Origin of the sequence: Rhizobium ruizarguesonis (assembly GCF_012349115.1) — a bacterium.
In the GTDB taxonomy this organism is placed as follows: domain Bacteria; phylum Pseudomonadota; class Alphaproteobacteria; order Rhizobiales; family Rhizobiaceae; genus Rhizobium; species Rhizobium ruizarguesonis.
Window position 1 is genome coordinate 1 of record NZ_PQIG01000103.1, and the last position, 48,729, is coordinate 48,729.

General features: G+C 58.9%; 57 protein-coding genes and 8 pseudogenes. 33 read left to right on the forward strand and 32 right to left on the reverse strand.

Annotated elements, in window-relative coordinates:
• Positions 1 to 226 precede the first annotated feature (226 nt).
• The 10 genes from C3Y91_RS27835 to C3Y91_RS27880 all read right to left on the reverse strand — a co-directional run bounded on the left by C3Y91_RS27835 (position 227) and on the right by C3Y91_RS27880 (position 4,365).
• Positions 227 to 583: a hypothetical protein gene (locus C3Y91_RS27835; RefSeq protein WP_168576058.1), complete on the reverse strand. Its 357-nt coding sequence runs from the start codon at positions 581 to 583 to the stop codon at positions 227 to 229.
• A 148-nt stretch (positions 584 to 731) separates the two neighbouring features.
• The gene (locus C3Y91_RS27840; RefSeq protein ID WP_246780230.1) at positions 732 to 1,568 is read right to left on the reverse strand and encodes a hypothetical protein; all 837 of its coding nucleotides are present in this window, start codon (positions 1,566 to 1,568) and stop codon (positions 732 to 734) included.
• 35 nt (positions 1,569 to 1,603) lie between these two features.
• Positions 1,604 to 2,197: a hypothetical protein gene (locus C3Y91_RS27845; protein ID WP_130664203.1), complete on the reverse strand. Its 594-nt coding sequence runs from the start codon at positions 2,195 to 2,197 to the stop codon at positions 1,604 to 1,606.
• Between the two features lie 13 nt (positions 2,198 to 2,210).
• Positions 2,211 to 2,408, reverse strand: coding sequence for a response regulator transcription factor (locus C3Y91_RS27850; RefSeq protein WP_024323230.1), 198 nt, complete (start codon positions 2,406 to 2,408; stop codon positions 2,211 to 2,213).
• The gene (locus C3Y91_RS27855) at positions 2,405 to 2,704 is read right to left on the reverse strand and encodes a GcrA family cell cycle regulator (protein WP_168576059.1); all 300 of its coding nucleotides are present in this window, start codon (positions 2,702 to 2,704) and stop codon (positions 2,405 to 2,407) included. The genes C3Y91_RS27850 and C3Y91_RS27855 overlap by 4 nt, the downstream gene beginning before the upstream one ends.
• Positions 2,701 to 3,096, reverse strand: a complete 396-nt coding sequence (locus C3Y91_RS27860; protein ID WP_018069191.1) for a hypothetical protein — start codon at positions 3,094 to 3,096, stop codon at positions 2,701 to 2,703. The genes C3Y91_RS27855 and C3Y91_RS27860 overlap by 4 nt, the downstream gene beginning before the upstream one ends.
• Entirely contained in the window at positions 3,062 to 3,427 is a 366-nt protein-coding gene (locus C3Y91_RS27865) for a hypothetical protein (protein ID WP_130687718.1), read from the reverse strand. Before C3Y91_RS27865 ends, C3Y91_RS27860 begins: the two co-directional genes overlap by 35 nt.
• A 32-nt stretch (positions 3,428 to 3,459) precedes the next feature.
• Entirely contained in the window at positions 3,460 to 3,738 is a 279-nt protein-coding gene (locus tag C3Y91_RS27870; protein WP_130687716.1) for a sigma factor-like helix-turn-helix DNA-binding protein, read from the reverse strand.
• 220 nt (positions 3,739 to 3,958) lie between these two features.
• On the reverse strand, positions 3,959 to 4,177 hold the full coding sequence (locus tag C3Y91_RS27875) for a hypothetical protein (protein ID WP_064248055.1): 219 nt from the start codon (positions 4,175 to 4,177) through the stop codon (positions 3,959 to 3,961).
• Positions 4,174 to 4,365 (reverse strand): hypothetical protein, encoded by a 192-nt coding sequence (locus tag C3Y91_RS27880; protein ID WP_018485107.1) that lies wholly within the window; start codon positions 4,363 to 4,365, stop codon positions 4,174 to 4,176. The genes C3Y91_RS27875 and C3Y91_RS27880 overlap by 4 nt, the downstream gene beginning before the upstream one ends.
• Positions 4,366 to 4,507: 142 nt before the next feature.
• Between C3Y91_RS27880 and C3Y91_RS27885 the strand changes: the two genes are divergently transcribed.
• Entirely contained in the window at positions 4,508 to 5,155 is a 648-nt protein-coding gene (locus C3Y91_RS27885) for a S24 family peptidase (RefSeq protein ID WP_018485106.1), read from the forward strand.
• A 102-nt stretch (positions 5,156 to 5,257) separates the two neighbouring features.
• On the opposite strand, the gene C3Y91_RS38165 is transcribed toward C3Y91_RS27885, so the two are convergent.
• Positions 5,258 to 5,611: a hypothetical protein gene (locus C3Y91_RS38165; RefSeq protein WP_246780236.1), complete on the reverse strand. Its 354-nt coding sequence runs from the start codon at positions 5,609 to 5,611 to the stop codon at positions 5,258 to 5,260.
• Positions 5,612 to 6,027: 416 nt separating this feature from the next.
• Between C3Y91_RS38165 and C3Y91_RS27895 the strand changes: the two genes are divergently transcribed.
• Genes C3Y91_RS27895 through C3Y91_RS27905 form a run of 3 tightly spaced genes read left to right on the forward strand, consistent with a single transcriptional unit; the run spans position 6,028 to position 6,763 of the window.
• The gene (locus tag C3Y91_RS27895; protein WP_018069185.1) at positions 6,028 to 6,291 is read left to right on the forward strand and encodes a hypothetical protein; all 264 of its coding nucleotides are present in this window, start codon (positions 6,028 to 6,030) and stop codon (positions 6,289 to 6,291) included.
• Positions 6,292 to 6,302: 11 nt separating this feature from the next.
• Positions 6,303 to 6,542 (forward strand): hypothetical protein, encoded by a 240-nt coding sequence (locus C3Y91_RS27900; protein ID WP_018069184.1) that lies wholly within the window; start codon positions 6,303 to 6,305, stop codon positions 6,540 to 6,542.
• A complete protein-coding gene (locus C3Y91_RS27905) occupies positions 6,539 to 6,763 on the forward strand; it encodes a hypothetical protein (protein WP_018069183.1) in 225 nt (74 codons plus the stop codon). Before C3Y91_RS27900 ends, C3Y91_RS27905 begins: the two co-directional genes overlap by 4 nt.
• A gap of 26 nt (positions 6,764 to 6,789) precedes the next feature.
• Here the strand turns inward: C3Y91_RS27905 and C3Y91_RS27910 are convergent, their stop codons facing one another.
• On the reverse strand, positions 6,790 to 7,029 hold the full coding sequence (locus tag C3Y91_RS27910; RefSeq protein ID WP_063476526.1) for a DUF982 domain-containing protein: 240 nt from the start codon (positions 7,027 to 7,029) through the stop codon (positions 6,790 to 6,792).
• A gap of 183 nt (positions 7,030 to 7,212) precedes the next feature.
• Between C3Y91_RS27910 and C3Y91_RS27915 the strand changes: the two genes are divergently transcribed.
• From C3Y91_RS27915 to C3Y91_RS27940, 6 genes are all read left to right on the forward strand, one after another.
• On the forward strand, positions 7,213 to 7,401 hold the full coding sequence (locus tag C3Y91_RS27915; RefSeq protein WP_168576060.1) for a hypothetical protein: 189 nt from the start codon (positions 7,213 to 7,215) through the stop codon (positions 7,399 to 7,401).
• Between the two features lie 9 nt (positions 7,402 to 7,410).
• Entirely contained in the window at positions 7,411 to 8,430 is a 1,020-nt protein-coding gene (locus C3Y91_RS27920; RefSeq protein WP_168576061.1) for a LuxR C-terminal-related transcriptional regulator, read from the forward strand.
• A gap of 130 nt (positions 8,431 to 8,560) precedes the next feature.
• Positions 8,561 to 9,169 (forward strand): hypothetical protein, encoded by a 609-nt coding sequence (locus C3Y91_RS27925; RefSeq protein WP_168576062.1) that lies wholly within the window; start codon positions 8,561 to 8,563, stop codon positions 9,167 to 9,169.
• Positions 9,170 to 9,267: 98 nt separating this feature from the next.
• The gene (locus C3Y91_RS27930; RefSeq protein WP_003546085.1) at positions 9,268 to 9,519 is read left to right on the forward strand and encodes a type II toxin-antitoxin system Phd/YefM family antitoxin; all 252 of its coding nucleotides are present in this window, start codon (positions 9,268 to 9,270) and stop codon (positions 9,517 to 9,519) included.
• Positions 9,516 to 9,965 (forward strand): PIN domain-containing protein, encoded by a 450-nt coding sequence (locus C3Y91_RS27935; RefSeq protein ID WP_168576063.1) that lies wholly within the window; start codon positions 9,516 to 9,518, stop codon positions 9,963 to 9,965. The genes C3Y91_RS27930 and C3Y91_RS27935 overlap by 4 nt, the downstream gene beginning before the upstream one ends.
• Positions 9,966 to 10,182: 217 nt before the next feature.
• Entirely contained in the window at positions 10,183 to 11,769 is a 1,587-nt protein-coding gene (locus C3Y91_RS27940) for a hypothetical protein (RefSeq protein ID WP_168576064.1), read from the forward strand.
• A 147-nt stretch (positions 11,770 to 11,916) separates the two neighbouring features.
• Here the strand turns inward: C3Y91_RS27940 and C3Y91_RS27945 are convergent, their stop codons facing one another.
• Positions 11,917 to 12,381: an MAPEG family protein gene (locus tag C3Y91_RS27945; protein WP_020397368.1), complete on the reverse strand. Its 465-nt coding sequence runs from the start codon at positions 12,379 to 12,381 to the stop codon at positions 11,917 to 11,919.
• Between the two features lie 136 nt (positions 12,382 to 12,517).
• Between C3Y91_RS27945 and C3Y91_RS27950 the strand changes: the two genes are divergently transcribed.
• Positions 12,518 to 13,189, forward strand: coding sequence for a TetR/AcrR family transcriptional regulator (locus tag C3Y91_RS27950; protein WP_244665956.1), 672 nt, complete (start codon positions 12,518 to 12,520; stop codon positions 13,187 to 13,189).
• A 3-nt stretch (positions 13,190 to 13,192) separates the two neighbouring features.
• Here the strand turns inward: C3Y91_RS27950 and C3Y91_RS27955 are convergent.
• Together C3Y91_RS27955 and C3Y91_RS27960 are read right to left on the reverse strand one after the other, a co-directional pair.
• A pseudogene (locus C3Y91_RS27955) lies at positions 13,193 to 13,498 on the reverse strand (DDE-type integrase/transposase/recombinase); the annotation flags it as partial.
• On the reverse strand, positions 13,413 to 13,766 hold the full coding sequence (locus tag C3Y91_RS27960) for a GNAT family N-acetyltransferase (RefSeq protein ID WP_075226015.1): 354 nt from the start codon (positions 13,764 to 13,766) through the stop codon (positions 13,413 to 13,415). The pseudogene C3Y91_RS27955 and the gene C3Y91_RS27960, both read right to left, overlap by 86 nt.
• A 275-nt stretch (positions 13,767 to 14,041) precedes the next feature.
• Here C3Y91_RS27960 and C3Y91_RS27965 point away from each other — a divergent pair, with 275 nt between their 5' ends.
• The 3 genes and pseudogenes from C3Y91_RS27965 to C3Y91_RS27975 form a co-directional block, all read left to right on the forward strand.
• Positions 14,042 to 14,578 (forward strand): SixA phosphatase family protein, encoded by a 537-nt coding sequence (locus tag C3Y91_RS27965; protein WP_075226016.1) that lies wholly within the window; start codon positions 14,042 to 14,044, stop codon positions 14,576 to 14,578.
• Positions 14,579 to 14,757: 179 nt separating this feature from the next.
• Positions 14,758 to 14,895: pseudogene (locus C3Y91_RS27970) on the forward strand (transposase domain-containing protein); the annotation flags it as partial.
• 251 nt (positions 14,896 to 15,146) lie between these two features.
• Positions 15,147 to 15,482 (forward strand): annotated as a pseudogene (locus C3Y91_RS27975) (AI-2E family transporter); the annotation flags it as partial.
• Between the two features lie 140 nt (positions 15,483 to 15,622).
• Here C3Y91_RS27975 and C3Y91_RS27980 read toward each other — a convergent pair.
• A complete protein-coding gene (locus C3Y91_RS27980) occupies positions 15,623 to 15,994 on the reverse strand; it encodes a COG4315 family predicted lipoprotein (RefSeq protein ID WP_130687704.1) in 372 nt (123 codons plus the stop codon).
• A gap of 120 nt (positions 15,995 to 16,114) precedes the next feature.
• Here C3Y91_RS27980 and C3Y91_RS27985 point away from each other — a divergent pair.
• Positions 16,115 to 16,252 (forward strand): annotated as a pseudogene (locus C3Y91_RS27985) (GSU2403 family nucleotidyltransferase fold protein); the annotation flags it as partial.
• 1,020 nt (positions 16,253 to 17,272) lie between these two features.
• Entirely contained in the window at positions 17,273 to 17,617 is a 345-nt protein-coding gene (locus tag C3Y91_RS38170) for a c-type cytochrome (protein WP_245511577.1), read from the forward strand.
• Between the two features lie 441 nt (positions 17,618 to 18,058).
• Here C3Y91_RS38170 and C3Y91_RS27995 read toward each other — a convergent pair whose 3' ends face one another.
• The 7 genes from C3Y91_RS27995 to C3Y91_RS28025 form a co-directional block, all read right to left on the reverse strand.
• Complete coding sequence (locus tag C3Y91_RS27995) at positions 18,059 to 19,636, reverse strand: site-specific integrase (RefSeq protein WP_168576065.1); 1,578 nt, start codon at positions 19,634 to 19,636, stop codon at positions 18,059 to 18,061.
• A gap of 4 nt (positions 19,637 to 19,640) precedes the next feature.
• Positions 19,641 to 20,189 (reverse strand): hypothetical protein, encoded by a 549-nt coding sequence (locus C3Y91_RS28000; protein WP_168576066.1) that lies wholly within the window; start codon positions 20,187 to 20,189, stop codon positions 19,641 to 19,643.
• 219 nt (positions 20,190 to 20,408) lie between these two features.
• Positions 20,409 to 20,894 (reverse strand): hypothetical protein, encoded by a 486-nt coding sequence (locus tag C3Y91_RS28005; RefSeq protein WP_168576067.1) that lies wholly within the window; start codon positions 20,892 to 20,894, stop codon positions 20,409 to 20,411.
• A gap of 1 nt (position 20,895) precedes the next feature.
• A complete protein-coding gene (locus C3Y91_RS28010) occupies positions 20,896 to 21,183 on the reverse strand; it encodes a hypothetical protein (protein WP_168576068.1) in 288 nt (95 codons plus the stop codon).
• On the reverse strand, positions 21,183 to 21,719 hold the full coding sequence (locus C3Y91_RS28015; RefSeq protein ID WP_168576069.1) for a hypothetical protein: 537 nt from the start codon (positions 21,717 to 21,719) through the stop codon (positions 21,183 to 21,185). The genes C3Y91_RS28010 and C3Y91_RS28015 overlap by 1 nt, the downstream gene beginning before the upstream one ends.
• Positions 21,720 to 21,730: 11 nt before the next feature.
• On the reverse strand, positions 21,731 to 23,641 hold the full coding sequence (locus C3Y91_RS28020; protein ID WP_168576070.1) for an AAA family ATPase: 1,911 nt from the start codon (positions 23,639 to 23,641) through the stop codon (positions 21,731 to 21,733).
• A gap of 201 nt (positions 23,642 to 23,842) precedes the next feature.
• Positions 23,843 to 25,273: a hypothetical protein gene (locus C3Y91_RS28025; RefSeq protein WP_168576071.1), complete on the reverse strand. Its 1,431-nt coding sequence runs from the start codon at positions 25,271 to 25,273 to the stop codon at positions 23,843 to 23,845.
• 628 nt (positions 25,274 to 25,901) lie between these two features.
• Between C3Y91_RS28025 and C3Y91_RS28030 the strand changes: the two genes are divergently transcribed.
• From C3Y91_RS28030 to C3Y91_RS28075, 10 genes and pseudogenes are all read left to right on the forward strand, one after another.
• Positions 25,902 to 26,345 (forward strand): hypothetical protein, encoded by a 444-nt coding sequence (locus tag C3Y91_RS28030; RefSeq protein ID WP_168268615.1) that lies wholly within the window; start codon positions 25,902 to 25,904, stop codon positions 26,343 to 26,345.
• A 781-nt stretch (positions 26,346 to 27,126) separates the two neighbouring features.
• Positions 27,127 to 28,137, forward strand: a complete 1,011-nt coding sequence (locus C3Y91_RS28035; RefSeq protein WP_168576072.1) for a hypothetical protein — start codon at positions 27,127 to 27,129, stop codon at positions 28,135 to 28,137.
• 62 nt (positions 28,138 to 28,199) lie between these two features.
• Positions 28,200 to 29,168, forward strand: a complete 969-nt coding sequence (locus C3Y91_RS28040; RefSeq protein WP_168274064.1) for a nucleotidyl transferase AbiEii/AbiGii toxin family protein — start codon at positions 28,200 to 28,202, stop codon at positions 29,166 to 29,168.
• Between the two features lie 161 nt (positions 29,169 to 29,329).
• Positions 29,330 to 29,689 carry a hypothetical protein gene (locus C3Y91_RS28045; protein WP_168576073.1) on the forward strand — a complete coding sequence of 120 codons (360 nt, stop codon included), beginning with the start codon at positions 29,330 to 29,332 and terminating at the stop codon, positions 29,687 to 29,689.
• Positions 29,690 to 29,785: 96 nt separating this feature from the next.
• Positions 29,786 to 30,670: a hypothetical protein gene (locus C3Y91_RS28050; RefSeq protein WP_168576074.1), complete on the forward strand. Its 885-nt coding sequence runs from the start codon at positions 29,786 to 29,788 to the stop codon at positions 30,668 to 30,670.
• A 63-nt stretch (positions 30,671 to 30,733) separates the two neighbouring features.
• The gene (locus tag C3Y91_RS28055) at positions 30,734 to 31,021 is read left to right on the forward strand and encodes a hypothetical protein (protein WP_168274065.1); all 288 of its coding nucleotides are present in this window, start codon (positions 30,734 to 30,736) and stop codon (positions 31,019 to 31,021) included.
• Positions 31,022 to 31,278: 257 nt separating this feature from the next.
• Positions 31,279 to 31,518: pseudogene (locus C3Y91_RS38775) on the forward strand (flagellin N-terminal helical domain-containing protein); the annotation flags it as partial.
• Between the two features lie 320 nt (positions 31,519 to 31,838).
• On the forward strand, positions 31,839 to 32,378 hold the full coding sequence (locus C3Y91_RS38180) for a flagellin (RefSeq protein WP_343227747.1): 540 nt from the start codon (positions 31,839 to 31,841) through the stop codon (positions 32,376 to 32,378).
• Between the two features lie 393 nt (positions 32,379 to 32,771).
• Positions 32,772 to 33,017 carry a CopG family transcriptional regulator gene (locus tag C3Y91_RS28070; protein ID WP_168268647.1) on the forward strand — a complete coding sequence of 82 codons (246 nt, stop codon included), beginning with the start codon at positions 32,772 to 32,774 and terminating at the stop codon, positions 33,015 to 33,017.
• Positions 33,014 to 33,457, forward strand: a pseudogene (locus tag C3Y91_RS28075) (TA system VapC family ribonuclease toxin). The gene C3Y91_RS28070 and the pseudogene C3Y91_RS28075 overlap by 4 nt, the downstream one beginning before the upstream one ends.
• Positions 33,458 to 34,038: 581 nt before the next feature.
• On the opposite strand, the gene C3Y91_RS28080 reads toward C3Y91_RS28075, so the two are convergent.
• Complete coding sequence (locus tag C3Y91_RS28080) at positions 34,039 to 34,611, reverse strand: hypothetical protein (protein ID WP_343227748.1); 573 nt, start codon at positions 34,609 to 34,611, stop codon at positions 34,039 to 34,041.
• A gap of 991 nt (positions 34,612 to 35,602) precedes the next feature.
• Between C3Y91_RS28080 and C3Y91_RS37670 the strand changes: the two genes are divergently transcribed.
• The 5 genes from C3Y91_RS37670 (at position 35,603) to C3Y91_RS28100 (ending at position 39,481) form a co-directional block, all read left to right on the forward strand.
• Positions 35,603 to 35,803 carry a hypothetical protein gene (locus C3Y91_RS37670; RefSeq protein WP_210267751.1) on the forward strand — a complete coding sequence of 67 codons (201 nt, stop codon included), beginning with the start codon at positions 35,603 to 35,605 and terminating at the stop codon, positions 35,801 to 35,803.
• Between the two features lie 104 nt (positions 35,804 to 35,907).
• Positions 35,908 to 36,291 carry a 2OG-Fe(II) oxygenase gene (locus C3Y91_RS38780; protein WP_210267752.1) on the forward strand — a complete coding sequence of 128 codons (384 nt, stop codon included), beginning with the start codon at positions 35,908 to 35,910 and terminating at the stop codon, positions 36,289 to 36,291.
• Positions 36,288 to 36,464: a hypothetical protein gene (locus C3Y91_RS28090; protein WP_168576076.1), complete on the forward strand. Its 177-nt coding sequence runs from the start codon at positions 36,288 to 36,290 to the stop codon at positions 36,462 to 36,464. The genes C3Y91_RS38780 and C3Y91_RS28090 overlap by 4 nt, the downstream gene beginning before the upstream one ends.
• Before the next feature lie 120 nt (positions 36,465 to 36,584).
• Positions 36,585 to 38,078 carry an ArnT family glycosyltransferase gene (locus tag C3Y91_RS28095; protein WP_168576077.1) on the forward strand — a complete coding sequence of 498 codons (1,494 nt, stop codon included), beginning with the start codon at positions 36,585 to 36,587 and terminating at the stop codon, positions 38,076 to 38,078.
• A gap of 509 nt (positions 38,079 to 38,587) precedes the next feature.
• On the forward strand, positions 38,588 to 39,481 hold the full coding sequence (locus C3Y91_RS28100; RefSeq protein WP_343227749.1) for a TniQ family protein: 894 nt from the start codon (positions 38,588 to 38,590) through the stop codon (positions 39,479 to 39,481).
• 45 nt (positions 39,482 to 39,526) lie between these two features.
• On the opposite strand, the pseudogene C3Y91_RS28105 reads toward C3Y91_RS28100, so the two are convergent.
• Both C3Y91_RS28105 and C3Y91_RS38615 read right to left on the reverse strand, forming a co-directional pair.
• Positions 39,527 to 39,895: pseudogene (locus tag C3Y91_RS28105) on the reverse strand (IS30 family transposase); the annotation flags it as partial.
• Positions 39,896 to 40,003: 108 nt separating this feature from the next.
• Positions 40,004 to 40,108: pseudogene (locus C3Y91_RS38615) on the reverse strand (helix-turn-helix domain-containing protein); the annotation flags it as partial.
• A 625-nt stretch (positions 40,109 to 40,733) separates the two neighbouring features.
• Here C3Y91_RS38615 and C3Y91_RS28115 point away from each other — a divergent pair.
• On the forward strand, positions 40,734 to 41,486 hold the full coding sequence (locus C3Y91_RS28115) for a membrane-anchored protein (protein ID WP_168576078.1): 753 nt from the start codon (positions 40,734 to 40,736) through the stop codon (positions 41,484 to 41,486).
• A 123-nt stretch (positions 41,487 to 41,609) separates the two neighbouring features.
• Here the strand turns inward: C3Y91_RS28115 and C3Y91_RS28120 are convergent, their stop codons facing one another.
• From C3Y91_RS28120 to C3Y91_RS28145, 6 genes are all read right to left on the reverse strand, one after another.
• Entirely contained in the window at positions 41,610 to 42,308 is a 699-nt protein-coding gene (locus tag C3Y91_RS28120; protein WP_168576079.1) for a glycosyltransferase, read from the reverse strand.
• 69 nt (positions 42,309 to 42,377) lie between these two features.
• Positions 42,378 to 43,286: a 3-deoxy-manno-octulosonate cytidylyltransferase gene (locus C3Y91_RS28125; RefSeq protein ID WP_168576080.1), complete on the reverse strand. Its 909-nt coding sequence runs from the start codon at positions 43,284 to 43,286 to the stop codon at positions 42,378 to 42,380.
• Positions 43,287 to 43,868: 582 nt separating this feature from the next.
• On the reverse strand, positions 43,869 to 45,155 hold the full coding sequence (locus C3Y91_RS28130; RefSeq protein WP_168576081.1) for a hemolysin family protein: 1,287 nt from the start codon (positions 45,153 to 45,155) through the stop codon (positions 43,869 to 43,871).
• Positions 45,156 to 45,191: 36 nt separating this feature from the next.
• Entirely contained in the window at positions 45,192 to 45,443 is a 252-nt protein-coding gene (locus C3Y91_RS28135; RefSeq protein WP_168576082.1) for a hypothetical protein, read from the reverse strand.
• Positions 45,444 to 45,581: 138 nt separating this feature from the next.
• Positions 45,582 to 46,217, reverse strand: coding sequence for a transmembrane anchor protein (locus tag C3Y91_RS28140; protein ID WP_168576083.1), 636 nt, complete (start codon positions 46,215 to 46,217; stop codon positions 45,582 to 45,584).
• Between the two features lie 20 nt (positions 46,218 to 46,237).
• The gene (locus C3Y91_RS28145; RefSeq protein ID WP_168576084.1) at positions 46,238 to 46,969 is read right to left on the reverse strand and encodes a HupE/UreJ family protein; all 732 of its coding nucleotides are present in this window, start codon (positions 46,967 to 46,969) and stop codon (positions 46,238 to 46,240) included.
• Positions 46,970 to 47,486: 517 nt separating this feature from the next.
• Here C3Y91_RS28145 and C3Y91_RS28150 point away from each other — a divergent pair.
• Positions 47,487 to 48,729 (forward strand): cation diffusion facilitator family transporter (locus C3Y91_RS28150; RefSeq protein WP_168576085.1); only part of this gene is annotated, 1,243 nt, incomplete at its 3' end.

Sequence of the window (48,729 nt, forward strand, 5' to 3'; positions counted from 1 at the left end):
CCGCCCTACGGGCACCTTCTCCCCGCTGGGGAGAAGAGGGAATCGAGATGTCGCAGCATGTCCCTTCGCCCCGCTCCCGCCCGTGTCTCCAGGCCGCTGCTGATGGAGGCCGAGCGTGGATCCTCGGGGCAAGCCCGAGGACGACGGAGGGTGGGGTGAGCTCTGCGGCAAGTACAGCGATGGCGGACGGGATATGGGCGAATTTCGCTTCCGTCGCTGTATCGAGTCATTCGAAGTCGAGGACGCTGCCGTAAGGTTTACCACCGCGCTCCTCGGCAACATACCATTGCAGCCATGCGGGCTCGTCAATCGCGCCGTGTTTTTTCAGGGCTTCAAACAAAATTCCGGCAAGCCGCTCCGGCTTGGGAACCCGGCTTTTATCGATCACGAAACAATCGAGCCTCTTGTGGCGGAAAACGCCTTCCGCAGGAATCCTGGGGTCAGTGATGAAAAAACGTGCGACAAGCGCAGAGAACCGAGCACCGTCTTTGTGCCGTGTGACATGGTAGATGACGCCGGAATCAGAGCCTCCTCCGCGAGAAAATTCGACGTAAAATTCCGGCGACAGGTCGATGTCGTTCATTCGCAAATCCTACAGCAGAAGCGCAGCGCAGGCTGAAGGGTTAGCTCAAAAAGTCCCGGCATTCCATATGTCGGGCTCGGCAAAGCAAAGGCCGCTTGTCTTTGACCCCGAATCCGGATCCAAAGGTATTGCGAACGGTCATGGATGCTCATCCAGCGTAAGCGAAATAAACCTTACCCCGGCCCGGATCAATGATCGTGACACTGCCGCCTTCTCCGTAGGAGTAAAACGATCCACTTGACTGTATCGACTGGTTGGCTTCGTGATCCCGCCCTTGAGCAATTGAGATCGTGAAGCCGTACTTCTCTAGATATTCGAATATTGTCGGAGGGTGGTGCTTAGGGCGCTCAACTGCCATCATATCCGGATCGCGGTCGTAGTGATGCCATTGGCCTATCGCTATTTGGTCGCTACTGTCGTCGACCGGTGTTTCACGCCACGCTCTTTTTGCCCCCTCCAGCATGTCGCCCAGCTGGCTGCCCTGTTTTCGTGCCCAGTTTGCGCTGTCATCGGTCAGCCGATAGACAACGAAACCGGTCTCGTTGTCCCCGGGCATGAAACCGACACCCCAAGATTCTTCCAGACGGTATTCGATCTCCGCCACTTCGAGTGGTTTGGGAACGCGTGCGAGAACGGAGTTTCGTTCACTAATTTTGAGGGCAACGCAGGGCAATGCGATAGCCCCTAGGCCAAAAGCTATAATGAGAGTTCTCAGGACGAGTTGGTTAGGCCGCGTCCGTCGCCACATGCGTCGCAGCCCAATAAAGAGAATTGCGATGGCTGCTATGAACAGCAGGGCGCAGATGGCGAGCACGCCCAATATAACAGCGAAGAAATTCATACGTACTCGTAGGTCGTTGAAGATATGATTGGAATTCTCGACGGGCGTGCGGACATTGAAATTGAGTATGCCTAACAACGTAATGGAAGCAATGTCCGTTTGTGGCTCAGCTTGGAACACCGCCGGACACAGTCGTAGCCGCAAATCCGACGCTCAAGACAGGGGGGTGAACCACCGCATCAACCGCTCCTCACCCCCCGCAACGCCGTCAATCCCCTCCGCAGCCACAACAACTGCTGCGGCGGCATCTGGCGCAAATGTTCGTAGTCCATCACCGTGACGTTATAGACCGTGCTCCTGACCTGCGGTCCATCAGGGCAACGCAGCAGGATGCCCTGCAGCGCCATCATGCGGTTGCTGGCCTTGCGGGCGCGGTCGGCGAAGGTTTCGGTGACCTCGCCTTCATGACCTTTAACTGAGAACAGCGATTGCGCTCTCGGGCTCGGGGCCGGGATGCCTGTGGTCTTGTGGTAGCGGGCGATTGCCTCGGCATAATCGTCGCCGGCCTGGCGCTGCTCGGCGGTGATCAGGCCGTCGAGGAACATGCGGCCGAGGGTGTAGCCGGCAAAGGGGCTCTTGACCGTCTCGTCATCAACTGTCCTGCCGAAGCCGTGGATGCGGCGGCGGGCTGATATCGCCACGCTGATATTCTCCTTCTCGGTTTCGAAGGGCTTGATCTTGCCGCAGGGAAAACGCTCGACATTTTCCTTGCGCGGACGGCCGGCGCCCTTGTTGACCCGTCCCGTCTTCACCTTGGTGGCTTTGCCGCCCATGCTGATCGTCCTTCTATCGAATGATGCCGTTTCTGAGTGCCGCGGCGACCAGCGCCGTATCCTTGAAGACGCCGAGCTTCGCCTTGGCGTTGGCAATGTGCGTATTCACGGTGATGTGGGAGATGCCGAGAATGGTGCCGATCTCGGCGGCCGACTTGCCCGCCGCCATCCAGCGGATAATTTCGGTTTCGCGTGGGGTGACGTTGCTCATGGCTCTGCAGGCCCATCGACGCACGGCACGCGCGGCATCGTCACATGCGCGCCTGACATGGTCACACGCGTGACGCGGTCGGGGTGGCGGACCGGCTGGACGGGCGGGCCCGCCTTCGGCTGCGGATGCCAGGTGTCCTGCCTCGAGGGGAACCTGTCACGGTTGCGGTGCGCCATATTGATGACGGTGTTCTTCTTCGAGCCGAAGAGGTTGGCGATCTCTCTCGCCGACAGCCCTTCCTTCCAGAGCTTTTCCGCCTTGACGATCTTGTCTTCCGTCCAAAAAGTGATGGTCATCTCACTGCCTCCTCGTGTCGTGCGGCCCTGGCAATGATCGGGTTGTCGGGGAACATCTTGGCGAGCTCCCGCTTGGCGCTGCGGCTGCCGTTGGCGGCGTCGCGCAGCAGCTGCATCTTGTAGGCCGGCACCTTCGGCTGCGGCGTCTCGGGCTCTGCCTCCATGCGCGGCCGGCTTTCCGCCTCGATCGCCGCCTGCTGATTGCGGCATTGCTCGGCAAAACTGGCTGAGCTCGGGGCGAAGGCACGGTTATGATCCCTGACCTTTCCGGAGATGAAGAGTTTGGCGGCCTGCCAGACCGCCTCCAGCGGGATGCCTTCGATCGCGACGAGATAGGCGCGGATCTGCATGTCGGGATCAGTGCCTGCGGACGCCGGGAAACCCGAAAGCATCCCAGCTATGATCTTCACCGGAGAGGAAATCTCTTGCGGCATCCACTGTCGTCCTTCTTGTGCTGCTGTTGATCGACCCGGCTTCCCTCGCCTTCTCCTTGAGGTACCAGTCGCATTTGATCGCCTGCCAGCCGCGGAAGATCTGCATCTCGGCGGCGCCGATCGGGTCGCCGGTCAGCAGATATTCCCTCGCCTGCATCCTCGCGGCATAAGCCGTCAGCGGCTTCTTCAGCGTGCGCTTGCGGTGCTCGATGATCGCTGCCGCCAGTTCCTCCCCCAGCACCGGCCTGAGGATCTCCATGATGTCCTGGCTCGTTGTGTCCTTGCCCATGCGATGTCCCTTTCCCGCTTGAGATGGCCTCTTCAAACCCGCAGCCTCCGTCGCCCGCCGGCAAAATTGACGGCGGCACCGGGCCTCGCGGCGCGGCGGGGAAACCGCCGAATCTCCGAGCCGGCATGGTCCTGCTGGGCGGTGTCGCCCTTCTCGGCGCTGCGAAGCCGGTGGATCTCGGTTTCCACAGACGGCACCGACACCCCGAGGATGGCAGCGATTTCGAGGTAGTCCCGGCCGGAGCGGAAGAGCTCGAGCGCGTTCCTATCAGTGCCGTGCTGCGCCGGGGCGGCCTTGAGCGAGATGCTCATCGCTTGATCCTTCTTTCCGATTTCGAACGCGGTCCGCCGTTGCCGCCGAAGCGGGCGCTGCCAACGTCTTTGATTTTTCACGGATGACGACCGGAGCGCCGGCTCTGGGAGCAAAGGCTCCGGTCGTCTGCCAGGCCGCCGCCTGGGTCGAGCACGACATTGTCGCGCCCGGGAGCTGGCGTCGCCGAGGGAGGGCGACGACGCCAGCCACCGATAGCCGTCAGGGAGGGGCTGGGCTATCGGGGTGGGTGATCGGCAGAGCGCCGGGCAAGATCATGGTCTCGCTGATCTCTTCAGGGCGCGTCGGCCGATCGCAATTCTCACAGTGACGCTCGATCACCTCGGCGATCGACAGCGCCTTGCCGCACCTCGAACAGCCGGTGTAGCGGGCGCCGCGGCGCTGGAACTCGCCGGCGGGTGTTGCGGTGGAGATGGTCATATCGATTCCACCTCCCGGTTGGCGTTCAGCACCTGCTGCAGGGCCTTGGCGAGGAAGGGGATATCCTCGTTGCGAACGGGGATCACCGACATGCGCCCTCCCCTTGGCCCTTGCGGCCGGTGAATGACGACGCCGGTCGGCATGACGTCCATGGCGAGCCGCTCTTCCGAGGAAATGGTGAACCTCATGGTGCCGTCTCCTCCAGTCCGAAAGGCTGGCCGTTGTTGATGATGTCGCTGTGTGTCATGGCGAATAGGGTACAATTAATACCCGTAATGTCAAGCACATTAGGGCATGACATGTACCTTAATTTAGGGTATTTTTTATATCATGTTGAAAGATCAGGAACAATTTGAGCGCGAAGAACGCGCAAAGCGCCTCGTCATGGCCCGAAAGAATGCGGGCTTTGCCGGGCCGAAGGCGATCGTCGATCGGTTCGGCTGGAATGCCAATGTCTACAAGGCGCATGAATCCGGCCGCAACGGCTTCGGCATTGCCGATGCGAAGAAGTATGCCCGCGCTTTCAAGGTCAATCTCAACTGGCTGCAGTTCGGCGCCGGCAACGCGCTCGATCCGGATGAGCTGCCCGCCTCCGTTGCCGACGTGCCGAAGATCTCATGGGTCAGCGCCGGCCAGTTGAGCGACCAGGCGCCGATCACCGATTTTTCGGAATTCCCGACGGTCGCCGCCCTCGATCTTCCCGATGGCGAATGGATCGCTCTCGAGGTCGAGGGCAATTCGATGAACAAGATCTCGCCGCCGGGCTCGATCATCTTCGTCAATCTGCGCGACAAGCGCCTGGCGCCGAACGCGCTTTATGTCGTCGCCGACGAAACGGGTGCCGCAACCTACAAGCGCTATCGCCCGAACGACGACCCGCCCTTCCAGCCGGCCTCCTACGAGGACGTGCCGCCACCGGAATTCCAGGGCGCCGTCACCATCGTCGGCCGCGTCCGCCGATCGATCATCGAGATGTAGGGATGAGAGCTCAAGGCTCGGAAACAACGCCGCGAATCAATCAAATTTCAACAGGGAAAACAGGATGATACGCCCTTCCTCACGCGCCGGCCGAATCTGGTTCTATATCGTCACGATCGCGGTGTTGCTCCTGGCGTACAGCGCCGCGCGGGAGATGTACGGCCTGTAGGATTTCGCTCCGACGCTCGCCGATCCCCAGCCGGGATCACGAGGGGTATCGGGACGATGCATCCTCTGAAGCCACAAATTGCGGAAGTTCCGGATGCCGTCGCGCACCACTCTCGACACCGCCACCAGGATGGAACGGATGGCTGCGGGGAACATCTCCTTCGGCAGCTTCTCCTCCCATGGATCGTAGAATTCGGTGATCCCAGGCCCGCCTCGATCACTTCGTCGATGATTTCGATTTCGTTGCGCATGGCCGGCCTCTTTTTTTCTCTTAGCTTCATACTCCAACTTCAGTTCTCACTCCTCTCTCTTCAGCTTAGGAGGAGAAGGTTCCTGAAGGCTGGTGAGGGAGGGTTCCGGCCAAAGCTTCCCCCTACCCCATGAGCAAAGCCCATGAAGCCGGGAGAGCATTGGCCAGGTCCTGAAGGCCGGAGCCGGGATGGGACACGTGCCAGAGGGGCCATTCGCTTCGCCCTCGTCCTGATTTTCTGACAGCGCACTTAAGGACTTTCGCTTCCCGCGCCGCTGGGCTTCGTCAGCTCGGGAGTTGCACCCGGTCGCCCAATCACTTGCCCCAGACATACGCCTACGATTCGTACCTCGTCAATCTCTGGGGTATTTTTTATACCTTTTGCTGTTGACGCAATAGGGTATGATATATACCTTTTTCTCACAAGCCGATCAGAGGCGCGAGAGGACAGGCGATGCAGCACATCCGCAATATCGAGACCGAGGAGAGCAAGCGGGATGCCCGCTGGAATGCGGCGCGCACGATGGGCGACTGCCGCGCCTATATGGCCAACGAAGCCCAGCGCATGGGCGCCCTCGGCTTTGCGTTCCTCAGCCGTCCCGAACATTCGATCCGCGGCCCGTCCTGGCTGCGGGGTGCGAGCGCCTCCGTCGCGGAGCATTACCGCTATGCCCGCGAGATCATGGGCATCACCGATCACGATCAGCTTTACGCTTGAGGGAAACGGAGATGTCTGCCGCCAACCCCGCATCAGAGCCATCGACCGAGAGCCTTTCCCTTCCTGCCCCGCAGGCCGGAGCAGTCGAAAAGACGACCCGCGCCAAGGCCCGCTTCACGGCCGGGGCACCCGATCTCCTGACGGCACTGGTGGAGGCCGAACGCTTTTTCGATGGCAGCGACGATCACGGCTGCCCGCTTCACCGGAAGATCCTCGCCGCCATCGACACGGTGAAAGGCAGCCCATCATGAGCGATTGCCTGATCAAGGTCTTTTCCGGCTGCGCCTGCCCGCCCGGCGAATGCGCTGAAAAGCCCACCACCCCGGCGCCGGTCACCTTCGTCTCATGGCGGACCCAGGCAATCGCCTGCCTCGCCTTCGGCTTCCTCGCGGCCATTGTTACGGCCGCCTGGATGGAGACGCAGTTCAAAACCCGGGATCTGCGAAACCAGGAACAGGTGTCATGGAAGTGAGCCAGGGCTTTTGCCAACACCGCCGCTCAGGAGCTGAACTTGATGTCGCTGGCCTTGGCCGCAGTAATGAATGCCCGCCGCACCTGCTCCGGCCCGGCCGCATCATTGAACACATCAAGCACAAGCCGCTCGGCGGCCTTCGCCGCCGGCGTCTGCTCGGGCCAGTCATTCAGCAAAGTGTTGCCGGCCTGAACGACATTATAGACCGTCCTCACCTTGCCATTGATGGTGATCTTCACCGGCTTGAACCTTCGTCGTTTGCTCATGATGCATCCCCCTCACGCTGGAAATACGCGACTCAACGAATCACCGCGGGACTCGTTCCGGTTGAGATGATTCTTTGTTCGCCAGCTGGGCGCTGAGCCCGATGTCCTCCGCCTGCATGACAGAGCACGGCTCGGATGCGTGCGAGAATGTGGCAGATGAAGCCCGAACCGGGAGGCAACACAATGGACCTTCAGAGTCTCGTCGCCGCGCACATGCCAAACCGCCGTCGCCCCACGCAGATGGGCGCCGCGGCCGAGGACCGATACTACCGAAATCAGATCACCCTGCCGCGCCTGAGGCTTCGGCTCCTCGGGCTGACTGCCGCGACCGCCGGCCTGACGCTGTTTCTGGCCGGCGTCATCCACACATGAGGTGCCGTCATGCTCCGACAGACCGATCATGCTATGCTGCGATCCGTTGTGGGGGACCGCGCGATGGACGACAGCGAGGCTGACCGGGCGGCGATCATGGCGGTGATCCGCGCCGAAACCGAGGCCTGGCTGCAGCGCGACTTCGAGGCGCTGGCAAGCCACTGGGTGCAGTCGCCGCAGACCCGGCGGATGGAATATTTCGCCTCGCTCGGCGTCCGGGTGGACGAAGGCTGGGACCCGATCGCCGCGCGGATCAAGAAGATCGTCGAGCGATTCCCGGAGAAACACGCCTTTTCGGAGCGCGTGCGCTGGGAAAAGGTCAACATCGTCGTCGACGGCAACATGGCCTGGATGACCTTCGATCAGATCGGCAGCGACACCGGCGAGGATCGCAAGCGCCAGCTCCGGATCCTCCACCGGATCGACGGCGCCTGGAAGATCGGCTGCATGGTGATGATGGAGAGCAGCGTCGAGGAGGCGAGCTGCCCGCTGATCGAGGTCGACGCGGATGCAAGGATCCTCTGGACGAACCGGCTGGCGCGGGAGCGGATGCCTGGCCATCCCGGGCTCGTCGCCGCTGCCGGCCGCCTGCGTGCCCGGCAGCGCGAACGCGACCCTGCTCTGCGCGAGGCGGTGCGCCTGGCGTTCCGCGAGCTGCAGAGCCAGAGACCGCTGAACATCGCGCCGAAGCAGGCCTGGGCGGTGGCGCTCGGCGAAGACGCGGCGGGGATTCCGCTCTACTGCTGGGTCCTGCTCGAGGACGGCAAGGCGCTGGTCTCCTTCGACGACGCCGAGACGCTGGTGCGCCGGATCGCAAGTGCGCGGGAGGTTTTCGGCCTCTCGCCGGCGCAGACCCGGCTTGCTCGGCTGATCGTCGATGGCCATGACCTCGCCGCCGCCGCCGATCGGCTCGGGGTCAGTGTCAACACGTTGCGCACCCAGTTGAAGCGGATCTTCGACAAAACCGGCGTCCGCAGCCAGGCTGCATTGGTGCGGGTGCTGTTGAGCGCCGGGGCTCCGAGCCAATAGGTTCGACCGCGACCAATGCTCATGATGCGGCACCTCGCGCGAAACACGGCAGAACTCGCTCCGGTTGAGGCGCCTATCTTGCGTGTTATTGTTGATCAGAGAATCAATGAAATTTGCCGGTGGCTAAAACGTGCCAGAGCCAGAAAAACGTAGCGACAAGTTTACGTGGACATATGCCCTCTGGCTGTTACCATTCCTGGCGCAAGATTGGCTATATTGGCTTCATCCCCAATGGGATTGGTGGACGATCAGCCTTATCATATGGGTACTGACCCTGATCGCCGTCGCAGGCTCCCTCTGCATCAATCTGGCGCAGCGACGCTGGCGGCGTCTCGTCTCTCTCCTCATCGCACCCCTTCTGTTGCTGGTCCTGCTCCGTATCCTCGCTGCTGTCGACATAACGTCCGACAGCATTCGATTTGCGCTGACCAAGCAAACGTATCTGGCAGAGATCGAACGGGCCGATCGTTCGGGCGGAGAGCAACGATTCAAGACATTTGCATGGGACGATACGTTCCTCGAGAAAACCTACTCGACGCTCGTCTACGACGAGAGTGATGAAGTCGCCTTGCCCAGGGGCGAGCAATCCACGGCCTGGCAACAGCGTGTCCAGACATCATGCTCGGAAAAGAAGGAATGCGTGGATCTCGATCCCGGTCCGGACGAGTACGTCAGCGTCAGAAAGATCGGCGAACACTTCTATATTCTGGACAATTATCTGCCGAATGCGTTTCCTTGAGCGAAGGCCGCTGCGCCCTTGGAAAACTCCCCGTCTTGATTCCGTCGGCGTCAATATCTACTTTGACCATATATGGTCATTTAAGACAGGAGGCCGCAATGTCGACGATCAGCGTGGCAGAGGCAAAGGCCGGTTTTGCCGGTCTGGTGGATGAAGCGGCAAACGGGGAATTCGTGACGATCACGCGGCACGGAAAGCCCGCTGCCGTGCTTGTGTCCGTCGAAGCGGCCGAGGCGGCGAAAAGGGCTTTGAAGAAGCCACGGCCGAATTTCGGGGATTTCCTGTTGACCTTCCCCGGCGGGGTCGAGCTGGAGCGGAACCCATCGAAAATGCGCGATATCGATCTGTGACCGCCTATCTTCTCGACACGAACATCATTTCGAAGTTCGCGCCGGGCAAGGTGGCGCCGTCCGATCCGGTGCGGGCATGGTTTCATGAACAGGGCGAAGCCGATAGCCTGTATCTGTCGGCTCTATCGGTCGCGGAGATCGAGAAGGGAATGCGGAACCTTCACCGCCGCGGCGGGATCGAGCGGGCAAAGCGCCTTTCGGCATGGCTGGACTTCATCACCGAGAGTTTCGGGGATCGGATCTTGCCGATGGATACCGTTGTCGCGCGCATCGTCGGCGCTCTGGACGATGAAGCCGAAAGCCACGGCCGTCATCCCGGCCTTGGCGATCTCATCATCGCGGCGACCGCGCGCGCCTACGACCTTACCGTCATTACGGAAAACCTGCGGCATTTCCAGCCGCTTGACGTCGCTGTTGATCTTCCCGCCGCGTTCCGGTCGGAATGATCCGAAGCACCGCCGATCACGAGCCGCCCTTGATGTCGCTCGCCCTGGCTGCCGTTATAAACGCCCGTCGCGCCTGCTCGGAAGCACAAGCCTTGGCAGCTTTGACCGCAGCGCCTGCTCATGGCGCAGCGCCTCACGCACCGATCTGAACCTGATCTAAACCCGACCCTCCAAAAGAGATCGTGATATGGTTGGAGTCCAATTTGGAGGGGGAGCTATGCTGAAAAATCCCATAGTTGGACCGGCGGTTGGCGCGCTTATGGTTTTTGCGACCCACGCAGGTGCGACTGCCGATCCGCTCCCCAAAGGTTTTGAGCGCCACAAGTTCAACGGATCGGTCAGACCGGAGGTCAAGGACGGCGTGACCCGGTTTGAGATATTCGACCGTCAGTGTTCCAATGTCGACTATGGAGATGGACGCGGCGAAAATGATTGTCGCAATGGCAACGTCCGCTCAACGATACGCTATACGCGAGACATGAGGGTTGGCGAAAGCGTCGAATACAAGTTTGATTTCCGGCTCGATCCGACTTTTGCCTACAAGGGCTGGCACAACAACTCCGCAAATGGCTTTTATCCCGATGGCTGGGACAGCCATTTGCGCCTCGCGTCCTGGGAAGGACCGGCAATCCACAATTTCATCTACATGCTGAAAGCCGACACGCGCAACGGCGTGAACTTTCTCGCCCGCCAGTGCCAAAAACCGGAAGATTTCGGCAAATGGGCGAGATTCTCGCTGAAAATCCGATGGGCAAACGATGAGAGCGGATGGGTTACGGCAAGCTGCGACAACAAGGTGATCTACGCCGCCGAAGGCGAAGCAACCAACCAGGCTCCGCATTGCTGGGAATCGAACGAGTGCGAGCCGCAATCAAACCGCGACCCAAAATCATTCAACTTCATTCTTGGCCCGGTGATGATGGGTTGGGGCAATGAATGGAAGAACTATGACCATCATACGTCCCAATTTGACGTGGTGCAGCCGGATGGTATCGGCATCGATGTCCGCAATGTCAGTGTGACCCGCGGTGTCGGCGACTATTCCGCCGAACAGGCAGTTTTGCTCAAGACGTTGCAGCAGCAACTGGCTCATTTGGGCTGCAAGCCGGGGAATGTCGAGGGCAAGCCTGACAAGGCAACACGGCAAGCCGCGCTCTCTTGCCGCAAGTTCGAGAGCGGTTCGCTTCCCGAAGCGCTCAACCTCACGACACTGCAAGCCTTCGCTGACGCCTATGCCAAGCCGGAGACGGCAAGTCTGCCTTCGGGCAACGCCGCGGTTGGTACCGAAGACGTTTCGTCAAAACCGAGGACCTATATCAAGCTGGGCGAAATGCTCGCCCTGACGACAGGCAAAGACACCAAGGTGAATTCCGACTTCTTTGGCAAGATCAAGGGCGCCAAGAAGGGGCAGAACGAGCTGGACTTCATCGTACTGGGTCAGTTCGACTACACCGACAACAGTTTCAGCCAGCTGTCATTTGTTCTGCAAGACAAGCTCTCCAAGACCGAAGTGAATGCGGCGGCCAAGTGCGGCTATGGGACGATCAGATTTCCAGACGGCACAGATCATGTGGAGATCGGCATGCAACGTTCAGGAAACACGTTCTCGTCGCCGCCAAGAACTGACTGCCTGATGCAAGCGCTCGGCAAACGACCGGCATCGCAGGTTCCCTACCTCACCAAGGGGTTTGCCGATCTGGCTAAATCAATGGTTTCCGACGGCGGCTGGAAGAAACTCAGGCATGAAGGTTTGAAGATATTTGTCAAACGTGTTGCGGATGGTGAAATCACAGTCGGCGGCTGAGATCACAGCACAGCGCGGCACGTTCCATCGGCCGCGGCTTCTTCCCCACCGCGTGCCGGTCGGAATGATCGATGCCGAACACTGCCACGCTCCTACCTGACCGCCACTCTCACTGCCATCGTGATCGCCATTGCCGAAAAGACCAGCTTACCAAACGGCGCTCACGAACGTGCTGCCCGCCATGAAGATGATTATGAGTGAGCCGGGTGTCCACAGTGCTGCGCGAATGTCATGAATCTGGGCGGTATAGTAGGCGATGAAGTGCAGCAGGCGCGTCACGACATAGCCATAAAAAAGGAATTGCGCGAGCAGCAGTGAAGGTGCTGTCGTCACGTATAGAAGTCCCGCCACAAGGAAATAGGGTAGGTTTTCGAGATCGTTGAGCTGAATGCGGCGGATACGATCAACGCGCTCGTTGGGAGCCAACTGGCTGTCATGCGGCCGTGGATTGGCCATCGTCTTTTTCATATCCTCGGGATTTCGGAAACCGCCATTTTCAGCGGTCATGCGGATAACAGTCAGCCACGACATCGCGACGCCCTTCAGAACCATCAATGCGGCCGCGATGGCATATGCCGCGAAGACAGGATTGGTCAGGCTCAAATGGTCCATGTGAAAATACCCCATCCCGTTTGGCAAGAAAATTAACTGCGGTACTCTTTTTAGACCAACGGTCTTAAAAGTCAATATATGGACGAATCTATTTGCCGCTGGTATATCTTACAGATCACCTCGATCGGAGTAACTTGTGCCAAGCAGTCAACAGAGCCGTACCGCCGAAGACAAAGCTGCCAGCCGGTTGGCTCGCCAGCAACGCCGCCGTGAGAGATCGCGCGAGGAAATCCTCGATGCAGCACGAAAAGTGCTGCTGAAGAGTGGTGTTGCGGCGATGACGCTTGAAGCCGTCGCCAGCGAGGCGGGCATCTCGAAGACGGGGCTGTACTACTATTTCAGCTCCAAGGACGCTCTTGTCTTTGAACTTGTGTTCAGCACACTCGAAGGCCATGCACAGGCGGTGCAATCCGCGGTCGCGACTGTTGAGACCGGAGGCGAGGCGCTCGGTGCGATCATGCGTGAAACGGTCCATGCCTACGCTCCGAAAATGGACGACTTCCGTCTTGCCTTCATGTTCGGCCAGGTTGCGGGGTCGGCAGGCGTTCAATGGTCGCCCGATCAGTTCGCCCGCATCCGCCCTCTCAACGCGATGATCTTCAGCGGAGCGGCCGCACTGATCGAAAAAAGGCAAACCGGCGGCGGGAACATCGAACCGAGGCTGCTCGCCTTCCTTGCCTATCTCTCTGCGCTTGGTCTGCTCACGATGAAGGGAATGGTCGAAGCGCAGGGTGATCCGTTGATCTACAGTGACGAACGGCTGATCGACGGTTTCACTCAACTATTCGCAGCCGTCGACCGCAGCTGATACATCGACACGGATCGATGCTGGATACCCGACCTGCCGGCATACCCGCTCAAGCGTCTGTACCACGTCTTCGCCTTTATAGCTGAAGCGAGCGTCGACTGCCGGCGAGAAGCGAGAGAAGGTATCGACGACTGTCAAAACCCTGATCTTGCGGCCGGTAGCCAACTGGTCGTGAACGAAATCCATGGCCCAGATATGGTTTGAATGGGTCGGTTCCGTGCGGTCAGCCCGCAGCTTCGCTTTGACCCGTCGCTTGGGAACCTTGTTGCGGAGCTGGAGGTCCATCTCCTTGTAAAGGCGATAGATTCGCACCGAATCGGCGAGCCCGTTCAAGGACGTCCAACGCGATCTTCTTGCCGATGCCCCGACCTTGGTGGCCTGGGGCTACGGCAATCGACCGGAGCAGGATATCGCGGCCCGCCGGTTCAAAACCGCCGGAACCGCAGACCGATCCGTTCTCGGCGGCAATGAAGAATATCCGCCCGACCCCTTGAAGATCGTCGGTGGGCAGGCCTGCGCCATCTAGCAAGGCCTTGAGGGCGGGGTCGGTTCCGCGGACCGGTTCGATCTCGATCATTGGAGCTTCTCCGGATCTCGAGGAGCGCAGCAACCCTCGGCCGTGCCAACGGGAGCGCCTATTTCATGGTGGGCCGCACGGCAGTCCTGCATCAGAAAGATTGACCATCGCAACGCCGAAATCCGCGGAATGTTCAAGTTTCGCAAATGTAGGACGAAACAACTGGACCTGCCAGTGGCACCAGCCTAGTTTGCGAGCTGTATCGGAGGCAGTTCCTGCTCCAGGAGTCAACACGAAACGAAGCTCTAGCCGACGACATTCGGCCTCGCGATAAAATGACGGTGAACCCGATGCTGCCGAAACACCGCCTCATCCTTCTGCGCCACGCCAAATCCGCCTGGCCTGACGGTGTGGCCGACCGTGAACGGCCATTGGCGGATCGCGGGCGCAAGGCAGCACGCGTCATCGGCACCTATATGGTGCGTGAAAAGCTGATCCCCGATCTCGCCCTCGTCTCGCCGGCCCGCCGGGCGAAGGAAACCTGGAAGCTCGTCCGCGGGGCCCTTTCGAAAAAGGTCTCCGAACGCGAGGCGGCGGATATCTATGAGGTGTCGGCCGAGCGCATCCTGGATGTGATCCGGGCCGTCGAACCTGGCATCCGCACGCTGCTCATCGTCGGCCACAATCCCGGCATGGAGAATGCAGCCTCGCTTATCGTGGCGGACGGTGATGCCGATGCCGTGGGACGCATGCAGGAGAAGTTCCCGACGGCGGGACTCGGCGTCATCGACCTCGATCTTGACGGATGGGGCGAGATTGCGGCCGGCACCGGTTATCTCGAACGGTTCGTAACCCCGCGATCCTTGGGATAATAAGGGCACTTTCCAGGTTGAATTTGGTGGACATGGTGCACGGCCCTGATTCTGCCCCACGCCGGTCCGAACCGGCCGTTTACGGCAGAATGGTTCCACAACACCGAATTGGTCGGAGAAGTCGTTCTCGTCAATGAAGCCGAAAATGGCCAACACCCTCTTTTTCAACGACGTTGCCCAAGCTCAACGATGTCGAGCCACTGGCCTATCTCTCAGACGTCATCACCAAGATCGTCAACGGGCATCCAAATAGCCAGATCGACGACCTGCTGCCTTGGGCCTATGCCGCAATGCACGAACTCAAAGCCGTGGCCTGAAAACAGCGCTTACGATACATCGACATATCGGATTGTCCGTTTCTGACGCGAAGTGCGCGTTGCGATTGCTACGCGTTGGCTCAATGATGTCCCGCCCTGCATGATCTTATGACGCAATTTCCGTCAGATTTGATGACAATGTGGCCCCCGGCATCGGCGTCGGTGAGCCGCCCCGGATGTCATCGAAGAGATTCGACCCGGACCCGGAGCCGATATTCATCTAGGGTCAGGACCTATTAATCGGGCATCAACTGTGGGGACCAGTTGCCCTTTGGTTGCTCCTGCAAGGATCAGTAGGATGGGGCATCTTCTTCGCGATCTGGGGCTTGCTTCTCGTCAGCAGCATTGACAATTTCCTTCGACCGTATCTGCTTAACCAAAACAGCAACCTACCTGTGCTGCTCGGCCTGTTTGGGCTTATTGGCGGTGTCTTGGCGTTCGGCCTGATTGGGCCTTTTCTCGGGCCGACCTTGTTGGCGGTTGCCTACAACCTTTTTCTCGAGTGGGCTGCAGCGCAAACTAAAGACCGCATACAATCTGCGGCCCCGATCCCTGCTTCTGACCAGCATTTGGAATCTAGTAGATGATGTCGCAAGGAATGGTGCAGCATTCGGCGGAGGCCGGGTTTGTCGGCGAAAGCCGTAGAGAAGGGATATGTAGCTCCAGAGGTCGGTCTTGCGGTTCAAGGCGATCCGGCGACCGCCCGTTCAAACGGTCGCCGGTTCGGCTATTTGGCCGCGTGCCAAACTCCCCCAACGCCATCGCCGTTGGCTTCACCGGCTTTCTTATCCTCGACATAGGTGTAGAGCGGCTTGCCCTCGTAGGCCCACATCTCTTTGCCATCCGCAGCTTTGACCAGAGTCCATTCGCCTTCTGCCTTGGCCTTGGCTCCGGCGTGGAACGCCGGCCACTTCTTCAGGCAATCCTTGTCGCAGTTGGATTTGCCTTTTGTATCTTTGTCGAAGGTGTAAAGGACCATGCCTTTTTCAGTAGCCAGGACCTTGCCCATTTTCGTGTCCACCATCTTGGCAGGCTCGGCCGCAAAAGCAGACCCGGCTAAAGCAGCTAACGCACCTATCGCGATCAGTATCGTTCTCATGATTTTTCTCCCATTCGGCAGTGCCGGCGGAATGCCAGCAGTATCCGACTAACTGACAAAAACGCCCAACTATGAAAGCAGTTCCGTCCACGGGCGGACGAACACGACAGGCCAGCAATGGTTACGGTCAACGTTCCCGCTCCGGAGCGCTACGCAGTTCACAAGCTGATCGTCGCCTCGCGGCGTGAGAACGACGACAATGGCGTACTCAAGCGCGAAAAGGACGTGCAGCAGGCCTCCCATCTTTTCGAAGCGATGGGCGCGGCCGACAGCGGACTTCAGCCGTGTCTTCGCTCCGGATAATTTCACGGCATTAGCTCGTCGATCCGGCTCTGCTTATGGCCATTGACGAGGCGGGTGAGCGTGCGGTGCATTGCCGGGCTTTTTCGCGTTCGAATGTGACGCTAAAACACGTTCTGTTCCGCCCAATCGTTGCCAATCATTGCCGTACCGCAACCGAACCGCATTTGGAGGATGGGCAACCAAGATCGGAACGGCAGTGGATGATGAAGACACTGAGAGGGCGGCAGCCTGAACTGGCGGCCAATGCCAATGGCGCCGTCCCGCCGCGCTCAGTTAGCCGGAGCGCTCGTCAACCCAGTGATGCGTGCCACGTCGACCGTCGTTTAATACCAGCGTCCCCGGCCGTACCAGCCGCCGCCGCCTAGTAAAAGAAGTATCACAACGATGATGAGGAGGGTTGTGAGATCCATGTGCGTTCTCCTGGGAGGACCATCACCATCTCGTTTGCGCCTGACGGGCGTTGCTCATGGCGGGACTCCCTCGCGTACAACGGCGCTGGCCGGTGTTGGTTCCATTCGATGGCCCTACCCGGCCGTCGCCGACCTGGGCGGATAGACCGGCGCGGCAGCAAATTTTTCACGTCCGCAAAATTCGCAATTGGAGTGTGGCGCCATGGCAGCGAGTCAATGCCCGCCCGCCAGCGTCCGCTCGCCAATGGTTGCATCTCCTGATAAGATCAGCATCCCACTTCAGCTCAAGTTCCGATCTGGAGGCCTCGCATGCCCTGCAGCAAAGCGCTCGCTCCGTTCGTCATCGCCGCTCTCGTGGCCCTCGGTCCGCTGCCGGCTGGAGCGCAGAACAATGCTGCGCCACCACCGCCGGCGATCTCCCACAAGGTCAAGCTTTGCCAGATGTGTCACGGTGCGAATGGTCTGCCAATTGTTAAGAAGGTGCCGATCATCGCCGGCCAGCACGAGTCCAATTTGCTGATAGTTTTGGCAGGAATATCGCAATGGAGAGCGCACCAGCGACCTCATGGGCCCGATCGCGAAGAATCTTTCCGGCGACGACATGAAGGCGCTTGCGGCCTACTTCTCCGCACTGCCCTGGCCCGCCTACCGCGAGCCGGCCGACGCAGCGAGCATTACCCGCTTCCAAGCGCTCGACGTCGAGAAGAAGTGCACCTCGTGCCACCGGGAGGGTTTCGTCGGATACGCCAACACTCCGCGCGTCGCAAATCAGAAGCTGGACTACCTGATCAAAACCCTCTCCGACTTTCACGACAACAAGCGCCCGAACATGCCCCGCATGACGGCCTTGGTGCGCAATTTTTCGGCCGACGACATCGCTGCCATGGCTCACTATCTTGCCGGCCTCTGACGATCAGTTCGGGTCTGCGATCCACCGAACAGGGCCGCTGAAATAGAATTCCGCTGCGGAGCCAGCACTTTGCTCTCTTGAGCCGGTGAGGACAAGCAATAAGTCGCCTGCTTAACAACCGCTCTGATTGCACGGCGTGACCTTTGTGGCAATTGCTACATAGGTCCGAAAAAGCCTGCTTGACTTCCCTGGAGACGCTGGAGTGGCCACCACCACCACCCGGATCATCAAGCCAACGTTGGCGCGGCGTTCACGACGGGGAGAGCTGGTCGCAAGAGATGATCAATCGTTGCCGTAATCATTGCCAGGCAAAAATCGGCATAGCAGCGCCAGAAACGAAAAACCCCGCCGGAGCGGGGCTTCAGACTGGTCGGAGTGGAGTGATTCGAACACTCGACCCCCACGTCCCGAACGACCTTAGGCAGGAAGCGAGATATCAGATTATGCTGCCTCGTCCGTTGATTTTTTTGCTTTTTTCGAGATTTCCATCGATTCCTGTCCATTCCCGGAAATTCCCATTCTGTCGATTTCTGTCGATTTCTGTCGGACGTTCCCTGTCGGTTTCGGATTTGTCTCGCGCAGTTTGACAGTATGGATACCTCGCGTTTTCCGTGTCGGATCGGATACCGCACTGGCGATTTTCTGGAGGTCTTCCTCGCGGTGCTTGGCGTAGGTTTTAACCAGCGTCTCGGTCGACATTCCGAGATATGCGGCGATCGAAGGCAGTGGCAAATCTTTCTGGGCGCATAGCCATGTTGCCGCCGAATGTCGGAACGTGTGGATGACCGCCTCATGGTCGTCGCCGAAGACCTCGGTGAATAGCGCTCGCATTCCGTCTTTTACGTCGCCGGGCTCTTCCTTACCCGTACGGTGATATGGATAGGCGCACGGATATTTGATGCCCTGATTGCGCCATCTGACGAGTCGACGCACAACGATCTCTGGAATGGGAAGGTCCGGAGCCTTCTTGTTCTCGTGTTCCACTTCATCATCGCCAAGCCGATGATAACGCCCCTTCCACACCAGCTCGCCCGTTTCCGCATCGATCTGTTGCCAGAGGTCGATCCATGGCCTGTCACCCTCATCTTCGAAGCCAACGCGCTCGACCTTGTCCTTGCGCGATCCGGTTGTGATCGCCAGAAACGCGAAGCGAGCAAGATGCCGCCTCGTGGGCAGACCTTTGACAGGTTTGCCATCGACCCAGCCCATCCCCTTGTAGTGGTAGGCAGACTTGATCGTCTTCCGCACATCCGCAAGCGTGAAGCTGTGCTCCCGCGGGTCGTATTTCGGCGGCAGGTGGATATGGATTTTATGGCGGATCAGTTCGTAGTGAACCGCGAAGGTCAATGCCGCGCTCAACTCCTCCAGATACCGACGTGCCGCCGATCGACGATACGGGATCGTCGCGGGATCGAAAGGCTCAGGCTCCGCAGGGGGGTAGCTCCGCAATGGCGGCAGCACTCGGTTCCAGCCACGGTCAGCCAGGTCGGCAATGAATTGCTCCCTGGCTGCCACCTTCCTATTGTAGGCAGCCAGTTTGTCGAGATAGATATCGTATTTCCGAGCGTGGAGCGTCCTAGCGCGCTCGATCTCCCGGTTATGCACGAATTTGCCGAAATCCAGGCAGCGGACCCGGTTGATGGATTCGAGCGGCAGGTCCTGAAAAAAATCCAGCAACACTTTCAGCCGACCAAGGACGTCCTCTTGTCGAACTAGCTCGTGTGGATAGTCATCATCGGGAACAAAGTTCTCGATCCTGCGATCGACGTAGAATGCAATGACGTCGGCAACTGTCACGTCCGACGTGGACTGCCGCGTCATGTGGAGGCGACCATCTGCCTCCTTCCTCGCCTTGTACTTTGCTACCTCGTCCCAGGCACGAGCCTTACTACCCGGGTCCTCCTTTCCGAACCCAAGGCTCCATTTGGCCCTTTCGGCATTCGGATCGGGATCGCGAATGTGCCACTTTTTCGCCTTCTCGTCGTACCACGGGCGGATGCCTTCTGAGCGACGACCCATGTGTTTACTTCCCCCGTTTTTTCGTTGAGAGGCGAGCGCTGAGAGCCGCCAGGCGATCGGAGGCTAAAGCTACCGACGCTCGCCCCTCTGACTTTTCGAGGTGCGTCCGACCGTTTGAGACAACATGTTGCTTAATCGGACTGGAAGACTTGCGGCCTGTTTCAGAGCGCGTAGCCCACTTTGTCACATTGGCCAGTGTGACGTGCAGCTTATTGTGCTTCCAGATCGCCTCCAACTCGCCTTTCTTGATCGCAAGTTCGAGGCTGGCTTTTGTGAACGTGCGGCTTGCAGTTCGATCTCCGTTCCGAAGCGTTTCGCCTCCAAGGATCGGGAGATACAGCGCATCCTCGAGTTTGATCAGCTCGTCATCGTCAAAATGCTTTGGTGTCATCCCCATTGCTTCGATACGCAGTTGTTCTTCGGCCCGATGAAGATTCTGACCGATGCCTCCCATGTGGAGTTCAAATTCCACCGCGGCCTCCTCAATATCAGCAAGGAGACGTCGGCCAAGTTCTTCGGTACTGAGCTTGTCTAGGTCATTCTTGTCACCCATTGGCATGCCTCCACGTGATTTCTGTTGGCAACAACACGATTAGGGCTCCGCCTGTCAATGTTTATTTTGCAACCCAGACGTCAAAGTTCGAAATTGGGAATGGGCGTTGCAGATGAGTTCTTTGATTATTCAAATCAACCATTTAACTTACTTACAATTTGAGCTCTTTCATTTACGCGACGTTAGAACGTCGAGTTCTTGAATTTCGGGAACACAACCTTATAGAGCACTCCACGAGTTCTTGAATTTATCCTCGCCGACGATCCATCTCGCGATGAGGTCTGCCATTTCTGTCCGGTCAACGCCAAGAATATCCTCCGCCTCCTCGGCCGGCATTCGCCCTTCCCAGACCCAGTTGGCGATGTCCTTGACCGTAAACCCAGGCGACATTGAGTATGTCTGGAGGATGTCATAGAGGCCTTCGTAGCCCGACGCTCCGACCAGTTGCTGCGCGATCCGCCCAGGCACCTCGAAACGTCTCCAAACGTCGACTACCGGCACCCCGCTACGGACGTCATCAGCAAGCGCCTGCGTCATCACAGCGAGTTTGTGTGCTCCGTCTCGTGGCCAGCGTTGTCTAGCGAACTCGGTAATATCGAGGACATCACGATGACGTCCGCATTCGCGAACATATGCGAGCGCAGCCGACCTGATTTCTCCCGACCGTCGAGTTCGTTGATCGTGGACGAGATCGCCCTCTGTCATGTCAGTGCATCCCTGTGCGGACCGCCTCGCGAGCGGTCTGAACAATCTCTTCGATCCGCGCCATGCCGTCTTCCGGCATCGCTCGCGGGACGGCCGCGATCTCGATAAGCAGTTGCCCCCCGGATTCTGCGATTCCGGTTACGATAACAAACGACCTCACCGACGATGGAAGATCACGGAACGACGCCAAGGCGTTGTGGATCGCTGGCATCCACGCGGCCGGTATGGACACGTTGGCACCCGGAAAGATCACTGATCCGTAAATGATATTGAGTTCGACCGCGGTCATCAGATCATCCCTCTAGTCAATTCGGCAAACGTCCTCGGCGTGAAATCGACGTCAGGCATGTCGACCCCGACGTCCCGAGACAGCCCTACCCCCGGCAACTTGCCGTGAGAGTGTCCGTAGAAATGAACGCTCCCGTAACCGCTGCACGGCCATGTCCTCGCCGCGTAGTGCGACAGCCAAAGGTCCTTGCCGCAATCTTTGATGCGCAGCGCGTGTTCCGGCCTCGCCGCCCATTCGAGCGCCGCAAGCGTCGGATGCAGGTTGCCTCTTTTGTCGACGTCATGGTTTCCGATGAGGAGGTATTTGCGGCCGTTGAGCCGGCCGAAAATCCCCCGGACACGATCGGCGTCGCGGGCGAGGTTAAAGGCGAAATCGCCGAGGTGGTAGACGATGTCATGCACCCCGACTACGGAGTTCCAGGATTCGACGATGTATTCATCATGCTCGTCGATCGCCGAAAACGGCCGAGGCTGCATGCTGATGAGACGCTCGTGGCCGAAGTGGGTGTCGCTGATGTAGTACTTTTGAACGAACATGTGACCCCTCCTTAGATCGCGAGCGAGAGCTGTTGTTGACGGTAAGCTTCGACGGCTTCGTGTACTTCGGAGCCATTCAGCCGACCGCGCAGTCGCAGGACTTCGACGACCTCATCGAAGGCCGACCGGTTGTCTTCGATGACCAATCGGGCACGCTCCGCCTGCTCTTGCAAGATGTCCTCGACTCGACGACGGAGCAGCGGGTCGAATGCGCGAGCTTGCGTCAGCGCCACGGGATCGCGGTGACCTTCGGACACCAGGGTTTCGCCCATTCCCACCGCCGAGAGGACATAAGTTGCCACGTTCGAAGCCTCGGCGAGGTCGGCATGGCATCCGTCGGAGTGGGTGTCGAAGACAAGGCGCTCACCGACGACGCCAGCCAACAACTGCGCGATGCGATCCATGAACCACTGGATATCTCGGCTACCCTCGCGGTGTCGAAGAACGGCGACGCCTGCGACCGCGTCGTTGACGTCACGCTCCTTGTGAATCATCACTTCCAGAACGCGGCTGCCGAGCGCAGCGGCGACAACGGCATGGGCCGCTTCGTGGACCGCAAGAGCATGGATTTCGTCTTTGGAGCGGCGTTCCCGAGGCGGGAGAACCTTCATCAGATGCTTGATGTTGGCGATAGCGCCATCACGTCGAGCCAGCCGCCGGGCTTCGCGCGCAACGCGTTCGAGGTCAGCGCCGGACATACCTGCCGAGCGATCCGGGACTACGCTCAATTTTGGCAACTGAACGCCGAGGTGCTGCTCCAGGATAGCGACGCGGTCCTCGGAGTTCGGGAGGTTCAGTTCGATATGTCGGTCGAGACGCCCCGAGCGACGCAGCGCCTGATCGATCCCGGTCACGTCGTTTGCGGCACTGATGACGATGACGCCTTCTCGCTCCAATGCGCCGTCCATGCACTCGAGAAGCGAGTTTACCACGCCGCGCATCCATTCGTCAGCCTTCCCGTTCCCGATGGAGCCTCGTTGGACAAAGGCGTCGCATTCGTCGATGAGAATGACACAGGGTGCGAGGGACCGCGCCTCAGCGAAGGACGCCCGCATCGCTTTGATGAGATCGCCTTGGTGTCCCTCTCCGTGCGAAATCCATGAGGCGTACCCCCCGATGACGAAATGCGCATCGAGGGATTTCGCTAGCGCCGAGGCGAACGTCGTCTTGCCGCAGCCGGGAGGACCCGAAAGAAGAACGGCACCATCGATATCGCTCCATGCAATACGACCGGCGCGCCAGTCGCCGATATCGCGCATTAGTTCCAGAGCCCAATCTTTCGCAGCGCCGTAGCCGTGCAGCTCCTCGAGTGGGCGGACATCGGGAATGGTTCGTGGCAAAGCCTTGGCTTTCGCTTCCACTGCCGCCGCCTTTCTCTCTGCTTCTGCGACGTCCAAGTGCAGCCGGTGGGTTTCGGCGATGGGACGCGGCGAAAGCAGAGCGAAGCGGCGACGACGCCAAGGCATGGAAATCAGGTGTTCAGCTTCGTCGCGGCGGATCACTCTCCCGAGGCGGAGAGCGGCTTCGACAACAAGATCGGCCGCGAATTCGATACGGATGACGCTGTCAGCAAGCCCCACCGTCGGATGTTCGGCGTCGGAGGCGTTGGCAAAAATCAGGAACGCTGCGGCCTGCGAGGCGCTGAGGCCGACGTCGATGCCGTACCCGGGCTTCAGCCGCGACACGCTCAGCCCAACATCGTTGTCGGTGTTGTCAACGAAGTCTTTGACGTCGAGTTCACGAGCAGAATCGATGTCGCGCAGCGCCAAGAACGCTTCGTCTTCCCACACCCCCGCGTCCGACGTCGGGGGTACGAAGACGAGGTGAATGCCGCGAGGTGCGTCGCCGAGCGCAGCTACGATACGGTCGATGTGAAGACGAGCGACAAGGCGCTCGAAGTTGGGCCGGCTTTTCTGAGCCATAGAGCCTCCTGCAAAATCCACTAGCTGGCATCCGGGATGGATGCGCGAGATGGCTAGTGGCGTATTCGCAGGGTCTTCATTTTGGTCGGCTCCGTTCAGTTGCGGCGACCATGCCGGGCACGGTGATCGATGTCAACGCGGCATCCTGGTGCGCGCGTTCCACAATCGATCGCACGGTTAATGACACGCGATCGAGGCTGGTTAGAACGGAATTTCGGCATCATCCACATCAACGGCTTCATCGACGTCAGGCAGCGCGACAGGAATCTTCAGCATCCAGTCGTCGTACGTCAACGTCTGCGGTTGCCACTGCTCAAGTGCCGGCGGGGCAGTTCGTTCCGACACTGGAAGGCCCCGAACAACAGAAACAGCCGCCGTTTGCTCGACCTCTTCGTCGTCGATGACGAAACCGAAGTCCCGTGCCTCTACCCAGTTTTCGAATGCCTCTTCGGCACCTACGCGCGCGATAAGGTCAAGGAACTCCTGAGCCTCCATACCGGCCGCCCCGATTCCATAATTCTTTGCGCCGTGGATGTCCGTCCACCAGTGGTCGAACACCTTCGTGGCGGGTACGCCAACTGCCGTTTCGGCCTGACGGAAATGCATCAGAGGCGGAAAGTTCACCCGAGCCTCCGGCGGCATATTGTAGACGGTCCTCAGCAGCTTTGCGGCTACCTTCGGCGCGATCCAGGCGGGCTTCATCTCACGCAGCTTCTTAGACGAGCGCCCGACGTTGATCGTCACCCGCCCGTCTGCAAACGCGATATGGATCGGAAAGCGTTTTCTGACGCCGTTGATTGCCAGAAGTTCATTACAGACGAGCTGGAGGGTCTCGTCGAGAACGCTGGTCTGCGTCTTCTCCGGCATGCCGACGACCGCCCTGAATTCCGGCTTCGTCATCACTGGAATAGCACGATAGAGCTTGTCCTTGCCCGCAGCCAGGCAAAGCTTGAGATACAGCGGGAACGTGAACTTACTCTTGAAGCGGGACATCGCATTGAGCTCAACCCACGTGTAGTCGCGGCTCTCCAAAACGGCGGCCTTCAAGGCGGCCGGCAGACGAAAATAGAGCGTGTCAGAGCCGCCCAAGGACGCCAGGTCGTCCGTGTCATGCAGGATTTTCAACATGTACATTCTAACGAGGCCATGGAAGCCTCTCTGGTTTAGCCGAAGCGTCATTTCGGCTGACGACAGACGCACGAGGGCTTGCTTGACGCGGAGCAGACTATCGAGGCCGAGGTAGCGGACGAGATCGCCGAGGCGGATCGAGTGGACGTCTCCGTTGATGCCGCACTTGCGGGCCTCTGAAAACAGCCGCCAAAACACGGCGACGTCGTGGGCACGGAGATGGTTTGACACGATCTGCATCGTGTCGATTACGATGCGGGGAATCTCCACCCGCGGGGAGGATGCCTCGTTTGCGTAAACTGCCTCCGCCGACAGGTCGCGGCACCGAATACCGTAACGCTGATAACCGCGAACGATGTCGCCGCCGGTGTGCTGCCAGACGTATCCCCGCTCGCTACCGTCAGCACGAACGTGAACGAAAAGGTCACCGCGTTTCCCGTGAAGCCTATGACGCCTGCGCTCTCTGGGCGCTTTATCGAGGTCAGTATTCGATGGCAACTGCATTGCCGATGTCTCCCGCATCACTATGAAAAGTGTGCTTGCAGGCGTCGGGAGGCACAATAGGCCGACAGTGATTTTTTAAAATAATTTTCGGGGTTCTCGACGCCGTCACGCTTGGCGCTGGTTTTCGGAAACTATGCGCTCGGTGGTAGAAGGTAAGCTGAGATTGTGGACTTTGAGGACACGCTGTAATTTGGATTGGAAGCCCTTTGCGATAGCAACTTGGAACCCTGGGGTTCGATTTAATCCAAGGGGTTTCCTCGGGCTTCGCCGTATTTCTATAACGGGTCGCTTCGCTCGTCTTTCTTTACTCTGCCCGGCGGCGGAGCCTGGAGCAAGCGTCAGATTGGCGGGAAATTCGAGAGCGTAGCGCCACTGGATAGCTTTCTTGAAGGCATTTGGGTTCCCATTGAAGATGGGTTTCCCGCCATCGTGGGCTCCTTGATTTGTATCGGATATCCCATAGTCGCTCCGGCGCAGCGCCGGAGGCTCCTAGTGCGCCGTGCCGTTTTTGAATCACGCTCTACATGTAGAAGAGTAATTTTAATTCTACATGTAGAATGTCTTGCGCCAGGCTCGGCCAATGGGCACACTCCTATAGTAGAAACGCTGTTCGAGGGGTGTGGCGGTGATGGCAACGACGGTGATTAGCAGCGAGATCGAAGAAGAAACGACGTCGGTCCGCGACGAGCTGGGTTTGTTGCGCGAGCTTCTTGATGAGGACGTCATTGTCGAGCGACCAAAGAAGTCTCGGAAGCCTTCGGTCGGCATCGACGACATGACGCCTGAGGAGTACAAAGCATATAAAGCGCGGCTGCAGGCCGAGCGACGCGCGCGGAACAAGGAACAGGAAGCTGCGGGTTCCTTGCCGTTCGACGCCGACACGACTCGGGATGCGCTGGCCGACGCCGCGATCATGCTTTTATTCACCGGCGGCCCCGGTGCGACTGCCGTTCTCAAATACCTCGGCCAGGTCTTTTCCGACAAGCCAGGCGCTCCGCTCACGGTAGCCGCCCGGGTGAAGTCGCGGGCACTCAAGCCGAAGCTGATCAAATTTGCGCGCAAGTCATCGTAAATCGAGAATGGGACGCGGATGTCCCATTCTCGATTTGGAATCCCGCGGTTTGTCGCTTGCATCGAAACGCCGTTTCATGGGGAAGGAAAACGGCGTTTCGGGAGATCGTACTGATGACAAGCCAATTTTACAGAACTACAGAGCGACAGCGGACGTCAGCCCAGGCAACCAGGCGGAAGCGCAAGGCAGTGGGCAGACCCCAACCTGTCGCCGTCGACGAAGCAATTTCGGCAGCGCTGCGATCCCTCCTCCGTCGGGTCAAGTCCGAGGGAGATCAACAGACCCGGACTTCCGACGTCATGAATTACATTCTCGATTCCGCCATCGATCATCTTGTCGACGTCCGTGGCCTGGACCGAAAGCAGTCTTGCGCCGCGTTGTCCTCGCGTCTTATCAATCGTCGCCGCTATACTTCGCAGGCATGATTTCCATGGCGCTTGTGCTGGCTCTCCCCATTACTTCCTGCATTTGAATCGAGATTCCGCAAAAACACGGAGTTTCGGGAGGCGATGCCAGGGACTACTTCCGTGCCGCCGGTCGTCGTAGCATTGGCCATTCACCCGAGAACTCCCACAATGGCAACTTACATTAAGGAATCCTCGCCCGCAGCCGACGCCGCCCGCCTGAACCTGCTCGAAGAAAAGGTTCGGAACTTGGCACCTGCAGAAGGAACGCCCTCGGATATCGTGGAGGCACTCAACCGGCTCTACGACATGACGATGCGAGGCGGCATGCACACGGACGGCGACGTGACTTCCGATCTCGCCGACGGATTTTTTGGATGCGGCAGCAGTCGATATCCGAGGCCTCGAAGAAGTCGCTCGTCTCTGTCACGTACGGCAACACGGATACCTTGAACCGGGTGAAGGACATTCCTTTCCTGCACCAGGTCCTCGGCGTCGACGCGGCGTGGAACTTCACGAAGTCGGCACCGAGCGGCGACCAGGATGGCGCTTCTGTCGTCGGAAACATATGGGGACACACGTCCATCTACGCCGACATGAAGGCCCGCGATCAGTCCGTCATCGTCGTGATCGGCGCACAAGACGAGCTGACGACGCTTTACAACGATCACGGGTCAGTCTGGCGCGCTATGTATGGTATATCTTACATAGTAGACCCTGAAGCGTCAGATAAGTCGCTTTTGGACATCATTCGAGGTCTAAAGGAACCAGATCGACGGTCTCGAATCACGTGTTGGATGGTTAGAAACTCACACATACTGCACTATGAGGTTGATAGAGGTATCCGCCGAAAGGGAGACCCGGGAGCCACACGCTATGACGTCCCCGTCGGTGCCGCCGCCGCGCATACCGACCAGTTCGGTGGCATCGCTAAGGGTGCACTGAAGAAGGTCGCCAAGGTTGCGGGCAAGGAGAAGAAGGATCGCAAGACCGCCACCGGCCGCCGTGCGGCTCTTCGTGGACAGCGACTGGCGGCGACTTCGGAGAAGCAGCGCTCCCGGGTGGCCCTACGGCTCAAGCCGCTCAAGTGGATCACAAAGTCAGGCAACGAACCCGGCACCTTCGTCGGTAAGATCGGCGACACGCGCGGCTACTGGACCCGTCCGGGGAGGTCGTTTGCAGCGCCGGTACGTCGGAAGGGTCTCCGATCAGTTCAGTCGCGCGGCGACAACAAGCCCAAGCTCATCCTCGCATTCGCAGATCACGCGAACTATCGGAAGCGTCTCAAGTTCGCCGACGTCGTCGCGCGGGCGCGCCTGGCAAAGATGTCGACGTCAAACTTCTTCCGGGAACTGGCGCGCGTGCAAGCTCGGCGAACATCTCCGTAAAAACGCCGTTTTGTCCCTTGCGCCGCCCGCACCCAGTGTCTCCTCACAAGGGAGACATCACTATGGAACAAGACTTCAGGATACTGGCCGAGGCGCTCGGCTCTTCGCTCAAGCAGACATGCCGCAACAAAGGGCTGAACGTCGAAATGGCCGCCTCGCGTCATGTCGGCGATCGCATTCTGTTTCACTGGCGTGCCGGTTTCGGCGGTGCGGTGAAGATGGTCAAGGGCGGATGCATGTTCGATCAGCATCTACGGCCGACCTCCGATCTCGATCTGGTGACGCCGGTGCGGTGGACGGAAGACGAGCTGCGGAAGGGTTTCGCAAGGATCGCGGAAGCGCTGCGCGCTGAGGGTATCTCGATCGATCAGATCAAGGTCAAGGAACTTGCCGTCGGCGAAGGCGATCCCGTGGTCCGTGTGGTCATTCAAGGGAAATGCGGCACGCTGCGGGGGAACACCCACGTAGACATTTCCTCGGTGTCAGGACCGTTCGCTTTTCCGCAGGACGTTCAGCGCCAGGAGCTGCCGTCGTTGCTACCGAAGAGGTTTCCGGGAGCCGTGGCTCATGCGCAGCCGTTGGCGGCCGCCGCTGCCGAAAAATGGTTGGCTGTGCTGACGCAGCGTGACGATGACTTTCGCGCCAAGCACGCCTTGGACTTACTCAGTTTCGATGAAATGGGCGTCCGGCCGGGCGACATCGCAGTCGAGCTTCTGCGGACCCTTCGTCATCGCCGACTGCCGCTATCAACGTGCGCACCCGCACCGAAGGCTCTTGAGTGGGTCTCGTATCTACTCAGGGCCGACTCCTGGGTGAAGACAGTAGCGCAGCGTGGGATCGACGACTTTGATTTGCTCCAGTCCTACGAGATGCTCGGGGGGTACTGGGCAAGAACCCATCAGGCGCTGACCCGGGCGGTTATCGCGCAAGTCCGCCGCGACAACGTGTCCGAGCCTTCCCTCGTCGATCGCCTGGCCGCCCGCCAGCGCCAGAACGCTCCGGCATACCGGCCGCAGCAACCGACGCCGTAAAAATCGCGACGTCGTCTCTTTTTCAGCGGAACGGCGTTGCGTCATTCCGCCGATGGACACAGCATATTTGTATGAGCGAAAAGTGGAACGCTCCAGGGAGACATCAAATTGAATGCAGAAAATAAGGGCATTGCCACACTCGAAGTCCAAGCAGATGGAGCTTGGTTGATTTTGTCCCGCAGGCTTCCATCGGCCAGCGGAGGGAACTCGTCAATATAATGCGAGAGCTCGAGGGCGCGATCGTGGTTCCAGAAGGTCAAAAGCCCTATCTTTACTTCCTCTCATGGAAGCTGCCGGACAACTTCTTCGGCGTTGAAGCCACGCTGAACTTCGAGAGGGTCGATATCTACGACAGGTTCCAGGAGAAGCTGAACGGGCTCGATATCGTCGGTCTGTGGGGTGACATTGCAAGGAACGTCAAGGGTAGACACAAGTCTGTCTGGCGTATGATCTTCTGTCGTCTCATTTTCGGTGCGCTCGTCAACGGCAGCAGCACGGCGGAGCAAAGAATGGCTGCTTGAGAGCCACGACGAAGACACACAAAAAAGGCGGCCACCCAGCCGCTTTTTTGTTGCTTGCACGCCATGCCGCCACGCTCTCCCTCAGGGAGACATCACATGAGCAACGATCATCCAGAATACCAAGAAGCCCTTTTTCACCTCGCCTGTGAGCTGGACATTCCGGACCGCGTTCTCCAGCCAATTCGACATTTAGTCGGTTGCAGCCTCGGACGAATATTTTGGATAGACTGGTTACGGTCAGACGCTAAAGACCCCGGATGGGTTCCGACGCCCGGCGATCACGACGACCCGCAGTGGCATCGCGTCGACGGCTGGCCGGAAATGGGCGGCAGTTCTCGGTATCGAAAATGGTCCAGAAGGGCGCAGCTCTGGATGCAGTGGCACTCGGTGGATGCATGGCACGTGGCCGACTGGTTGGTCACTGCGCAATCGGACGGCCACGCATGGCTGGCTAAGGTCGACGAGCAAGGCCATCCTAAGAAACTCATGAAGTGCGGCACACTTGACCGCCTTGTCCACGAAGCATCGAAAGGACTTCGCTATCGAAATGCCCGTCTCGCACGTGACGTCGTCCTCGGTCCGAAAGACGAGCACTTCATCCTCGATCTCGGTGTCGGCCACACGCTCGTCCACCTCCGCTCCCGGTCGGCGCTCCGTAAGGAAGGTGTCCTCATGGGTCACTGCATCGGACAAGGCGGTTATGACGACCTCCTCAACGATCCCGACGTCATATTAGCCTCGGTGCGCGCTCCAGATGGCACCCCCATGGCGACACTCGATATCCGAAGGGGTTACATCCGCCAGCTTTGTGCGCGTGGCAACACCGAACCGTCAGACGCTGTGAAGGGTCTAGTAAAAGGCGCTGCTGACGCATTTGGCTGGAAAGACTGGTGCAACCGCCGGGGATCGCGGGACGACGCCGACTACTGTTCCGAAGGCATCGCCATCCTTCGCGATCTGCCGTCTGCCCGCCGCATCTGACTGGCCTTATTCCGCCGGCCATCGCATCATCGCTGTAGTCATCTCGGACTGCGGGGAAGTCAAATGAAGCTGTTGGGCACTATACACGATCTTCTCGAACGTCATCTGGCATTGATCGGTGAGGAGGACGTCCGCCAGGATGCCTTGCGATATCTGAGGGGTCTCAAGTCCCTGCTGGCGATCCCCGTAGATATGACGCCTCGGAATGCCATTCCACTTGAAGATCATGTCAGTCTAAGGGTCGAGCGCGCAGTCGCGGTAACCCGCAGTCGGCAGATTGCCGATGCTAGACGTGTGCATCAAAGTGCCGTCGGCGTGTTCGGATGGGATAACTATGATGACATCAATTGATCAGCCCGAGCAACTCAGCTGCGGCGAGTGGTGGCCCGAGGCATGGGCGCAGCGCGAGCTAGACAACGCGTCCTCGGAAGCGTCGTCAGGTCTTCCGATCGATTGCTAGTCGGCACCAAGGCTGACGACGAATAATCCAGACGGAAGGGTACTTTCCCCCTGCCCTCTTCGCTGCATTGTTAACCGCCGTCGTCGATTTTCTGAACCCACGAATAAACTGGCTCATGACGAGCCCGGCAAATGCGACGGGGACGATCATGAGCAGTATCATCACGAATAACGGCGCGATAGCCGCGCTCGGAACGCTGCGTTCGATCAATGGCCGCCTCACCCACACGTCGCAACAGATGTCCTTGGGCCTGCGCGTCGCAACGGCGTCCGACAACGCGGCTTACTGGTCGATTTCCATCTCCATGCGCTCGGACGTGAAGGCCATGAACGCCGTCAACGACAGCGTGGGCCTTGCTCAGGGCGTGGTGGACACCGCCTATGCCGGGATGGAAAACGTGCTCGAAAGTTTCGTCGAGATCAGAAACCTCGTCATCACCGCGAGCGACATGCCGCAGCCGGGCTTTAAGGACGTGGTCAAGCCGACATTCAGCCTCGACCCGGAATACGCCAAATCCGACGTCTACAAGATCGACCAGCGGATACAGCAACTCCAGGATCAGGCGAAGGCAGCAATGCTGTCCTCGTCGTTCTCGGGCGTGAACCTCCTCTATCATGGCAAGACCGAAGCCGATAAGGCCAGCCAACAGGTCTTCTCCTTCACCGTCGGCTACGCCGGCGGCACGGTCCAGACCCTTGGATCAATGCCGTGGACACGCTGCTTCTCAACGACGACTTCGGCAGCTATCCGACAACGTTCCCGGGTGAGTTCAATCCGGAAAGGACGTTGTTTGACGGAAGCAACATCATCGACGCGCCGGGATCGTTCACGCCGGCCTCGATCTACTGGTACAACATCCCAGTCTCCAATCCGACGACCGGTGATCCGGAGGCCTACCCGGTCGACCAGACCTATGTTCTCCAGTCGATCGAAAACAACGTCGTCCGCTTCGGCTCGGTCCGCAAGGAGTTATACAGCAACCTGCTCGCTAGCATCGACGAGAAAATTCAGAAACTGACATCCAAGATGGCGTACGTCGGGACCGTGCAGAAATCCCTCGAGATATACGACGAGAACAACAACAAGATGATCGATATCGCGACGAGTGGGATCGGCCGTCTGGTAGACGCCGACATGGAAACGACGGCGAGCAAACTGCGCGCGCTGCAAACCCAACAGCAGCTTGCGATACAGTCGCTGGCTATCGCCAATACAGCGCCTGGAAACCTGATGCAGCTGTTCCAGTAACTAGCGCGTCCGTTCGATATACCTTGCCAATGTCCGCGGATGCACCCCATATCGCCTGGCAACTGCCATCAAAGCTCCAGCGAAGAGTGCACAGTGTCTGGGAGGGGTGAGCATCGATTATTCCTTTTGCATTCTGAATGATTTTGCCAACTGCCTGTTGGTGCGTTTCGCGGCGGGTTTCAGCTCGGGGAGCAGCCGCCGCTTGATGAATTACCGCATCACGCACCAAGGGGTCTTGGTCTGGCGCGCAGTCGAATTGTCCTGAATGCACATTTGGCGTTTTTCTGTGCGCGAGGCAGCTGGACCAGACGCGGCCATGCTGATCACCAGAGCCGCGAAGGGCGTTGCAAACTTGGCGGCTGGGCACGAGATTTGCCGCTTTTTCGCGCCGTCATGCAGCAACGTTGGCACGAGCGATCTCGTGTCACTTTCGACGACGATGTGCTGACCGCCGCAAAAGCGATGGCAACCCAGCAGCACCGGAGCGTCGGCGAGGTCATTTCTGAGCTGGCGAGACATTCTCTGCGCCGACCGTCGAGCAGCGGCGAGCGCAATGGCATTCCTCTCCTGTCAACACGGCCGGATACGCCGCCAGTGACGCTCGAAATCGTGAACGCCATGCGTGACGAACTGCCGTGACTTTCCTGCTCGACGTCAATGTCCTGATTGCCTTAATCGATCCGGGCCATGTAGCCCATGATGATGCGCACGAATGGTTCGCGGCGATAGGTCAGAGCGCGTGGGCTACCTGCCCCATTACCGAAAATGGTGTCATCCGGATTGTCGGCAACCCCAAATATCCCAACTCTCCCGGTTCACCGTCACTCGTGATGGAAATTGTCCGCAAATTGCGGTCGCTCCCCGGTCACAGTTTTTGGCCGGACGATGTGAGCCTTGTCGGGTAAGGTGATATCGCTCCCACGAAAATTCTAACGGCGGGGCAGGTAACTGACACCTACCTGCTTGCGCTAGCCAAGGCGCGTGGGGGCCAGCTGGCGACATTCGATCGCAAGCTGTCAGCAGCAGCGGTTACAAGGGGCAATTCTGCCTTGCACCTGATCACCACGAGTAGATCGTGAGTTCCCGTCGATCCATTATGCGATCTGCCTGGCTTAAAACGTGAACCCCATAGCAACAAGTCGGACGCTGGCCTCGAAGCTCTCGCCCTGCCAGAATCATTGAACCCGCTATTTTCAGGGTCAGTGGCGTAAAGGGTATTTATGGAACCAGGCTTATATCCCCAAAGTGTGATGGCAACTTCCGAACCAGTACCCAGCGAGACTCGAAAGCCGAGGAGCACAAGCTGGTTGAATATCATGCAACCGTAACGCCCCTCGATAATGGAAACATTCATAATCTTTCTACCAAATCCGTCGGTTGCGAGGGGGCAAGAAATGACGGCCGACGCAATGTCGCACGCTACCCGTCAAAGCCGTCCGGCAAAGCCACTCCTGCTCCACGCCCAGAATGCCATGATGGAGTGGGTACGTCTGCCAACCATCTCCAATTGAGGATGGCTGGGGAGCTGCGCATGTGTGGGTGCTTCCAGCGCCGAGAAAGATAGACAACAAGGCTGTTGCCCATCCGTTCCATTATGAGGCCCATCGCATTGCGCAGATCCTCATCACTTTCTGCCTGTAGCCAAGACCACTCATGATGCCTACTCGTTGCGGAGATCGATTGCGTCAGAGGGCGCTTTGATCCGGTCTCTTTTCGTCTCAAAAATTGCCATCGCTACGGGGAAGTCAGAAGGAGGTTTTCCAATGAAATGACTCGTGATTTTAATGAACTTCGCAGTTGCTGTGGCAATCACGACTTCCGATTTGGCGTTATATCCGTTTCTTGACCAGTCAACCTGAAAAACCTTCACCGGCACTGCGCCACAGAGGCTGTCGGAAGCCTTCGAGCAATGACGAAAAACAGCCCCGATTCCATGGACGGTCTTGCGTAGTTTACGGTGCCGCAAATGCCACCTACCGAGCCCTTGGCGGTCATAAGCTAAATCGCCAACAAAGATTCCGGTTTCAATTAATTCGTAATCCCCCGTCGATTGGACACCATAAGTGCGGGCTGAGTAATTACGTCCAAAGGTGCGCTCATAGGAACGGTTGACGAGATCACACGAAGGGTCTTCGCCTGGGAGACGATCTTCTTGCGCGGCACACGGCAAGGCTACCGACAATATCAGTGGGAGAATTTGAGTATAGAAGCTGAGGCGCACGGTGTCTTTCACCTATCCGATATGCGTTTCCGACCTGGCGAGAAGCCATGTTCGCAACCCTTCGACCCAACATACAATGCCATGCCTACCTGAAAGGTAAGACAGCGACATCAACAACCTCCATCGATTCGGTTGCAGTTCACTGACCAAGCAACTGCCGTTCTTAGCAGTGCTCACCGTGAGTGGGCAATCCTGGTCAATGTCGGGCGCCTCGATGCCCCAGGACTGAAGCGCGAGTTGTGAGGCGTTGACAGAAATGATCCGATAATTTGAGTCAGGGCCTAGCGGCTTATGAGAGGTCGGCGCTGACCCCAGCACCACCACCGGCCCGTCGAAAAGCGCTGGGGTAATCGGCGGCTTGGGGTTCCGCAAGACATATGTGATCCGGCGGGAAATGTATTTCTTTGCCGTCGCAAATGTAATCAACATCGGTAATATCGCTTTGAGGGTTAGCCGGATATAACATCCAGGCTTCACGGCAGCAAAGGCGATTGCCCGGGGAACGATATCGGAGACAGGGGCCTCCGCGACCGGGCCCCTGCCGACAGCCACGCGCCAAGGGGAGTAAAATACCGACAATAGACCCCCGTATCAGAAAATCATCACGGCCGCCTACAGTGAGAGACCAACTGTTCAAAGAACCAAGGCTCGAGCAGTGATTGAAAGACGCCGGTCAAGGTCTGACCGCTTGCATATTTATGGAGCTTGATAAGTTCATGGACGCTTACGCGAACATTCTACCTGGCGATCCGGCCCCCTGGTTTTACCAGCGATCGATAGGCACGCCCCATTATGCGTTCGACACCGCTAGGGGACGATACCTCGTCCTCTGCTTCTTCGGATCGCCTCGCATCCGGCGAGCAAAGCCGCAATAGCGGCACAAGCCCGGGAGACCGCCAGGTGCCTGTACGCCAGCTCTGGATAGTGCTTGACCCAACCATGCGTGTCCTGAAGGTGCTTCCGTTTGTGCAGGACAGAAGTGATGTCGAGGCCGTGTTGTCGCTTGGCCGCATTGCCTCAGATCGACCGGCTCACCGGCATCGAGCTCCACGCCCCGATTATCGTAGTTCCAAACGTATTTGAACCCGAACTTTGCAAGAAGCTCATAGATCTCTACGAGCAGAACGGCGGTGAGGAAACTGGTTTCATGCGCGAGGTCGACAGCAAAACTGTCGAGGTCAAGGACCATGGTTTTAAGCGGTAAGGCTGCGACACACAGGAAAAGGACATCATCGCCGAAACGCAGGGGCGGTTCATGCGCAGAATCGTGCCGGGAATCCAGAAGGTCCATCAATTTATAGTCACCAGGTGGAGCGATATATCGTCTCCTGCTACGCGGCCGAGAACAAAGCGCATTTCCGCCCCCATCGGGATAACACGACTACAGGGACTGCACACCGCCGGTTTGCCGTCTCAGCGAACCTGAACGAGGATTTCGATGGCGGAGAAGTAAGCTTTCCCGAGTACGGCAGTAGGAGCTTCAAGGCTCCGGCCCGAGGCGCAGTAATCTTCTCGTGCTCTTTACTTCATGCCGTTTCAACGGTCACGCGAGGACGCGGCTATGCGTTCCTACCGTTTCTGTACGATGATGCGGCCGCAAAGATACGTGAGGCCAACAACGCCTTCCTTGCTGAAGGCGTTGGTAGCTATACGGCGGATAATCAGCCACCTGCACCTCCGAGATCGAAGTGATGCTTCGCCCGGGACTTCACGTCGGTGCCGTCGGGATCGACGCGGCGCAGTTCCAGCGGGCGCTCGTCTCAAAGAAGAATGCGACAGCGTCGGGGCAGCAGAACGGCGACGCACCGGTGCGAAAATTCTTCACCTTCGAACGCGAAGGATTTAAGGAAGCGCAGGCTCTTTAAGAGAAATGAAGGTTGCGCACAACTGCGGAGTTGATAGCGATGGCAGCGAACTCTTCCACGCCGGCAATCCGAGCGGCGACCGGTAGACGACGGCACCTTGCTGGCCTGACTTGGAGATCGATGTTGGAACGGATTACCAAAAGCATTACGAGCGCAAGCATTTTTCTGGCAGGCTATTTCCTGCTGAATATCGCGCTTCGCATCGCCTTGCCGCATACGCTCGATCTCGACGAGGCGGAGCAATCCTTCTATTCACAATATCTGCTTGCCGGCTACGGTCCGCAACCACCCTTCTACAGCTGGATCCAATATGCCATCGTTTCGGTGACCGGCTTATCGATGTGGGCGCTTTCGGTGCCCAAGAACATCATTCTCTTCGGCTGCTATCTTTTCTATGGCTTAGCTGCGCGCGAGGTGCTGAAGAGCCGGTCGCTCGCAGCCGTCGCCATGCTGAGCCTGATTACCCTGCCACAAGTTGGTCTAATGGCGCAGCGCGAACTGACCCATACTGTCGCGCTGCTGTTTGCGACCTCGCTCTTTCTCTTCGGTTTTTTTCGCACACTGCGCCAGCCGACGATCGCAAGCTATCTCATCATTGGCATCGCCACCGGCATCGGCCTCATTTCCAAATATAACTTCGCGATCCTGCCATTTGCCGCCTTCATCGCCGTGTTGCCGGACAGGAAGTGGCGCAGCCGCCTTTTCGACTGGCGTCTGCTGCCGGCGATCGCAATCGCCATTCTGATCGTGCTGCCGCACGCGCTCTGGCTGCCCGATAACCTCGCCCGCGCTTCGCTGCCGACCCTGAAGCGGATGACCGCCGAGCATGAGGCAGCCGCCGGCCTCCCCCGCATCGGACAGGGGCTGTTGTCGCTCGTGACCGCGGTGCTCGGCTTCGTCGCACTGCCGATCGTTCTTATCGCAGCGGCCTTCCGACGAGATTTCTTCCGTGCTCTCTCTTCGTCCAGCCCGATGATCCGAGTGTTCGAGCGGATGATGATCGTCAGCCTGCTTGCCTTCGTCGGTGTCGTCGTCTTCGCCGGCGCGAGCGACATCCACGAGCGTTGGCTCGATCCATGCCTGCTCGTCCTGCTGATCTACCTGTTCCTGAAACTGGAAACCGCAGGCTTCGATCTTTCCGCCGGCCTCGCGCGCTTCCGGCCTGTGGTGCCGGTCTTCATGGTCGTCATCCTGGCGATCCTTCTGCTGCGGATCGTCGCCATTCAATATATCGGCACCTATACGAGAACCAACGTGCCGTTCGCGAACTACGTCGATGAACTGACCGCGACCCGCAAGCCGGTTCTCATCGTAGCGGAAACCAAGTTCGTGGCCGGCAACATGAAGCTGGAATTCCCTGACGTTCCCGTCGTGATCCCCTTCTTTCCAGGTTCCGGGGTTCCCGAATATGCGGCTGCCAAGGGGCCGGTGCTCGTAATCTGGCGCGGCGAGACCGCCGAGGACCCAACAATTTCCCCCGATTTCGCGAACGGTCTCTTGAGATCGGGAATTCACCTGCAGGAGTTGAACACGCTGACCTTGCCCTATCTCTTTAGTGGCGGCAAACGCAGCTTCTCCATTGGTTACTCCTGGGTGGAGGGGGGCGCGAAATAGCGTTACGGCAGGTCAGCCGATTGCGGAGAAACCGGAGCATTGCCCGCTGGCAACGGGCGGACTCGTGACCCTCGACCTGCCGACCTATCCGAACGGTGCTGACGAGGTGGTGGCGAGCGTCGTCGCCGAGCAGCAGGTCGAGAACTGAATCTAGCGACCCAATATAGGGAAGGTCGATTGAACCTTCGAAGCCCGCCGAGCTCTCCGCCTGGAAGCGGCCCTACCCCTCGCCCGGGCTTCGGATCTGTTAAATGAGCGATTGGCGCGACGAATATTCAGCCTGTCGGAAGGATTGATCGGCGAGATTGTCGCGATCGTCACTAAGGCGGTTATCATCGCGATAAACTCGGGCCGAGAACGCGTCACCCGCGCGAGTTTCGACGAGCTCCCTTATGTGCCGATTTCTCAGCGGCACAACGCGGACCTGCGCGGAAGCCTGCTATGAGTACCATCAAGGCAAGCCCGCCCACCGTGATCGGGGAGCGATACCAGGAGGTGGTTTCCAACCGGTGGCCCATTTGCGTTCCGCCGAAGCCGGACGAGTTACTATCGAGCTGGGTGCATCGGCTGGCAATTGCAAACGGATCGCCCCTCGGCCATTTGGCCGCGTGATCGGCTTTACCGGTGGGATGTGGTCCGCGTCCCTCGACGTGAATTTCCAAACCGAGGCCGTCAATATCCTCGCCGCACACACCGGCGTTCCCATATCTCAGCTTTATGCAATGTCCCTGAAGGGCTCACCCCCCAAGCCCCTGCTCCTTCCGCTGCGCGAAAATGGACGTCATAGCAGTTCGACCAGGCTGCAATTCTGCTCGCAATGTTTGGCCGATGATGCTCAGCCGTATTTTCGTCGACAATGGAGATTGGCGACTAAGATCTCGTGTCCGCATCACCGATGCGGATTGCGTGATCATTGCCCGGTTTGCCAGAGCCACATTGCCGCCTTCAGTCAGGTTGAGCTCGTCCCGCAGCATTTTTGCGCCGCCTGCGGGTTCGATTTGCGGCGAGCATCATCGATACCCGTGAACCGGGCGATCAGATCTATGGATCAATGCATTCACGATATCTGCAGGCTCGAAACGATCACCTGCTCCCTGCTAAAGAATCCTTTGGTTCGACGCCTGCTGGCCATTCCGGACCACTGCGGTCAATATCCGCGTGCATCGATCGTGAGCCTGTCCACATCAGCGCGCATCCGATGTTATGCGCGGCTCTCGATGCAGCCGCACAACTGGCTGATCGATGATGACGATGCGGTCGTGGCAGTCTGGCGACGGTCGATCCTGTCGGCGAACGGACATGTGCCGTTGATCGGCCTGCTTGCAGATGCGCTGGAGCGCAGAACACAAGGTCCGCCTTGCACGAAAGGCCGGCTAAGGACGGCTGAGCTTTCGGCCTGCTGACGGCCTATCTGCGACTGATGGGACACCCTCGACGTCGGCCAGCTCGATCAGGAGATCGCCCTCCCAATGCCCGAACTGTGATCGATCACCAATAAAATCAGGGCGTTGGGAGATTCTGCAGTCAAGCGGGATCAAGCCGTCGCGTGACTTGCGTGCGCCGCGGCGCCGGCGCCTGCGACGTCGTTCCGGCAGGTGCTGATACAGCCCGAGCGAATAGTCTTCCTTGCAATAGATGAAGCGATAGATCGTTTCCCGGCAAATACGCACGGGGCTGACGCCATCTGCGAGAAGCCGGCCAGCGATCTGCTCGGGTGACCAATGCGCCTTCAGCCGGTCGATGACGAGGTCGCGCAGATGCGGATGGCGTCTGAGTTTGCGCAACCGTCGTCGGCGCTCCTTGCTCATGTCGTTGGCATTGACCAGCGTCGAGAGGCGAGACTGTCGCATCTCTAACTGGCCCAACTGTCGCATTACTAAATAGCCGCTACAATAACATCTTGCATAACCCAAATTCATGGAACTCGAGATGCCGAATTCCCGGCACATATCGCTCATGCCTTCGCCCTCCAGCAGCCGGGCGACAAATCTCAGACGTTCCTCCATCACTGAAGTCTCTTTCCACGGCATCAACACCTCCCGCCAAAAAGCGAAAAGTGTTCCATGTCTCCGGTACGAAACGTTACCTATCTCTCAGGTCGGGCAACGCTGTGGCCGTCTCCGTAAGGCAGTCAACGACTGGCGCCCAGGACCGCCTTCCATAGGAGGCGAATTTTCTCTAGGCGCGGCCGTACGCGCTCAGCGGTGGGCTTCGCCATGCCGTTGCGGAAATCTGCAAGTGCCTGCGCCTCCAGACGGGTACGGAGCGTGGGAGCCGCGCCGGGGGCGGGCAGTCCGGTGGTGTGGTCTACGACCGTCCAACCGCCATCATGCTCCTCAATTTCATACCGGGTCATCGACGGACTTTCGCTTTGCCACTTTCAGTTCAACGCGTACCGGATCATCGTTAATGGCTCCGCACGTCCCAGCCGTTCGCCGCACAGGAGTTTTTAAAGACAATGAACGTCAAGTTAAATACTTGATTGCGGTCTCCAACGGCGTCAAGCGCACCTGCTCGCACGCTGTTGGAGCGAACGTCGGCTGCCGGTGTCTTGTGCTTTCCCAAACCGGGCATCGCTAACGACAGGCAGCACGAACTTGCAACCGTCAAAGGCGGCATGTTAGATAACGCATACTCTGAGAAGCGGTATCGCAAATGTTGACGGCTTTGTCGGCGGCAAGAAAATCCCTTCCCCGCCGGATTAAATATCTGTTGCGAAATCCCACGCCACCGACCACTGCCGCGCCTTTTGCGGGGCCGGTCGTGGTGCTGGGGTCGGCACCAAAATCCCATAAGCCGATCGGGCTCGACGCAACCTATCGCATCATTTCCGTCAACGCTTCGCAGCTCGCTCTGCAGTCCTGGGGCGTCGATGCACCTGATATCACGCTGATGGGTTATAACGAGATCGAAGGCACCAATACGAGTGCCGTGGAGGTAAGACGCGTTCTCGCAGGAAAGCGGACCGGCTCACTCTACGTGCTGGCCTGGCGGCATGGTCGTGAGCGCCTGGAAGCAGGCCTCAAAGCAATTGGCTACGGCTTCCAAGAGGCCCATATCGTCGACCGCTATCAGCGGATCGCCCTGCTGCACAAGGTGACCGGCCGTCTGAATCTTGAGCTCGACGCCGAAACCAAGTGTTCAAACGGCATCATTGCAGCGGTTTTCGCTCTCTATAACGGCGCGACGGCCGTCATACTTTCCGGCATCAACCCGCATTCCGCCGGGCATGTCTATAATGGCGTCAACCTAGCACGCCTGCATGTGCGCATGGATGCTGAAATGCTGGCGAGGCTCGTCCGGCTTGGTTATTCCGTCTACACCGCCGATCCACAGGTCTCGGAGGATATCGGTCTGCCGCTCTGGCAGGGTATCAACCAAGCAAATGCCGCATCTAAGCAAGAATAGTTGCTGGCAACATATCCCGTCGTCTTCAGAAACATGTCGCTCAGCGGTTTCCGGAGACCAAGCTCCGGATAATTTTCACCAATCGTGCGGAACGGCAATCTGCCTCGCCGGTTATGGCCGGCATCATCCGTCCTTACGCCGCTGCTGGACGAAGAGGAGGCGCTCGCGCGCGGCGAACCACTCTTCGGCGTAGTCGTCATTCCTGTACTCGTCGAAGTATGGGCCGCCGTCCGTAAAATGGACGTTCTTGGCGTCCTCGCGGTAGTCGTACTCATTGACGAGGTAATTCCACGTCACCGGCAACTCGCCGATGAGGTCTTCACTCTCCAGCCATTTGAATTGATGCAGTTGCAAGCCGGTCGCCGTGTTGACGTAGTCAGGCGTCAGCACCCGGCACTTGTCGTTGTTAAAGAGCAGGAAGCTCGACCAGTTCTTCTTTTCGTATTTGGTCTGCGTCTGGCCGAGGAACTTCGTCTCGATCTTCGGCTGGTAATCGTGTTTGACGCACATGGCGGCGTAGCGGTCGTCGCGTAGCGCCCAAAGTTCGGCGATGTCGGCACGCATCAGCATGTCGCAATCCATGAAGATGCTCCAGCCCTGGTAACCGCTGAGATAAGGCGTCAGAAATCGCGAGAAGGAAAACTCCGTGGACTGCAGCGCGTTGCGCTCGCGGGTGAAGATCCCGCCGAGATTGGAAAGCACGATCGGCGAAAATTCCACCGGGATTGACGAGTTCTCGATGATGCTCTGCGCAAGAACGTGATACGCGACGACTTCCTTGGAGTCGAATCCCACGAAAATCCGGACGGTCTGTTGTTCCACTTTTTCCTCGCTTGCCCAAGGTGATGGGCATTGTGGCGGGCTGGGTTTTTCGAAACGGCTTCTTGCCGTCTAGGCCGCTGACGCGGACCTGGGACACTTTTCGAGAAAACGCTGCTTGCGGGTTTTCGGCTTGAAACGCCGGAAGAAATTTTCGATGGCGCGAATGGATTTGGTGACCGACATCAGCCTGTCGATCTGGCTGTTTGCGTTGTGGAGCCGTTCCGACAAAACCTCTGCCGCCGTCAATGCGATCTCGATCGGCGGCACCTCAGGAAACCGCTTGGCGAGCGCCGCATAGGGGCTGGCATCGACGCCGCCCGTCATCGAAATCGAGCCCATCCTGGCAAAGAGGCGCAGGAATATCTGCTCGAACGTCCAATCATGTACGTCGAAGACCTTCCACTTCTCGCTTCTCTTTGCCGAAAAACCGGCAAGCAGGATATTGCCCGGCAGTTGCAGCTCGGCGAGCCACAGCGCCACCGCAAAACCACTCGTCGCGATCTTGCCCACCGGATAGAGGTCGACGAGCATTTTCGTCAGATCAAGGTGACGGGTTTCAGCGCCTTCGAAGTCGCCCTCCTCGCTGAAATTTTCCTCCGGCGAGACGCGAATGTTGACGACGCCCAAAAAATCGTCGCCGGCAAAGAAGTGCAGGACATCTCCCACCTCGCGCCGGTGGACGATATTGGCGCCCATCACGCCGCTGCGGGCAAACAGCACCGCATGGCCGGCGAAGGGCGCGTCGAGCACCTTATAGACCTTGTTGAAGAAGACGTAGAGCGCGGTCTCCGGCAGCTCGCTTCTGAGTCGCTCGAAATCGACCGCTTCGCTGTTGCCCACTAGCACGATGTGCGAGTAGCGCGAAAGCAGCGCCTTCCACACCTCCGGAGTCAGGAGGTTGAAGCCGCTATTCGGAGCGGCCCCGGTCTGCGCGTCTCTGAGGTTTGCGCCTAAAACGGCGGGAAGCTGCAGATTCATGTCGGCTCCCTTAAGCATTGCGCTCGGCGACGGCGGTCCGTCCGCCGTGCCTGCCTGCATGTTGTAAAGCAGCCACCGATTGCCTCGATTCCGCCGCGCGTGACCTCGGGTCCGAGGGGCAGGTGATGGATCGAAGAAAAGGCGAGGTCGAAACTCGCGGGAGCAGGACGCGGCGGGCCGCCGGCCGCATGTTGAAAATCGAAAGACAAATACCTCGGCCTCCATGAACGGCGACTCAATTTTCCTCATACCTATCCGATTTGGCGTCGCTCGCAACCGTCGATTGCCTCACATTGTGAGTCGAAAATCAATAAAGTGTGAGACTGTGAAGGACAAAAGTCTGCGCTCTTCTTTCGGTGGCGGAAAAACATCGTCGCAAATGACGGTCTGCCATACCACATGACTTTTATTACCACGGCCGGATTTGTTGAAGTCTATGGAAGCTCTCCACAACGCCGTCATGGGGCATCTACACCCCAGCTTTGCCAAGTCCGTCTGAAGAACAGCAGGCGAAAACACTGCCTATTCATACATAGCCACAAGCATCGCGCCAGACTGACAACTCCAAGGCTGCTGACAGTCTCACGCGGTGTTTGTGGCCGCGCTGACAAGAACCTTGTCGACGCGGCGCCCGTCGAGATCGACCACTTCGAAGCTCCAGCCGTTCTTGACAAAACGCTCACCGAGCTCCGGGAGATGCTTCAGCTCCTCGAGAACGAGACCGGCTACCGTCTGGTATTCGATTTCGTCATCGACCGGGAAGTTCATGAATTCGGCGAACTCGTCGATCGGCGTCCAGCCAGACACGAGATAAGAGCCATCGTCTCGCCGTTTGATGGCCTGCTCGTCCGCTTCGCCTTCGCCAAAGACGCCCATGATGGATTCGAGAATATCGCCGGAGGTGATGACGCCTTCGAAATGGCCGTATTCATCGAAGACGAGCACCATATGGTGGACCGACCGGCGGACGGCCTCGATGACCCTGGTGGCCGGGGCCAGGTCGGAGACGACAGGCACTTGCTTGACCAGCGCCAGGACGTCGACAGGCGCGCCCGATGCCATGGCGTCGTAGAACTCCTTGACCGAGACGACGCCGAGCACCTCGTCCGAACTTCCCCTGCGCGCCGGAAGCCTTGAGCGTTCCGTTGCCTGGACGACGCGCCGGATCTCATCGGGACTGTCTTCGATGTCGATAAGCTCGACGTCTCTCCTCGGGGTCATCAGAGCGCGTGCCGCACGGTCGGCCAGACGCATGACGCCCGTGATCATCGCCGACTCCTCGCTTTCGATCACGCCGGCGCTCTGGGCCTCGGCGAGGACAGTCTTGATCTCCTCGTCGGTCACACTGTCGGCGCCCTTTCCGGATTGGCCAAGGAGGCCGAGCACGAGCTTGCCCGAGGCGTCGAGCAGCCAGACGAGCGGCAGCGCGATCTTCGACAGGAGCGCCATCGCCGGCGCGACCTTCGCCGCCACGGACTCCGGGGCGCGAAGGGCCACCTGTTTCGGCACCAATTCGCCGACGATGAGCGAGAGATAGGTGATGGCGACGACGACCGAGCCGACCCCCAGACCCTCGGCCCACGCCTCGGGCAGGCCCTGCGCAAGCAGCCATGCGGAGAGGCGGGCGCCGAGCGTCGCACCGGAGAATGCGCCCGACAGCACGCCGACCAGCGTGATGCCGATCTGCACGGTCGAAAGAAACCTGCCCGGATGATCGGCGAGGCGAAGCGCCTGGCGGGCGCCGGCGCTGCCTTGATCGGCAAGCACTTTGAGACGGGCCGGACGGGCGGAGACGACAGCCAACTCGGACATGGCGAGCACGCCATTGACGATGGTGAGGAGGATGACGATCGAGATTTCGAGAAGCAAAACGAAATTTTCCTATGAAAAGAGAAAATAACAAGATCAGACGACGACGGTCAACGCCAGCCAGCCGGTGCCAAGCGCCCGAACCACCCAGGCCGCAACACCGAGCGCCTTGCCCGCAGCGCGCCAGACCGCCGACCAGATGAAGATGTTGAACGGCATCGGCAGGAAGAACACGAGGACAGCGAGCCAGTCGGGATAGCCAAGATACACGGTCAGCAGCGCCAAACCAAGGAACACGAGATTGACGACGGTCCCGCAGACGAACATGTCGCGCCAGAGGAGGACCATGAGCGGAACCCGATCATGGCTGCGATCTCTCACGTAACGAAACAACAACTTCAACCTGCCTTCACCAGTTGCGTGGGACATATGGGATTGTTCAGCAAAGGAGAAATGGGCCGCGCCCGAAGACGCGGCCCGGCAGAGTCACATCATGCGCTTGATCTCGGTGTAGGCGCCATCCGTGGTCAACGTAACCGTGACCGGTTCGCCGGTGCGATTGCGCCAGAACCAGCCATGGTTGCCGTCGAAGGCGGCTTCGATAATGCCGGAATCATCGGCAGCGCCGCGGCCCTTCTGGTAGCTGATGTTCTCGCCGCCGCCATCGCCATGGGTATCGAAGTTGACCTTGCCGCCATTCGCGCTCCAGGCGTAATTGGCCTTCGCGCCCTTGACCATTGTCAGCTTGATCTCGGCGCCTTCTCCGGGCTGCAGGGTCACCGACATCTCATCCTTTCGCATCTCCTGGGCGTGGGCCTGCGAGATGCCGAACTCACGAATGATGCGGTCGATCAGCGACGATCCCTGCTGCGGGCTCGCCGGCGTTGTCCCGGTGGACTTCACGCGATCCATCTCTGCTTCCTCGGCGAGCTGGGTCTTGATCTCCCCCATCGCCGTCAGTCCAAGGGCCGAGCCGACGCCGGTCGGATCGATCGCGTATTCCGATGGAAGCACGACGGTGACCAGAATGGCGGCCGCTGCCGCCGCCGCGATCACGGTCGACTTGATGAGCTGCTTCGACGAAGGAAGGTCGTCGGGTGCGGGTGCCTGTGAGTTGAACATGTCTGGGTTCCTTTTCGTGATTATGCGACGAGGTAGCCGGTGAGCTGATATCCGATCAGCACGAACCCGGCGGTCATCATGATGACGTTGGCGGTATAGGCGTGGCGCAGGAAACTCGACGTCCTGCGCCAATAGCTCATAGCGATGAGGATGATCGTCAGGGCGATGAGCTGGCCGATCTCGACGCCGACATTGAAGGCGAGCAGGTTCGGTATCAACCCGTCCTCGGCGATGTCGTATTCGAGGATCTTGGTCGCCAGGCCGAGGCCGTGAAAGAAGCCGAAGATCAAGGTGGCGACTTTGGTGTTCGGCTGAACGCCAAACCATCGTTGGTACGCCCCGAGATTGTCGAGCGCCTTGTAGACGACCGACAGGCCAATGATCGCGTCGATTAGATACGAGCTGACATTCCAGCCGTAGTAGACGCCGAGCAGCATCGTCGTCGAGTGGCCGATAGCGAAGAGGCTGACATAGATGCCGATGTGCTTCAGCCTATAGAGGAAGAAGATCACCCCGAACAGGAACAGCAGGTGGTCGTATCCGGTCACCATATGTTTGGCGCCCAGGTAGACGAACGGGATCAAATTTGTCCCTGAGATCTCCTGGATGTAGCCCTTGTCGCCTTCTGCGACCGCGTGGGCTGCCGCTGCACCAGCCATCACAAGGACGGATAGCAGCGCAAGCAACGGTTGGAGGACGGAGAAACCGGGCACGAGCGCGCGGCTTCCGCCTCCGGAAGAGGATTGCTTCATTTGGAAGCTCCGTGAATTCGTTTGAAACGGCCGCCTGAGCGGCGTCGATCAAGGCGAGGTCACGGACGCGGAGGCCGCTCTATACCGTAGGGAGGTCCGGACGAAAGGGCGTGCGAATGATCCGAATAGGACACCGCGGTTAAAGACCGCAGGCTCGATCCGGTCAAGCCGAGCAGGCCGGCTTTCTCATGGGTATGATCCGCATGGTGGTGATCGGCGGCGTCGCCGGCCTCTGGCTCGACGTCGAGGTCGTCGTGCGAGTGTCCGGCGTCCGCATGGCCGGCCGCGACGACGTTTGACGCCATGTGCAGTCCTGGATCATGCGGTCCCAATGCAACGAATGAATATAGCAGAACGGCGATCGCGGCCACGAAGGCGGCGAGCATGCTCGATCTGTTGTCCCGGCGATGAATCATGCCGCATTTGATAACCTTGTTCGCATCCGCACACAAGAAACCAACTTGACGCATCCCCTCCAGGGGGATAGCTAAGCAGCATAATCAATCAGAGGTCTGCAATGTTCGCCAGCATCAGGGAATGGTTCGGTTTCGGCCAAGGCAGTCAATCCCATGGCCACAGTCACGGCTCGCACGGCCACTCGCATGGAGATGCCGGAGGCCACGGTCACACGCACGGCGTCGTCGATCCCAGCATCGCCTCATCCGAGCGCGGCATCTGGGCGATCAAGTGGTCGTTCGTCATTCTGGCCATCACCGCGGCTCTGCAGCTTGTCGTCGTCTTCTCTTCAGGCAGCGTGGCACTGCTGGCCGACACCATCCACAATATCGGCGATGCCGCCACCGCAATTCCTCTGTGGATCGCCTTCACGCTGGTCAGAAGGAAGCCGTCGAAAACCTTCAATTATGGCCTCGGCCGGGTCGAGGACCTTGCCGGCATGCTGATCGTGCTGATCATTCTCTTCAGCGCCATCGTCGCCGGCTATGAGGCAATCGACCGCCTGCTGAACCCGCAGCCGATCACCCAGCTTCTGGCGGTGGCCGTGGCCGGCGTTATCGGCTTCATCGGCAACGAAGCCGTGGCGGTGTTCCGTATCCGTGTCGGCAGGCAGATGAATAGTGCTGCGCTGATTGCCGACGGCTACCACGCCCGCACCGATGGTCTGACGAGCCTGGCAGTCGTGCTCGGCGCCGTCGGGGTCTGGTTCGGCTTTCCGCTCGCCGATCCGATCATCGGCCTGCTGATCACCATCGCGATCTTCGGCATAGTCTGGCAATCGGCGCGCGCCATCATTACCCGCAGCCTCGACGGCGTCGAACCCGAGGTCACCGATGAAATCCGCCATGCCGCTGAACATGTTGCCGGCATCGAGCGCCTGACGGACGTCAAGGCGAGATGGATCGGCCATAAACTCCATGCCGACGTCACGATCGCTGTCGACAATTCCAAGTCCGTTGCCGAGGCCAACGCAGTTGTTGCTACTCTACGCAACGAACTGAACGCCCATCTGCCGGCGCTGGGAACGGCAACGATCCAATTCGAGACGGAGGGACAGGCGAGACCTGCCGAAAATCATGGCGGCGGGCATCACCATGCCCCCGCTCCGTTCACTGTCAGTTCCCCATTGGCGACCGGCCTGCTGGAGATTGTCGACACGCCGGATGGCGAGCGCTTCCGGCTGTCCGTCGGAAATCATGCGCACGGGCTGCAGGCAGTCGTCGAGATCGATCGCGGAAACGGCGCCATCGAGCGGCTGCCGCTGCTCCCTTCGCCGGCCGATCATCACGCTTTGATCAGCAACG

Bases quoted from the DNA above. Each gene is read 5' to 3' on its own strand.
- C3Y91_RS38170 (WP_245511577.1), top strand. From the start codon at position 17,273: ATGGGCCCGATCGCGAAGAATCTTTCCGGCGACGACATGAAGGCGCTT.
- C3Y91_RS28125 (WP_168576080.1), bottom strand. From the start codon at position 43,286: ATGAATCTGCAGCTTCCCGCCGTTTTAGGCGCAAACCTCAGAGACGCG.
- C3Y91_RS27930 (WP_003546085.1), top strand. From the start codon at position 9,268: ATGTCGACGATCAGCGTGGCAGAGGCAAAGGCCGGTTTTGCCGGTCTG.
- C3Y91_RS27870 (WP_130687716.1), bottom strand. From the start codon at position 3,738: ATGAGCATCTCGCTCAAGGCCGCCCCGGCGCAGCACGGCACTGATAGG.
- C3Y91_RS28055 (WP_168274065.1), top strand. From the start codon at position 30,734: ATGAAGCTGTTGGGCACTATACACGATCTTCTCGAACGTCATCTGGCA.
- C3Y91_RS28040 (WP_168274064.1), top strand. From the start codon at position 28,200: ATGGAACAAGACTTCAGGATACTGGCCGAGGCGCTCGGCTCTTCGCTC.
- C3Y91_RS27880 (WP_018485107.1), bottom strand. From the start codon at position 4,365: ATGAGGTTCACCATTTCCTCGGAAGAGCGGCTCGCCATGGACGTCATG.
- C3Y91_RS28020 (WP_168576070.1), bottom strand. From the start codon at position 23,641: ATGGCTCAGAAAAGCCGGCCCAACTTCGAGCGCCTTGTCGCTCGTCTT.
- C3Y91_RS27995 (WP_168576065.1), bottom strand. From the start codon at position 19,636: ATGGGTCGTCGCTCAGAAGGCATCCGCCCGTGGTACGACGAGAAGGCG.
- C3Y91_RS27895 (WP_018069185.1), top strand. From the start codon at position 6,028: ATGCAGCACATCCGCAATATCGAGACCGAGGAGAGCAAGCGGGATGCC.
- C3Y91_RS27845 (WP_130664203.1), bottom strand. From the start codon at position 2,197: ATGGGCGGCAAAGCCACCAAGGTGAAGACGGGACGGGTCAACAAGGGC.
- C3Y91_RS27960 (WP_075226015.1), bottom strand. From the start codon at position 13,766: ATGATCGAGATCGAACCGGTCCGCGGAACCGACCCCGCCCTCAAGGCC.
- C3Y91_RS28140 (WP_168576083.1), bottom strand. From the start codon at position 46,217: ATGTTCAACTCACAGGCACCCGCACCCGACGACCTTCCTTCGTCGAAG.
- C3Y91_RS28025 (WP_168576071.1), bottom strand. From the start codon at position 25,273: ATGCAGTTGCCATCGAATACTGACCTCGATAAAGCGCCCAGAGAGCGC.
- C3Y91_RS27835 (WP_168576058.1), bottom strand. From the start codon at position 583: ATGAACGACATCGACCTGTCGCCGGAATTTTACGTCGAATTTTCTCGC.
- C3Y91_RS28000 (WP_168576066.1), bottom strand. From the start codon at position 20,189: ATGGGTGACAAGAATGACCTAGACAAGCTCAGTACCGAAGAACTTGGC.
- C3Y91_RS28115 (WP_168576078.1), top strand. From the start codon at position 40,734: ATGTTGACGGCTTTGTCGGCGGCAAGAAAATCCCTTCCCCGCCGGATT.
- C3Y91_RS27850 (WP_024323230.1), bottom strand. From the start codon at position 2,408: ATGAGCAACGTCACCCCACGCGAAACCGAAATTATCCGCTGGATGGCG.
- C3Y91_RS28035 (WP_168576072.1), top strand. From the start codon at position 27,127: ATGCGGCAGCAGTCGATATCCGAGGCCTCGAAGAAGTCGCTCGTCTCT.
- C3Y91_RS28005 (WP_168576067.1), bottom strand. From the start codon at position 20,894: ATGACAGAGGGCGATCTCGTCCACGATCAACGAACTCGACGGTCGGGA.
- C3Y91_RS28070 (WP_168268647.1), top strand. From the start codon at position 32,772: ATGCAGCAACGTTGGCACGAGCGATCTCGTGTCACTTTCGACGACGAT.
- C3Y91_RS28050 (WP_168576074.1), top strand. From the start codon at position 29,786: ATGAGCAACGATCATCCAGAATACCAAGAAGCCCTTTTTCACCTCGCC.
- C3Y91_RS27860 (WP_018069191.1), bottom strand. From the start codon at position 3,096: ATGCTTTCGGGTTTCCCGGCGTCCGCAGGCACTGATCCCGACATGCAG.
- C3Y91_RS27980 (WP_130687704.1), bottom strand. From the start codon at position 15,994: ATGAGAACGATACTGATCGCGATAGGTGCGTTAGCTGCTTTAGCCGGG.
- C3Y91_RS27900 (WP_018069184.1), top strand. From the start codon at position 6,303: ATGTCTGCCGCCAACCCCGCATCAGAGCCATCGACCGAGAGCCTTTCC.
- C3Y91_RS28145 (WP_168576084.1), bottom strand. From the start codon at position 46,969: ATGAAGCAATCCTCTTCCGGAGGCGGAAGCCGCGCGCTCGTGCCCGGT.
- C3Y91_RS27910 (WP_063476526.1), bottom strand. From the start codon at position 7,029: ATGAGCAAACGACGAAGGTTCAAGCCGGTGAAGATCACCATCAATGGC.
- C3Y91_RS27885 (WP_018485106.1), top strand. From the start codon at position 4,508: ATGTTGAAAGATCAGGAACAATTTGAGCGCGAAGAACGCGCAAAGCGC.
- C3Y91_RS28095 (WP_168576077.1), top strand. From the start codon at position 36,585: ATGTTGGAACGGATTACCAAAAGCATTACGAGCGCAAGCATTTTTCTG.
- C3Y91_RS27855 (WP_168576059.1), bottom strand. From the start codon at position 2,704: ATGACCATCACTTTTTGGACGGAAGACAAGATCGTCAAGGCGGAAAAG.
- C3Y91_RS28015 (WP_168576069.1), bottom strand. From the start codon at position 21,719: ATGTTCGTTCAAAAGTACTACATCAGCGACACCCACTTCGGCCACGAG.
- C3Y91_RS28010 (WP_168576068.1), bottom strand. From the start codon at position 21,183: ATGACCGCGGTCGAACTCAATATCATTTACGGATCAGTGATCTTTCCG.
- C3Y91_RS27905 (WP_018069183.1), top strand. From the start codon at position 6,539: ATGAGCGATTGCCTGATCAAGGTCTTTTCCGGCTGCGCCTGCCCGCCC.
- C3Y91_RS27920 (WP_168576061.1), top strand. From the start codon at position 7,411: ATGCTCCGACAGACCGATCATGCTATGCTGCGATCCGTTGTGGGGGAC.
- C3Y91_RS27965 (WP_075226016.1), top strand. From the start codon at position 14,042: ATGACGGTGAACCCGATGCTGCCGAAACACCGCCTCATCCTTCTGCGC.
- C3Y91_RS27875 (WP_064248055.1), bottom strand. From the start codon at position 4,177: ATGACCATCTCCACCGCAACACCCGCCGGCGAGTTCCAGCGCCGCGGC.
- C3Y91_RS28030 (WP_168268615.1), top strand. From the start codon at position 25,902: ATGGCAACGACGGTGATTAGCAGCGAGATCGAAGAAGAAACGACGTCG.
- C3Y91_RS27915 (WP_168576060.1), top strand. From the start codon at position 7,213: ATGGACCTTCAGAGTCTCGTCGCCGCGCACATGCCAAACCGCCGTCGC.
- C3Y91_RS27865 (WP_130687718.1), bottom strand. From the start codon at position 3,427: ATGGGCAAGGACACAACGAGCCAGGACATCATGGAGATCCTCAGGCCG.
- C3Y91_RS28135 (WP_168576082.1), bottom strand. From the start codon at position 45,443: ATGGTCCTCCTCTGGCGCGACATGTTCGTCTGCGGGACCGTCGTCAAT.
- C3Y91_RS27940 (WP_168576064.1), top strand. From the start codon at position 10,183: ATGCTGAAAAATCCCATAGTTGGACCGGCGGTTGGCGCGCTTATGGTT.
- C3Y91_RS27945 (WP_020397368.1), bottom strand. From the start codon at position 12,381: ATGGACCATTTGAGCCTGACCAATCCTGTCTTCGCGGCATATGCCATC.